We start from the raw sequence: 57,671 nt of genomic DNA, 5'->3' as shown, positions 1-57,671 counted from the left end.
GAAAACAAGACCGGAAAAGCGGTGAGGGTCTGGACAGGAAAAAGTTGAGAACGATGGCCGCCCGGAACCTCGGGCCCCTATTCAATCAACGGGTTTTCAACTTATACGGACTTTTCCCGCGCCTTGTTCCTTTTTTTTGGAATTTAAAATCGGCCGCCTTATCTTTGCAGTCCTAAAAAAACACCTGAGGAGGTATAATCATTATGCTGATCATCGATTCAAAAGATTGCGAAAACATCGACAAGGCGCTCAAGAAGTACAAGAAAAAGTTTGAAAAAAGCAAAACTTTGCTTCAGTTAAGGGAACGCCAGGCGTTCACCAAGCCTTCAGTCGTTCGTCGTACACAAGTACTGAAAGCAATCTACAAGCAGAACATCGCCAGCGGCAAAATCGAAGGATAATCGTCCTTTTTCCGCTCAACATATGTAAGTAGCCCTGAGTTTACTAACTTTAGGCTACTTTTTTTATGCCCATACCTCAGTATCCCCAGTTGCCCGCGTTTCTCGATTATCTCAAATTCGAGAAGCGTTATTCGCAGCATACCCTTGTCTCGTACCAGAACGATCTCGAGCAGTTCTTTGCCTACCTGGCGAGCCAGTTTGATGCGCCGCCGGTAGACAAGATCACGGCCATGTATGTACGCAGCTGGCTGGCAGAGCTGAAAGAGGAAGGGATCAGCTCAAAATCCATCAACCGGAAAATATCTTCCCTGCGTTCCTTTTTCAAATACCAGATGAAAACAGGCGGGTTGAAACAAACCCCCATGACCACGGTAACGGCCCCCCGTGTGAGCAAACGCCTGCCGGTGTTCGTGGCCGAAAAAGACATGGCAACGCTGTTTGCGCATGTGGAATTCCCGGACGACTGGAAAGGGAGAACCGAGCGGCTGGTACTGCAGCTGTTTTACAACACGGGGATGCGCCTGAGCGAGTTGATCAACCTGAAGGAGTCGCAGCTCGACCCCTCGCATTCGCAGGTGAAAGTGTTGGGGAAGGGGAACAAGGAACGCATCATTCCCATATCAAAAGAGCTGGTGAGCGACCTGCAGCAGTACATCGGGGAGAAGCCCGGAAGCGGTGCCGGGGTGCCCAATATTTTTGTTACCGAAAAGGGCAAACCGTTGCAGCCGAGAACGGTGTATGCATTTGTAAAAAAGCAACTCGGCGCCGTAACCACCGTTGAGAAAAAAAGCCCCCATATCCTGCGCCATAGTTTTGCCACGCACCTGATGAACAACGGCGCGGATCTCAATGCAGTAAAGGAATTGCTGGGGCACAGCAGTCTCGCCGCCACCCAGGTTTACACCCACAATACCATCGAAAAACTGAAGGAAGTTTTCAAGAAAGCGCACCCGAAAGCATAGGGCGGCAAGAGGTATTAAAATCTTTAAAAAATTCCGGGTTTTATTCGTTTTTTGATGCGGTTTTAAGTACCTTGTTGATCCCGATAAACCACTGCAAAGTGTACGGGTAAATAGATAAAAGTTCTTTTACATATTATTTTTTCACCGATTAAACGTGAGTTGCTATGAACGTTAACATTCAAACTGTGCATTTTGACGCAGACGACAAATTGGTAGAGTATGTTTCAAGAAAGATCGAGAAGCTGAACACATTTCACGACAGCATTCTGAAGGTTGATCTTTTCCTGAAGCTGGACAATGTGGTTCACACGATCAAAGACAAGGTGGCGGAGATCAGGATCCATGTTCCCAGGTATGATTTTTTTGCAAAAGCTTCCTCGAAATCATTTGAAGAATCATTTGACAACGCGATGGATTCTATTGTTTCACAGATAAAGCGTAAAAAAGAAAAATTAGCAGCGTAAAAACAAAAACAAGGCTTCCTGCAGGTTAACTTTTGGAAAGTTTCAGGCTTTCGAAAGGTTCAGACAAACAGGGAGCCTTTTTTATTAGACCCATTTTATGAAGAAAAACCTCTCTTGCATTCTTGTTCTTTGCCTGGCCGCCTGCTCGCAGGGACAGCGCGAAACCTTTGCCCATATTACGCAGCGGCAGCTCGACAGTAGTGGGAAAGTGATGATCACCTACCAGTTCAGGGCAGGGGACGGGGTTGTGAAAGACAGCATGGAAGTACAAAAATCCATTGTTGTTCCGCACGATTCGGTGAAGGTGGTTTATGAGGCGGCAGACCCCTCAAAGAGCCACCTGGTGCTACCCTGAAAAAGCCATTTGAAAGAACGGGCCGGAAACATGTTGAAAACTGGCTGAAAAATTTCTTTTCAAAATTTTGCCGAATTAAGTTTTCCATTACCTTTGCCATCCCAAAAAAAACGAACAGTTCTTTGTATTTTGAAATTTTGGAAAATGAAATTGGGAAATTGGAAATAAAAACCCCAATATTGCACCTCCAAAATAAACGCCGAAGTAGCTCAGTTGGTAGAGCAGCTGATTTGTAATCAGCAGGTCGCGGGTTCGAGTCCCATCTTCGGCTCTGGTAAGTTAGGAGTTAGAAGTTTGGAGCCAGGAGTAAAAAACTACTGCCTGCTCCAAACTCCTGACTTTTGACTGTTTCGGGCAGATGGCCGAGTGGTTAAAGGCGACAGACTGTAAATCTGTTCTCTCACGAGTACGTAGGTTCGAACCCTACTCTGCCCACTCGACCGCCATAGCTTCAGCGAAGGCGGTCTGACTATAAACGACCAAGATCTTATATCGAAACCGTTGCAAAACGGTTGAAATAGGGGTTGAAAGGTTGTTTTGAAGTTCTTTAAGTTCGATCCACCCGACCGCCATAGCTTCAGCGAAGGCGGTCTGACAATGAACGACCAAACACTTCTATCGAAATCGGATAAATCGGTTGAAATAGGGGTGGAGAGGTTGTTTTGAAGTTCTTTAAGTTCGATCCACTCGACCGCCATAGCTTCAGCGAAGGCGGTCTGACAATGAACGACCAAAGATCTTGTATCGAAACTGTTGGAAAACGGTTGAAATAGGATTGAAAGTTGTTTTGAAGTTCTTTAAGTTCGATCCACCTACGCCGAGGCTTCGGTGGATAAAAGCGGAAGTAGCTCAATTGGTAGAGCGATAGCCTTCCAAGCTATAGGTCGCGAGTTCGACCCTCGTCTTCCGCTCTGTTCAGTTAGAAGTCTGGAGTCAGAGGTCTGGGTAATCCTTACTCCAGGTTTCCGACTCCAACCTCCTGACTCACAAAAGCCGTCGTAGCTCAGGGGTAGAGCACTTCCTTGGTAGGGAAGAGGTCATGGGTTCGATTCCCATTGACGGCTCTAACAGAAGAAACCGTGCGCAAGATCCCGAAAGGGAAAAAATAGTTTTAAACCGGCTGCAAGGCCCTAATTTTTTAAACACAACTAAAAACCGATAAAAATGTCTAAAGAGACCTTTAAGAGGGAAAAACCTCACGTAAACGTTGGTACCATTGGTCACGTTGACCACGGTAAAACAACCCTGACAGCCGCCATTACCACGATTTTATCGAAAAAAGGTCTGGCGAGTGCAAAGAAGTATGATGAGATCGATGGTGCGCCTGAAGAAAAAGAGCGTGGTATCACAATCAATACTGCACACGTAGAATACCAAACTGCAAACCGTCACTATGCGCACGTTGACTGTCCAGGTCACGCCGACTATGTGAAAAATATGATTACCGGTGCTGCCCAGATGGACGGCGCTATCCTGGTTGTTGCTGCGACTGATGGTCCGATGCCACAAACCAAAGAGCACATCCTTCTTGCCCGCCAGGTAGGTGTACCTAAGATCGTTGTATTCATGAACAAGGTTGACCTTGTTGACGATCCTGAACTGCTGGAACTCGTTGAAATGGAGATCCGCGAATTGTTGAGCTCTTATGGATTTGATGGTGACAACACACCGATCATCCAGGGTTCTGCTACAGGTGCATTGGCTGAAGATCCAAAATGGGTTGGTAAGATCGATGAACTGATGGATGCTGTTGATACCTACATCCCACTGCCTCCGCGCCCGGTTGATATGGCGTTCCTGATGTCTGTGGAAGATGTATTCTCTATCACAGGTCGTGGTACAGTTGCTACAGGCCGTATCGAGCGTGGTATCATCAAAGTTGGTGAGCCGGTTGAGATCGTTGGTCTGATGGAAGCTCCACTGTCTTCTACATGTACAGGTGTTGAGATGTTCAAAAAATTGCTTGACGAAGGTCAGGCTGGTGATAACGCAGGTCTCCTGTTGCGTGGTATCGAGAAAAAAGATATCCGTCGCGGTATGGTAATCTGTAAACCAGGTTCAATCACTCCACACACCGAGTTCAAAGGTGAGGTGTATGTATTGAGCAAAGAAGAAGGTGGACGTCACACGCCATTCTTCAACAAATACCGTCCACAGTTCTATTTCCGTACTACAGATGTAACTGGTGAAGTTACTTTGCCTGCAGGAACAGAAATGGTAATGCCTGGCGACAACATCGGTCTTTCTGTAAAACTGATCCAGCCAATTGCGATGGAGAAAGGTCTGAAATTCGCGATCCGCGAAGGTGGACGTACAGTAGGTGCCGGCCAGGTTACTGAAATTGTAAAATAAGCTGCTAGCTGTAAGCTTTTAGCTTTTAGTAAATGTAAATTCCATACATTTGCGACATAACTTCTAAAAGCTGTTCCGTAAAAGGGATAGCTTTTAGTTTTCTACGGGCATCGTACAACGGTTAGTATTAAGGTCTCCAAAACCTTCGATCTGGGTTCGAATCCTAGTGCCCGTGCTCCGTCCACCGAAGCGTCAGCGAAGGTGGGCACCGTTCACCAAGCTTCAGCGAAGGTGGGCTCCGTCCACCGAAGCTTCAGCGAAGGTGGGCTCCGTTCACCGAAGCTTCAGCAAAGGCGGACCCCGTCCACCGAAGCTCCAGCAAAGGTGGACCACGTTCACCAAGCTTCAGCGAAGGTGAACATCCTTCACCAGGCCTCAGCGAAGATGGGCTAGTCACCTTCGCTGAAGCTTCGGTGACTAAAACAAAAAAAATGAACAAGATCGCAACTTATTTCAAAGAGAGCTACCACGAGCTGATGACGAAAGTAACCTGGCCTTCATGGTCGCAGTTACAACAGAGCACAGTGATCGTACTGGTGGCAACTGTTATCATTACAGCAATGGTGGCATTGATGGATTTCGGAAGCAGCCAGTTGTTAAAGCTGATTTATTCATTATTCAAGTAAACACAGCATGGACGAGCAAGTTGTAGAATCAGCAGGTGTTGAAAGTGCTGCGCCACAGGCGGAAACCAAATGGTATGTGCTTCGCGTGGTGAGCGGTAAGGAGCGTAAAGTAAAAGAATACCTCGATAAAGACATCATCCGCAGCGGTTGGCAGGAGATCATCAAACAGATCTTCCTTCCAATGGAAAAAGTGTACAAAGTGCAGAACGGTAAAAAAGTGATGCGCGAGAAAAACTATTTCCCGGGTTATGTAATGATGGAAGTGCTGGATGGCAAACTGAACGACGATATTGTTCAGCACATCAGCAACATCAGCAACGTAATGCACTTCCTCACCGATGGCAAAGGCTCAAAAGGCAACATCATCTCCCTCCGCAAAAGCGAAGTAAACAAAATGCTGGGTAAGGTAGACGAGATGAACGACCAGGGCGTAACCATGAGCGAACCATTCATCGTGGGAGAAACCATCAAGATCATCGAAGGGCCTTTCAACGATTTCAATGGCGTGATCGAAGACGTGAACGACGAGAAAAAGAAACTCAAGGTAACCGTGAAGATCTTCGGACGTTCAACCCCGGTGGAGCTGAGTTATATGCAGGTGGAGAAAATCAGCTAAGTCGCTTTTTTTTAGAATATTGCAAATTTTTACACGAAAGGTCAGCTGTTTTGCAGATGACCTTTTATTTTTACCACAACAATAAACAATGGCCAGGGCCCGGAAGCCGCAGCCGTTCAAAAAAAAACTTTATGAAAAAGATCCTCCTTCTCGCAGCAGTTACTTTCGCCGGTTTCGCGGCAAATGCACAGCCACCAAAAGTAGCGGCAGACAAAGGCGCAACGTTCGGCGCCCCGGGTGTTACGGCAGACAATGCTGTTCCGGTTGAACAGATGATCGCCGATATGAAAGGCAAAACAGGTAAAGTGGATGTTAAGATCAAAGGAACCGTTACAGAGGTTTGCCAGGAAATGGGCTGCTGGATCAAGGTAAAAACCGCCGATGGCGCCACAACGGTTCGTATGAAAGACCATAAATTTTTCGTTCCGGTTATCCTCAGCGGCAAACAGATCGTGATCGATGGAACGGCAGAAGAAAGAGTGTCTACCGTAGAACAACTTCGTCACCTCGCTGAAGATGGCGGTAAATCGAAAGAAGAAATTGCAAAGATCACAGAGCCTAAAAAGGAAATCGTGATTCAGGCAAAGAGCATCCTGGTTCTGTAAGGTCAATCTAAAATATAGTTTGTTTAATTAATTGTATTAACAATGCCATCGCTACCGGTGGCATTTGTTTTATGAAAGGGTAGGAAATATTTACGTTTAATTTTTATATTAAAAAAATACATGTAGCTTAACGATGTGCAAAAAAAGGCATCACTCCCCGAATGCCGCCCGGATTTTGTGGCGTTTACACTGCAAACTGTGACTATGGAAATTGTGACCGGGACAAATGCAAGCTAATTGCAACACTCTGTTGGGATTTATGGATTCCAGCATTGGGCGGAGGAACAAGCTGGGGGGACGGATCCGGTTACGGGAGCAATCCAGGTCAAGTTGGTGGCGGATCAAGCGGTGGTGGAAACAATAATACTGGGCCTGACCCAAATCCACCAGTTCCTTGCGAAGAGTCGCCATGGCAGGCTTCAAAACCTTCGGCACCGGTCAATGGGCAAGTAAGAAAAGATGGTGTTCTATGCCCGGATTCACCTGTATCTGGTTGGGCCCCTACCACTCTGCCTTATCAACCTCCCCAAGGAGTAGCGGATGAACAAGAAGCCAACGCTTCGGATAATGATCCTGAAAATGCATGGTGGGATGACAACACTTTCGACCCCAATACGGTTTACCAGCCGCAAGCCAAACCGAATTGGACGGCTGTATTTAACGCATATCCAAAAGATGCAAATGGCAATGATATGCCCGTTGCTGGAGTATGCGCGTTGATAGGGGGACAGGTTGAGACCATGTTTAACCAGGGAAATATTTCTAACGCCTGCGCCTTAAGGGTCTCTCGCGCCCTAAATTATGCCGGCATTATTATTCCCGCGATCCCCGGGCAGACACGTACGGGTTCGGACAGCAAAAATTATTTTTTGTTGGCGTCGCATCTAAAAAACTGGCTTGTTAAAACATTTGGGCCTCCTGATATTCACAAAACTTCTGCCGATGGAGCGCCCAACGGAACTAACTTTCAGAATCAACTGATCGGAACGCAGAACAGGGGCATTTATATTATGAAACCAACTTCAGCTACAAATTTCGGTGCATCCGGACATGCCACTTTATGGGGAGGAATGGACTGCATAGGCCAACACAATTATTTTGCTGCAGCGAGCGATGTTTTTATCTGGAAACTCCCTCAATAAATATTGCATGAAAACAATCAAACTGTTTTTTTTCCTAGCATCCCTGCTGCTGTCAATAGCATGTAAAACCATCCGTAACGCCGAAAGTAGAACATTGTTAAAAGAATATGCTCTCTGCAAATGCGTGGAGTACGCATCCGCAGATGGGCTTTTCTCGAATGACATAAGCAGGACGGTTTACCGAGATGTTTCTCGGTATGATCTTGACGTTTACGATGAGATCGACGTGTTTTCAAAGACATACGCCAGGAAAATTCAACCTTCGGTCATCGCCGATCATGAGGGTAAAAAAGCCGCTTTTTTTGAGTGTTTTAAATTTTTTAAAAGCAGGTCTCTCGATTCATTGGCGAAAAAGATGGATAACAAGCGCGTGAAAGAGTGATCTATTAATGTCCATGAAAAAAAATTCAGTTGTGCGTATTGTTGTTTCAGTCAATGGCTCGGATGCAAAAATGGGGACTAAACCTTTTGGAGAAAAGACGACGGATGGCGAAGACAAAGTACGAGCCGACAATATGGTGAAATGGGCGTTGGATGGTTTTGGAGAAATAGCTTTTGTTGCAATTGTCAATCAAAACAGTGCGACGAAGGATCTACTTATCCTCAATGTGCATGATAGTATATGTAATCCTCCGTCCGCAAAGTCCTCTTTAGCTAAAGGTTATCCTCAAAATCAGTTTTTGTCTTTCAGGAATTTATTAGCCTCCAATACCTGTTCAAAGAACGTGTATCCTTTCCATAGGGCACGGGACGCAGATGGCTACCGGAAAAACGGTGCTCCGTATCAATACAAAGATGGAACCGTGCAGAATTATACAGACGATAACGGGAACAAATATGCTGTTTTTACATATGCCTCTAATGGTACACAGGTTAAATTTCCGGGAGCTACCATCACTGATATGGGCGTGCAGACGGGGGCAGGTGTAACGACCCATAATGGGGGAATACATCTGAGTACATCAAATAATGGCATCGAAGATATGGAGCATGAATACGGTCATTATCTTCAGACTCTTGCTGTCGGATTTTTTGATTATTATACGAAGCTTGTTCCGGCCAGTTTGAAATCCGCAACTTTACACCGGAATCAACATCGGTTTTTTTGGACAGAAGTTGCTGCCAATCGAACATCTGTGCTTTTCTTTGGACCAACATCTGCGATTGCACTTAGTACTTATTATCCCAAATAAATCTGTTCATGAAGAAGTGGACATTGATTCTTTGTATTTTTTGTCTTTGTAAATGTGCAATGGATTATTCGGTCGTGTCGAATATCAAGAATAGTTCGGGTGTTGCGGTAAGAGTAGAGATTCAATTCGGCAGGTATTTTTTCGATAGTGTTTTTCGCGCTGATAGAGAAAAAATACGGTTGTCGATACAGCATATCAATGAACAGGCAGGCGTGCCTTATATGTTTGATTCTTCTGGTCTTATTACAAAATATTTGCTCGAAGCGGATAAAATCCTGCAGGTAGATAATACCAAAGGAGGCGCCGGTGTTGTTCCTAATCATGAAACAATTGAACGGATAACGATAACCACAAAAGGGAATGTTCATGTGTATGAACAAAAAGACCTTGATACTTTATTTAAGAAAAAAGACAATGCCACTTGGGAACTTTTAATCAGGTAGCAGCCCTACTGAATCCGGCGAGGTAAAAGGCATTGTACCTTCAAAAAATAACCAATCAATAATTTTTGCCGTTTTCGGTACGTTGTTGAGCGCCGCCGATCTTTTTCACAACGCGTATCAATTTTCCATTTGCGCAGATCCCTTCCAGCACCACATTAAAAGATTGTGTGAAATCATTGTTATAGAAGTCTACCAGTATGCGTTGTTGTGTCGCATTGCTAAAGAGATTCGGGTTCCAGTACAGGGTTGTGCGGTTATCTGCTTTCGGGAGGTCGTCCGGCTGCTTGTCGTACACCGGGCTGTAAAACTCCCTGAACCTGGTATAACCCGGCAGCAAAACACTCGCGAGTCCTTTGGGATCGGGCAATTGGGTATCGGTTCCCCTTCTTGTATACACCGCGATCGCTCCTCCTCGCCCGCCACCCGAAGCAAACACGAACGGGGGAGCGAAGGCCTTGATCATTGCGAGGCTGGCAACGGGTATATCAACGAGTGTTGAAAGATCGATTTTGTTTTCATTCAGGTAAAACTCCGGAAGGTATCCACGCCAGTCGATGCTGTAATTGAGCCCGCTGATATACCGTATTGTGAGCCCGGGAATTTTACCCTGTAAATACTCCAGCACGTTGATCGCAACCGTTGGTTTGGCCGGATCGGTGAGATCATACGTATAATCCTTTCGCGACGGGCTTCCGTTGAAAAAGCCACTTGCATATTTTTCGTTCAGTATTTCTTCGCGTGTTTTTTTACGGGTGGTTACCGTTACGTCTTTTAATGTGGTTTCTGCGAGAAGCTTGTTCAGCAGTTCCTGTTCCTGCAGCAAACGGTCGAGCATTTGTTTGGCAAGCGGCCTGTTCTTTACCGTAAAGCCGGAACCTTTCCATGGTGAAATGTTTTTCGCAGGAAGTTGCAAGAGCCCGTTGTCCAGTTTCAATTCAATTTTTTCTGAAAGTGCCTTGTTGTTGTTTACGCTGTAGAAAACAGTTGCGGTATCAAAAAAAACGAGCGGTTGTTCAAACCTGCCATTGTTTGTAACGGGAACGGAAAAGAATTGCCGGCTGCTGTCCTTGTGTACCACGATCAGGTTTAATTCCACCGGTGCGCTGTTTCTCCTGGTGCCATACACCGTTCCGTTCATTTTCATGAACCCCGTTTCTGCGGGATGTTCGGTTTTGGGAGCAACACCGGCTTTGATCTTTTCCCAATCAAACCGCCGCCAGCCATTGGTGAGCATCACAAGATCGAGATGCGCGGCCACGCTGTCGGCGCCGCTTGAAAAATAATAAGCGGGGTTGTAGATTCTTCCCTTGATCTCACCCGACAGCAACAGGTCCGAAAAAATAGAGTGTTCCGCGGGAAGGTCAAGCCCGGCGTCTGTTACCGAGAGCGACATATTTGTGAACGATGTATCTGGAACAAAGATCTCGAGGCTGTTTTCCCCTTTTTTTGCCGTATTCACCACCGGCGCAGAAAGTTCTGCCGCAAGCGAATAGGTTGGGTTGTTGAGGAATAGAACACGCTCCGCGGCGGGAAGCCAGTCTGAAGTAAACAAAGTGAATTGAAGCAATCCGGGTGGCAGGTCGTGTATGGGCACAGCGGCATTGAGTACTGTTTTATCCGACAGGTTGATCTCCACCTGGTATAGGCCCACACCATTCATGTGAACGAGCATCGTCATCTTTTTAAAATGCTCCGCAACCACTTCAGTACGCTCCACGCGGAACATGGCTTTGTCTTTGATCCTTGTGACTGCAAGTTGAGCCCCCTGTGTTTTCGCCGCAGGTAATGTTGTGCTCCCGGCTGTTCCGTATTCATCCACCCAGTTCAGGCGGTAGGTCTGTCCCGGCACGGGCTCGAGAAAAAAACTTCCCATGCCATCATGCTGAACCTGGAGCGAGTCGAGGGTATTGTTGTTGTTGTCGGTGAGCACGCCATACACAAAAACGGGCGCGCCCGACCTGTTGTTTGCCTTAAAAGCCACGCGGCTGCGCAAGCCCTGCACGAGGAACCCGCCTTCGGGAAAAACGGATACGGCGGTACCATCTGCCGGCGGCCGGGCTGTTTTGATGGAGGGGATATTGACGGCAATATCGCGCTGGTAAGCAAAAGCGGGATCATCGTTCAGCATCCATTTTGTAAAAGCTTTTACCTGTAAAGACGGGAAATTGTAATCAGCGGGAATGTCAAACGATCCCGCAGACGAAGAAAACAAAACAGGGGCGGCGGTGCGTAACAGGGGTTTTCCATCGCCATCGTACCACTCTAGGTAAACGTTCGTGCTGGCGGGGAGGGAATCGCGGCCCTGGAGAATGTAGGCTTTGTACCAGATGGTTTCACCGCGGTTGTAAATGCTTTTATCGAAATGGATATGGATCTTTTCAGGTGCGAAATGCCGGGCAATCCTGTTCATCATGGAATCCAGTTGCTGGGCGCCGGCGATGCTGAAGGCGGACAGGAGTGAAGCCATTAAAAGACAGGCATATTTCCTCATGATATGAATATATTAAAAAATGCGATACGTAGGGATTGAAATGGAAACCGGTGTGCCGGTTTGTTTGGGAGGTGGCGTTTTTTTTACTGGTGGCATTTTTTGGAAGAACGATAAGAAGTCATCGAAAAATGTATTAAAATCAGCAGATCACTGGCGTAAGGGTTGGCTACGGTTTCTTTACCACATGAATTCGTACATTACGGGTCTGGTTAACACAATGCAAACGAAGCGAACGAAGTATCGATACGATTTCGAAAACTCCCATAAACCATTATGAAAAAAGCCGCGACTCTTTTTTTAGCCGTATTGCTTCTGCAGGCCTGTAATTCAAAGCACGACAGCCAAGGAAGTCTCGAGGCTTCTATCATAAACGATGCCTTTTTAGATATGATTGATACGGTGGCTTATAAATACCACACGCTTCGGCCCGCGCCCAATTTTGATGTATTTACTGATAGAGATTCTCTGACTGTAGCCATAGCGCCGGTGTTGTCGAATATACGGGAGCGAACAGCAGACATCAATTCCATTATCAGCGAAATGCCCATTGAGGATCGGAAAAAGATTGGGGAACTGTTTAAAAAGTCGGAAACGGATTCGGCGCAGGTAGAGCTACCATGGAAACAGATCGGGAACACAGGCCGGTATAAATTATTTCCGCACAGCAAACAATCCGGCGCCATCGATACACTTTCGGCGATAGGCAAAGTGTTGTTTTCAAGGGTCTACTTTGATGAAACTTACGCTATTTTAGTAGCCACAATCCGGGCCCCAACAAGAGTAGGCGTGGTAAAACTTTTCGTGTTGAAGAATACAGGGGGCAAATGGCGCAAAAAAGACGAATATGAGTTGGAGATCTGGTAGATAGGTCAAATACTCCTGGACGGAAACAGAAGCCCAATAGATGTCGCCGGAGATTTTTTAGACCTGGATCATCGATTCGCTTATCCCTGGATGAAAAGAATAAACATCATATTCATTTTTCTGGTCTCCGCCTGTGTTATCGACAGCATTAACATCACGGAACTGGCCAACGATACCGGCGAAGACATAGCGATTACTCTTTTCTTAGACCGCCAATACGTTTATGGTGCCGGGGTGGGCCCCCGGGAAGATGTTTTGAAACACTACGCCGACCGTGCGGAGGGATACCTCGTTTCAGTTGACACCATTGCAACATCTGCTACCTTCACAATACCGAAAGGGCAAACCATCGATTTTTTTGATGGTACCGGCCCAACACCCGATTTCAGCGTTTTGCAAAAGCTGATTGTGAAAGCAAATGGTGTAAACAAAGAATATTCCGGTAAGGAGCTTAAAGAATCGGTTCGAAAGGAGGGCAAAAATTGGGTTTGGCGCGTGCGTTGAACACATTTGCGTTGTGGCGGTAGTGATTGTAATATGCTCAGCCGCTGCGGAAGACCGAGGTTAGTTAATGATTTTGACCGAGATCTGCTTGTAATGGCGGTTGCGAACCTCTCGCCGGGATCGGCTTATGCCAAATTTAACCTCGGTGGAGTTTGTTTTTAAGATAACAATCCCTTACCTTTGCTGCCCCAAAAGTTCTTTATAAATAAGAATGATTGAATTTGGGAGTCCGGTAAAATGGACGCTATTACCAATTAAATCTAAAAAAGATGGCAAAAGAAATCTCTGGCTTCGTGAAGCTGCAGGTGAAAGGCGGTCAAGCCAATCCTGCGCCTCCGGTAGGGCCCGCACTCGGTTCAAAGGGTGTAAACATTATGGAGTTCTGCAAACAATTCAATGCAAGAACCCAGGACAAAATGGGAAAAGTAGTTCCTGTTTTGATCACCGTTTATTCTGACAAGTCGTTCGACTTTGTTCTGAAAACGGCTCCGGCCGCTGTTCAGTTGATGGAAGCGGCAAAGATCCAGACCGGATCGAAAGAAAGCAATCGTCAAAAAGTGGGTAAAGTAACCTGGGAACAGGTAGAAGCGATCGCCAAAGATAAAATGGCCGATCTCAACGCCTTTACAATCAACAGCGCCATGAGCATGGTTGCCGGTACTGCACGCAGTATGGGAATCACCGTTGATGGAAAAGCACCCTGGGAAAACTAATTTATTCACCTCGTCCGTCGCCCGCGTGTCGCCGAAGCTTTAGCGAGGGACAAGCCAGCGAAGGCAGACCAAATCATTAGAAAATGTCACTTACTAAAAAAAGAAAAGTAGCAGTAACTAAGGTGGATAAAAACAAAGCTTATTCACTGAAAGACGCATCTGCACTCGTAAAAGAAATTAACTGCACCAAATTCGACAGCTCTGTGGATCTGCACATCCGTTTGGGTGTTGATCCTAAGAAAGCTGATCAGCAGGTGCGTGGTACCGTATCATTGCCACATGGCACAGGTAAAACCAAAAAAGTACTCGTTCTCTGTACACCTGATAAAGAAGCGGCTGCGAAAGAAGCAGGTGCTGATTATGTGGGACTGGATGAGTTCATCACAAAGATCGAAGGCGGTTGGGTAGATATGGATGTGATCATCGCTACACCTGCTGTAATGCCTAAGATCGGTAAACTGGGTAAAGTACTGGGGCCACGTAACCTCATGCCAAACCCTAAAACCGGAACCGTTACCAACGATGTGGCAGCGGCAGTAAATGAAGTAAAAGGCGGTAAGATCGCTTTCAAGGTTGATAAAGCGGGTATCGTACACGCTTCTATCGGGCGTATCTCATTTGCACCGGAAAAACTGGCCGAGAACAGCACCGAGCTGATCAATGCCATCATCAAACTGAAACCATCTACAGCAAAAGGAATCTACCTTAAAGCGGTAAGCATGGCCAGCACGATGAGCCCGGGTATCACATTAGACACGAAACAATTAGCGAACTAATCCTGGTGATTTATCCGCCGAAGCCTTTGGCAAAGGCGGATGGAAGTGACCCGGGTCTTAAAAAAAATTAGTTATGACAAAAGATCAAAAAAATGAAGTGATTGAAGCCCTCAAAGGGAAGTTCAGTCAGTACAATAACTTCTATGTTACCGATACAGAAGCCCTGACGGTAGCACAGGTATCAAAACTCCGCCGCACCTGCTTCAACAAACAGGTTGAAATGAAAGTGGCAAAGAACACATTGATCCGCAAGGCGCTCGAATCACTGGATGCTGAAAGGTATGCTGGTGTGTACGACTCCCTGAACAATGTAACCGCCCTCATGTTCTCTGAGAACCCTAAGGAGCCGGCTTTGATCATCAGCTCGTTCCGCAAGGAAAGCAATGGTGAAAGACCGATCCTGAAAGCAGCGTTCATCAACGGCGATGTTTATACCGGAGACAATACACTGAAAGCGCTCACACAGATCAAGACCAAAAATGAATTGATCGGTGAAGTGATCGGCTTGTTGCAATCGCCTGCAAAACGCGTATTGGCTGCCTTGTTGCACCACCACGAAAAGCAAGCGAACGGAACAGCAACAGAAGCTCCTGCAGCAGAAGCGGCACCAGCCGCAGAAGCGCCTGCAGCTCCTGAAGCAGCAGCACCGGAAGCACCGGCGGCTGACGCACCTGCAGCTGAATAAACCAGCTTCGGGCGAAGTAACCAGTATTAAATGAGAGCGATCTCAACTTAATAGGAAACAAATTTTTTTAAACTCCGTCGGATCACATGCGTGATATGAAGACGGAAAAAATTTAATCAAAATGGCAGACATTAAAGCATTAGCTGAAACATTAGTAGGCTTAACAGTAAAAGACGTTCAGGAACTGGCAGACGTATTGAAAGCCGATTACGGTATCGAACCAGCTGCAGCAGCAGTAGTGGTATCTGGCGGCGACGGTGGTGGCGCAGCAGCAGCTGAAGAGAAAACATCTTTCGATGTGATCCTCGTTAACGGCGGCGCAAGCAAACTGGGCGTTGTTAAGATCGTTAAAGAATTGACAGGCCTCGGTCTGAAAGAAGCAAAAGACCTCGTTGACGGCGCTCCTAAAGCAGTTAAAGAAGGCGTATCTAAAGCAGAAGCTGATGATATCGCTGCTAAACTGAAAGAAGGCGGTGCTGAGGTTGAAGTAAAATAATTTTTGCTTCGCTGAAAGAGATGGCCGGTGCGTTTTACGCACCGGCTTTTTTATGGGTAGGATCGGCATCGCAACCGGATCGTTTTGCATTCTGGTGCCGTGACCTGCAATTGATCCCATCCCCATAAAACAAAAAAGCAATGCTGCTCCCCGGTAAAGGATTTATAAATAACTTCAGGTTACAAATTCCCAAACACCAAACCGATCTCAACACATCGTATGAAAAAAACAAACCTACTGCTCGCTGGCGCAATTGTATTGCTGGCTTCGTGTAAGAACAATACGGAGACCGACCGGTCTTATTTCGACAGGACTGCGATGGATACCACCGTTCAACCCGGTGATGATTTTTTTACCTATGCCAACGGCACATGGATTAAGAACAGCAAGATCCCCGACGACCAGAGCGGCTGGGGCAGTTTTTATTCGCTGTACGACGAGAACCTGAAAAAAATGCGCACCATACTTGATGAAACTTCTGCAAAGAAAGACCAGCCCAAGGGCAGCGCCGCACAGAAAGTAGGCGATTTTTATGCGAGCGGTATGGACACACTCGCACTCGAAAAAGCAGGCTACGAACCACTCAAACCCATGCTTGCAAAAATAGACGCAGTTAAAAATTACCAGGAACTGCTTAACCTGCTCGCAGAAAATACAAAAGACGGCGATGGCGACCTGGTTGGCATTTACGTTGGCGCCGATGAGCGCAACAGTTCACGCAACATCATGACGCTTTACCAGACAGGAACCACGCTTCCTGAAAAAGATTATTATACCAAAACAGACCCGATCACTACAGACAAGCGAAACAAACTGGTTGCCCACGCAGCGAAATACTTTACCATGACCGGCACCGACCCGGCCACTGCAAAAAAAGCGGCAGCCGATGTGCTCGCCCTTGAAACGGAGATCGCAAAATCACACCTTACCCCGGTGGAACTGCGTGACCCCATCAAGAATTACAACAAGATGTCTGTGAAAGACCTTGAAAAAATTGCACCGAACATAGGATGGGCAAACCTCTTTGATAAAATCGGGATGAAGGCCGATAGTGTGAATGTATCACAACCCAAATACTATACTGCATTGAGCGTACTGCTTGCATCGCGCCCTATAGACGCATGGAAGGCAAAAGTAAAATTCGATTATATCTCAGGCAATGCATCGCTGCTGAGCAAGGCGTTCCGCGATGAACGCTTTGATTTCGGTAAACTCTTCTCCGGTGCAAGAACACAACCGGAGCGCTGGAAGAAAATGGTGAGCACAACAGACGGCGGTCTGAAAGACCTGCTCGGCCAGGTTTATGCGGAGAAATATTTTCCGCCGGAAGCAAAAAAACGGATGGATGAGTTGGTAGACAATCTCCAGAAAGCCTTCAAACTGCGCATCGATAAACTCGACTGGATGAGCGATACCACGAAACAGAAAGCGCAGGAGAAACTGGCGGCTTTCCTGAAAAAGATCGGCTATCCATCCAAATGGAAAAATTTTGACGATGTGGAGATCAGCCGCGATAATTTCTACGCCAACATGCGCAGCATTGCCAAACACGAGTTCAGGGAAAGCATGGCCAAAGTAGGGCAGAAGGTAGACAAAACAGAATGGCAGATGACCGTTCCTGAAGTGAACGCCTATTACAATCCTACCTTCAACGAGATCGTATTCCCCGCAGGCATCCTGCAGTTTCCTTTCTTTGATATGCACGCCGATGATGCGATCAACTACGGCGCCATCGGGCTGGTGATCGGCCATGAAATGACACATGGTTTCGACGACCAGGGCCGTCAATACGATGCGGATGGCAACCTGAAAGACTGGTGGGCGCCCAAAGACGCGGACCTCTTCAAAGCAAAAGCGGATAAGGTTGTGCAGCAATACAATGCCTACACCATGCTCGACAGTCTTCATGTAAACGGAGCGCTCACTTTGGGCGAGAACCTTGCCGACATTGGCGGCCTTGCCATTGCGTACGACGCGTTCAAATTAACCGGACAGGGCAAAGGGGATCAAAAAATTGACGGGTTCACACCGGATCAGCGTTTCTTCCTGGGTTTTGCCCAGGCCTGGCGGATCGTGAACCGTCCGGAAAACATCCGCACCAACATCACCACCGACCCGCATTCACCGGAAAAATACCGGGTGATCGGGCCGCTCTCCAATTTCGACCCGTTTTATGCGGCATTTGGGGTAACGGAAAAAAACAAAATGTACAGGAAGCCCGAGGATAGGGCGAAAATCTGGTAGGAAACAGGCCTGGGGCCAGGAGGGAAGCGCTTCCTGGCCCCGGGCAAACTCCTTACCCGGACGATTTGGCATAACCTTAACTTTTTTGCCCGGATCCGCGTGTTTTGGTCCAAAATTTGTTTTTTGGATTTCCCATCAATCCTTACCTTTGCCATCCTTATTTTGGGCAAATTAGCGGGTGGACATTTTTATCGTCGACGTTTGGATGATGAATGAGCCGATTGTACGTTAAGAGAACTCAAGTCTCCCCAAAACTTTTTTCGTATAAAACCGGTTTTCACAAATATGTCTACAACAACATTGAACAACAGGGTCAACTTCGGAAAAACTAAACACTTGGCCGATGCACCAGACCTACTCGACATTCAGTTAGAATCATTCAGAGAATTTTTCCAGTTAGAGACCACGCCTGATAAACGCAATGTGGAAGGGCTGTTCCGTGTGTTCAAGGAGAACTTTCCTATTACCGACACGCGCAACATTTTCATGCTGGAGTTCCTGGATTATTTCATCGATCCGCCACGTTACACCATTGAAGAGTGTATGGAGCGCGGGTTGACCTACGCGGTTCCCCTGAAAGCCAAACTCCGTTTGAGCTGTAACGATGAGGAGCACGTAGATTTCCAGACCATTGTTCAGGATGTGTTCCTTGGAAACATCCCCTACATGACACCGCGTGGTACCTTCGTGATCAATGGAGCCGAGCGTGTGGTTGTATCACAATTGCACCGTTCACCCGGCGTATTCTTCGGCCAGTCTATCCACCCCAACGGAACCAAGATCTACTCTGCAAGGGTGATCCCGTTCAAGGGCGCATGGATGGAGTTTGCGACCGATATCAATAACGTAATGTATGCTTACATCGACCGTAAGAAAAAATTCCCGGTAACAACCTTGTTGCGTTCCATCGGTTTTGAGACCGATAAGGACATCCTGGAACTTTTCGGTATGGCCGATGAAGTAAAGGCAGATAAAAAATCACTCGCCAACCAGGTTGGTAAAAAACTCGCTGCCCGCGTGCTGAGAACATGGGTAGAAGATTTCGTGGATGAAGATACCGGTGAGGTAGTGAGCATCGAACGTAACGAGATCGTAATGGAGCGCGACACGGTTCTTGATGAAGAAGCGATCGCAACCATCATTGAAATGGAAGTGAAAAGCGTATTCATCCAGAAAGAAGACGTGGGTGGAGATTACGCCATCATCTATAACACATTGAACAAAGATACTTCGAACAGCGAGCTCGAGGCCGTTCAGCACATCTACCGCCAGTTGCGCGGTGCCGATGCGCCCGACAACGAAACCGCACGCGGTATCATCGATAAATTGTTCTTCTCTGATAAGAGATATGACCTTGGTGAAGTGGGCCGTTACAAGATCAACCGCAAACTCAACCTCGATTATCCTTTACAGAAAAAAGTATTGACCAAACAGGACATCATCGAGATCATCAAATACCTCGTTCGCCTTACGAATGCGAAAGCCGAGATCGATGACATCGATCACCTGAGCAACCGCCGCGTTCGTACCGTAGGTGAGCAATTGTATGCACAGTTCGGCGTGGGCCTCGCGCGTATGGCGCGTACCATCCGTGAGCGTATGAACGTTCGCGACAACGAGGTGTTCACACCGGTTGACCTGATCAATGCAAGAACACTTTCTTCTGTGATCAACTCGTTCTTCGGAACATCGCAGTTGTCGCAGTTCCTCGACCAGACCAACCCGCTGAGTGAGATCACGCACAAGCGTCGTATCTCCGCGCTCGGGCCAGGCGGTCTCTCGCGTGAGAGAGCGGGCTTCGAGGTTCGTGACGTACACTATTCTCACTATGGCCGTCTTTGTACCATTGAAACACCGGAAGGACCGAACATCGGTCTGATCTCCACGCTTTGCGTACACGCTGCGATCAACGATATGGGCTTTATTGAAACGCCGTACCGTAAAGTAGTGGATGGAAAAGTGAACATGAAAGAACTCACTTTTTTAAGCGCCGAAGAAGAAGATACGGCGAAAATTGCGCAGAGCAATTCGCCTTTGAATGAGAAGGGACAATTTACCGAAGACAAGGTTGTATCGCGCCAGACAGGTGATTTCCCGATCCTTGATAAAGAAGAAGTGGAATATATGGACGTTGCGCCAAACCAGATCGTTGGTTTGAGTGCCTCACTGATCCCGTTCCTCGAGCACGATGATGCCAACCGTGCCCTGATGGGATCGAACATGCAACGCCAGGCCGTTCCTTTGCTGCGCCCCGAAGCACCGATCGTGGGTACGGGCCTCGAAGGAAAAGCCGCACGCGACGCACGTATCCAGATGCACGCAGAAGGAAACGGGGTGATCGAATTTGTTGATGCAAATGAAATTCATGTCCGTTACGACCGCAACGACCTGGATCGTCTGGTAAGCTTTAATGAGGACCTGCAGGTGTATAAACTGACGAAATTCATTAAAACAAACCAGGCTACCTGTATCAACCTGCGCCCTGCGGTTCGCAAGGGGCAGAAAGTGAAGAAAGGAGATTTCTTAACCGAAGGATACGCAACAAAAGATGGCGAGCTCGCACTCGGAAGAAACCTGCAGGTGGCATTCATGCCATGGAAAGGGTACAACTTCGAGGATGCGATCGTGATCAGCGAAAAAGTGGTTCGCGAAGACCTGTTTACTTCCGTTCACATTGAAGAATATGAACTCGAGGTACGCGATACCAAACTGGGTGAAGAAGAACTGACACCGGATATTCCAAACGTTTCGGAAGATGCTACCAAGGATCTCGATGAACATGGTATCATTCGCATCGGGGCAACCATCAAGGAAGGAGACATCCTCATCGGTAAGATCACGCCAAAAGGCGAATCGGATCCTACCCCTGAAGAGAAATTGCTCCGTGCCATCTTCGGCGACAAAGCCGGCGATGCTAAAGACGCTTCTTTGAAAGCGCCAAACGGAACAGAAGGTGTTGTGATCGATAAAAAATTATTCCAACGCGCCAAGAAAGACAAGAACGGGAAGATCCGCGAGAAAGCGTTGCTGGAAAAAGTAGAAAAAGTACACCAGCAGAATACAGAAGCGCTGAAAGAATTGCTGCTCGACAAATTGCAGACTTTGCTGAAAGACAAAGCATCTACAGGCGTAAGCAACAACTTCGGCGAAATGCTGATCGGTAAAGGGGCCAAATTCAATCAAAAGAATCTGTCTACCATCGATTACCAGAATGTGAACCCGCTGGGCTGGACAGGTGATGCAAAAACGGATGACCAGATCAACACGTTGCTGCACAACTACAGCATCAAGTACAACGAAGAACTGGGACGTTACAAGAGAGAGAAATTCAACATCTCTATCGGAGACGAATTACCAGCCGGAGTATTGAAACTCGCCAAGGTTTACCTCGCTGTAAAACGTAAACTGAAAGTGGGAGATAAAATGGCGGGCCGTCACGGTAACAAAGGTATCGTAGCCAAGATCGTTCGTGCAGAAGACATGCCATTCATGGAAGACGGAACACCGGTTGATATCGTGCTGAACCCGTTGGGGGTACCATCGCGTATGAACCTTGGACAGATCTATGAGACCATTCTCGGGTGGACAGGTAAGAAACTGGGGCTGAAATTCTCTACGCCGATCTTTGATGGTGCATCAACAGACCAGATCGAAGATTACTGTAAACAGGCAGATATTCCAAGGAACGGGCACACCTATCTCTACGATGGAGAAACAGGTGAGCGTTTCCACCAGAAAGCAACCGTGGGTGTGATCTACGTGATCAAACTGCACCACATGGTTGACGACAAGATGCACGCGCGTTCGATCGGGCCATACAGCCTCATCACGCAGCAGCCATTGGGTGGTAAGGCACAGTTCGGTGGCCAGCGTTTTGGAGAGATGGAGGTATGGGCACTGGAAGCATATGGTGCGGCCAACATCCTGCAGGAATTGCTTACCCTGAAATCAGATGACATCATCGGCCGTGCGAAAACCTACGAGGCGATCGTGAAAGGTGATAACATTCCACGCCCTGGCGTTCCTGAATCATTCAACGTATTGGTTCATGAATTGAGAGGGTTGGGACTGGATCTGAAATTCGAGTAAGGCATAAGGCCGCAAACCTGTAATACGCAGGGGAAGGCATTTGTCTGAAAGAAAAACAAACTAAACATTTAACAGGAGCATGCGGCACACAGCCGCAGCTCGCAGCTAATAGAAATATGGCAATAAAACGCGATAACAAACCGAGGCCAACGTTCTCACAGATCACCATCAGCCTGGCATCTCCTGATAGTATCCTGGAAAGAAGTTTTGGTGAAGTATTAAAGCCTGAGACCATCAATTACCGCACCTATAAACCGGAGCGTGATGGTTTGTTTTGTGAAAGGATCTTCGGACCGGTAAAAGATTATGAGTGTGCGTGCGGAAAGTACAAGCGCATCCGTTACAAAGGGATCGTGTGCGACCGTTGCGGTGTTGAAGTTACCGAGAAGAAAGTGCGCCGTGAGCGCATGGGCCACATCAAACTCGTGGTGCCTGTGGTGCATATCTGGTACTTCAAGAGCCTGCCGAACAAGATCGGTTACCTGTTGGGAATGAGCTCTAAAAAATTAGAGACCATCGTTTACTACGAAAGATACGTGGTGATCCAGGGCGGTATCAAAGAGAACCTTACCATGGGTGATCTGCTTACCGAAGAGGAATACCTCGATATTCTCGATAACTTACCAAAAGACAACCAATACCTGCCGGATGATGATCCGCAGAAATTTGTTGCGAAGATGGGTGCAGAAGCGGTTCACGCTTTGCTCGAGCGCATAGACCTCGACGGCCTCAGCTTCTCCCTGCGTAATGCGGCGGCAACAGAAACATCGCAGCAACGTAAGGCCGATGCACTGAAACGCCTGAGCGTTGTTGAATCGTTCCGCGATGCAAGCACAAGGATCACCAACCGCCCCGAGTGGATGGTGATGCAATACATCCCGGTGATCCCACCGGAACTGCGCCCGTTGGTGCCATTGGATGGCGGACGTTTTGCGAGTTCCGACCTGAATGACCTCTACCGCCGTGTGATCATCCGCAACAACCGACTGAAAAGGTTGCTGGAGATCAAAGCACCGGAAGTGATCCTGCGCAACGAAAAACGTATGCTGCAGGAAGCGATCGATTCACTCTTCGACAACAGCCGTAAATCAAACGCGGTGAAAGCAGAAGGTGGCCGCGCGCTGAAATCATTGTCTGATGTACTCAAAGGTAAACAGGGCCGTTTCCGCCAGAACCTCCTCGGTAAACGTGTCGACTATTCAGGTCGTTCGGTAATCGTTGTAGGACCTGAACTGAAAATACATGAGTGCGGTTTGCCGAAAGACATGGCCGCAGAATTGTTCAAACCATTTGTGATCAGGAAGCTGATCGAAAGAGGTATCGTGAAAACAGTGAAGTCTGCCAAGAAACTGGTAGACCGCAAAGAAGCTGTGATCTGGGATATCCTCGAAAACATATTGAAAGGCCACCCGATCCTGTTGAACAGGGCCCCGACACTTCACCGCCTGTCAATCCAGGCGTTCCAGCCAAAACTGGTAGAAGGTAAAGCGATCCAGCTTCACCCGTTGGTAACCTCATCGTTCAACGCCGATTTCGATGGTGACCAGATGGCCGTGCACGTGCCTTTGAGCAATGCAGCGATACTGGAAGCACAATTGCTGATGTTATCGTCGCACAACATCCTTAACCCGCAGAACGGTACGCCGATCACGCTTCCTTCACAGGACATGGTACTCGGCCTCTACTACATCACCAAGGGCAAGAAAACCATCGGTGATGAGATCGTAAAAGGCCAGGGTATGGCTTTCTACAGCATGGATGAAGTGATCATCGCTTACAACGAGCAACGTGTAGACCTTCACGCAAACATCAAAGTAAAAACCAATGTGCGTGAGAACGGGCAGCTGGTTAAAAAACTCATCGATACAACCGTTGGCCGCGTACTGTTCAACCAGCACGTGCCACAGGAAGTGGGATATGTGAACGCATTGCTTACGAAGAAATCACTCCGTGAGATCATTGGCGACATCATCAAGATCACCAACGTTCCTAAAACAGCGAAGTTCCTCGACGACATCAAAACACTCGGGTTCCGTATGGCGTTCCGTGGTGGATTGTCGTTCAGCGTAAACGACCTTATCGTTCCCGATATGCGCGGCGAATTGCTCGAGACGGCGAAAGACGAGGTTGCTGAAGTCTGGGACAGCTACAATATGGGTCTGATCACCAACAACGAACGTTACAACCAGGTTATTGATATCTGGGGACGTGTGGATATGAAGATCACCGAGAGCCTGATCCGTGAAATGACGCTCGATAAACAAGGATTCAATTCCGTGTTCATGATGCTCGATTCCGGGGCCCGTGGTTCTAAAACACAGGTTAAACAGCTCGTTGGTATCCGTGGTCTGATGGCTAAACCGCGTAAGAGCGGAAGCACAGGAAGCGAGGTAATTGAAAACCCGATCCTGTCAAACTTCAAAGGCGGACTGAACGTATTGGATTACTTCATCTCAACACACGGTGCGCGTAAAGGTCTTGCGGATACGGCCCTCAAAACAGCCGATGCCGGTTACCTCACACGCCGTCTGGTAGACGTATCACAGGACGTGGTGATCACCGAAGAAGATTGCGGCACACTTCGTGGAAATGCAACCACTGCTCTGAAAGACAATGAAGACATTATCGAACCATTGTCTGACAGGATCGAAGGACGTACATCGCTTCACAACGTGTACCACCCTGTAACGGATGAGCTGATCATAACCGCGGGAGAAGAGATCTCTTCAGAAGACGCGAAAAAAATTGAAGAAGCGGGTATCGAAACCGTTGAAATACGTTCCGTACTTACCTGCGAAAGCAAACGCGGCGTGTGCGTGAAATGTTATGGTAAGAACCTGGCAACAGGCTACCTGGCACAGAGAGGTGATGCCGTTGGTATCATCGCGGCACAGTCGATCGGTGAGCCCGGTACACAGCTGACACTCCGTACCTTCCACGTAGGTGGTGTTGCGGGATCGGCATCGGTAGAATCAACCTTGCAGGCAAGGTTCGACGGAACCATCCAGTTTGATGGCCTGCGTACGGTAGATACCGTGAACAACGAGGGCAACAAAGTGAAGATCGTTATCGGCCGTACCGGCGAGGTAAGGATCATGGATGTGAAGAACGACCGGCTGCTCATCACCAACAACGTTCCTTACGGTGCAACACTGAATGTGAAAGACGGTGCACAGGTGAAGAAAGGAGATGTGATCTGTACATGGGATCCGTTCAACAACGTAATCGTTGCGGAACTCAATGGTAAGATCAAGTTCGAAAACATCATCGATGGTATCACGTACCGCGACGAGTCTGATGAACAAACCGGCCACCGCGAGAAAGTGATCATCGAAACAAAAGACAAAACAAAGATCCCTACCCTTGTAGTAGATGGTAAGGAAAGCAAATCATACAACCTGCCTGTGGGCTCACACATCGTTATCGAAGAAGCGGATGAGGTGAAAGCAGGACAGGTACTGGTTAAGATCCCACGCGTTCTCGGAAAGCTCCGCGATATCACGGGAGGTCTGCCGCGTGTAACCGAATTGTTCGAAGCACGTAACCCGGGCAATCCGGCCATCGTTTGCGAGATCGATGGTGTAGTTGCCTTCGGAAACGTAAAACGTGGTAACCGCGAGATCATCGTTGAATCAAGGGACGGTATGGTGAAGAAATACCTCGTGCCATTGACAAGACAGATCCTCGTACAGGATGGCGATTTCGTGAAAGCGGGAACGCCGATGTCTGACGGACAGATCGCACCAGCCGATATCCTCGCGATCAAAGGGCCGTTTGCCGTACAGGAGTACGTGGTAAACGAGATCCAGGAGGTATACCGTTTGCAGGGTGTGCGTATCAACGATAAACACGTGGAGGTGATCGTTCGCCAGATGATGAAAAAAGTAGAGATCGTAGATGCAGGTGATACCAAATTCCTCGAGGAGGACCTGGAAGACAGGTTCGACTTTATCGAAGAGAACGACAGGATCTTCGATAAGAAAGTGGTAACCGAGGCGGGCGAAAGCACGAAAATGAAACCGGGTATGATCATCACACTGCGTGAGTTGAGGGAAGAGAACTCGATCCTCCGCAGAAGCGATAAAAAACTGGTGGAAGTAAGGGATGCAAAACCTGCAACGGCAACACCGGTACTGCTCGGTATCACCAAGGCCTCACTGGGCGTACAAAGCTGGATCTCGGCCGCATCGTTCCAGGAAACAACCAAGGTGTTGAGCCAGGCGGCGATACAAGGTAAAACGGATATGATGCTCGGACTGAAAGAGAACGTCATTACCGGTCACCTGATCCCGGCAGGTTCGGGCCAGAAAGAGTTCGACAACATGATCGTAGGAAGCAAGGAAGAATACGAAGTACTTGCCACCACTCGCGAAGCAATGAGCTTCGACGATGATGAATAAGAACGCATACCATACAGATTTTATATGATGGATATGATAAAGGCAGGAAGTGCAAGCTTCCTGCCTTTTTAACAAAGCTATCATAGGGATCTGTACTAATTTCGTAAGCTCACAGGGTACCATCATACAAAAAATCATATCAAACCAGAGATGAAGAATTCTACGCTTTCAACAATTTTAAACATCGTATTGCTCATTGCAGTGGTCGTATTATTCGTGCTGCATTTCTCTTCCCGTACACCAGGCGGATCAGCGGTAGCCACAACGGGAACAAAAGCGGTACCGGCGGGCAACTTCAAGATCGCTTATTTTGAAGTGGACTCGATACAGAACCATTTCGATTATTACAAACAGATCGTATCAGAACTCGATACCAAAAACCAGGCAAACCAGAAAGTGCTCGGCGAAATGAAGAACGCTTTCGTTGCCAAGTACCAGGAGCTTCAGAAAATCGGCGCCTCGTTAACACCCGCCGAACAACAGGCGCGCCAGCAGGAACTCTCCAACATCGAGAACGCACTGCGTGGCAAAGAGAAAATGATGAGCGACGAGATGCAGGACATCCAGTTCAGGAAAATGCAGGACGTGAAAAAGAAGATCGAAGACTACCTCAAGGAATACAACAAAGACAAAGGCTATGCCTACGTATTCTCGAGCTCTGTAGACCTCATGTACCTGAAAGATAGCTCGTACGATATTACACAGGATGTGGTTAAGGGGCTGAATGCCTTGTATCCTAAAAAGAAATAAGCAGGTGAAGAGGTGCGCCCCGGGCGATTGCTTCTGACCTGTGTAAGAGGTCCCGGTATACCGGGACCTTTTTTGTTTTTACCCGTTCTTCCCTCAAATAAAAAAGCCGCCACCGCCGGGGGCTCAGCTCAAAGCAAAATTCCCTATCTTCCCTCCACCAAAACACCCCAACCATGAGTGAACAGAAAGAACACTTCAAACCAACGCTTGGTTTATTCGATGCCACGATGATCGTAGCAGGCGGAATGATCGGCTCCGGGATCTTTATTGTAAGTGCAGATATTACCCGCAACGTAGGCAGCGCAGGATGGCTCGTGCTGGTATGGCTCATCACCGGTTTTATGACCATTACCGCAGCCGTAAGTTACGGTGAGCTGAGTGCCATGTTCCCCAAGGCCGGTGGTCAATACGTTTACCTGAAAGAAGCCTACAACAAACTGATCGCGTTCCTCTTCGGCTGGAGTTTCTTTTCCGTAATACAAACCGCCACCATCGCGGCCGTAGGTGTTGCATTCAGCAAGTTCACTGCCTACCTCATCCCTTCTGTTGGGGAAAGCAATATCATTGCAGACCTCGGCTTCATTAAAATATCTGCGGCGCAACTGCTGGCCATCGCCATGATCGTTTTACTCACCTGGTCGAACACAAGAGGCGTAAAGGGAGGAAAGATCATCCAGACCACATTTACCATGACCAAACTCATTTCACTGTTTGGCCTGATCATATTTGGGTTCCTGCTTACCAAACAAAGTTTCTGGACAGAGAACTGGTCAACCGGCTTCAACGCCATGCAGGTTGCCAAAGATGCGGCGGGTGCATTTGATCCGGGCAACTGGTCGCCCATCTCCGGCGGTGTACTGATCGGCGCGGTTGCTGCAGCAATGGTAGGATCGATCTTCAGCAGCGATTCATGGAACAACGTAACCTTTATTGCCGGAGAGATCAAAAATCCAAAACGCAACATCGGCCTCAGTTTGTTTTTCGGAACATCGATCGTAACCATCATCTACATCACAGCCAACCTGATGTACCTGCATGTGTTGCCATTGCATTCGGCTGCCAATCCAACACAATCCATTGCATTCGCAGAGAACGACCGCGTGGCGGTAACGGCAGCCAATGTGATCTTTGGCAACGCAGGAACTTACGTGATCGCGATCATGATCATGATCTCTACTTTCGGCTGCAACAACGGGCTCATCCTTGCAGGCGCCCGTGTTTATTATACGATGGCAAAAGACGGGCTGTTCTTCAAGAAAGTTGGGGAGCTCAACAAGAACGCAGTGCCTGAATACGCTTTGTGGATCCAGTGCGCAGTGGCATCCCTGCTTTGCCTGAGCGGAAAATACGGCGATCTCCTGACCATGGTATCGTTTATCGTGGTGATCTTTTACATCCTCACCATCATCGGCATCTTCATCCTCCGCAAAAAAATGCCGGATGCAGAAAGGCCGTACAAGGCATTCGGTTACCCGGTATTACCCGCGGTTTACATCATACTTGCACTGCTGTTCTGCTGCGGACTCGTATGGGCATCGCCAACTTATTCGCTCTGGGGGTTGGGAATTACTTTATTGGGAATACCTTTGTACTACATAGCAGTGGGTAGTTCAAAAAAAGAGGATTGATGAATTTTGAAGACTTATTTTCCGGTTTTGCAAAACGTAAAGTAGCGATCGTAGGTGATGTGATGCTCGACACGTACTGGTGGGGCAATGTAGACCGCATTTCACCCGAAGCCCCCGTTCCCGTAGTGGCGCTGAGAAAAAAAGAGCTGCGCGTGGGCGGTGCGGCAAACGTGGCGCTGAACACGGTTTCAATGGGCGCGCAGACCACGATATTTTCGATCATCGGCAAAGACGACGACGGGAAAGAACTGATGCGCCTGCTCAGCGAAAACAACATCGACACCAGTGGCGTGCTCGCATCCGATCAACGCATCACCACCAACAAAACACGCGTGATGAGCCGCAACCAGCAAATGATGCGCCTCGATGCGGAAATGACCTCAGACATCGACACATCGCTTGAAGATGCGTTGCTGCAGAAAATAAACAACTATTTCACCAACGGCAAACCCGATGTGCTCATCTTTGAAGATTACAACAAGGGAGTGCTCACGCCACGCCTGATCGCGGCACTCATCAAACTCTGCAAGGAACACAACGTGGTTACCACCGTGGATCCGAAGAAGAAAAATTTTCTTTCGTTCAAAGGCGTTACCATTTTCAAACCCAACCTCAAAGAGATAAAGGAAGGGTTGAATTTATTGGTAGATGCAGTGGATGTTTCCTCGCTCAAAGACATGCATGCCGCATTGCAGGAAAAACTTGGCCACCAGATCTCATTCATTACATTATCAGAGAAAGGTGTTTTTTACCAGGACGGGGAAGACATGAAGATCATTCCCACACACATCCGCAACATAGCCGATGTAAGTGGGGCAGGGGATACTGTGATCGCCGTTGCATCGCTCGTTTATGCTTCATCACACAACATGCACCTCTCGGCGGAAATGGCAAACATTGCCGGCGGACTGGTTTGCGAAGAAGTGGGAACGGCGCCGATCAACAGGCAAAAACTCCTCGACGAATGTGAACTATTACTGGGAGAATAAAAAGCAAACACATGAAGCGGATCTTATTCATACTGGCCCTGCTCGTAGCAACAACTGGCTCATACGCACAAACCAATGCCAACGAGGCAAAAGCAGCCTATATGCTCGCAGAAGAAAATTATGGCAAGGGCGATTACAAAACAGCCCTCGAGTACCTGCAACAGGCAAAATCTGCATTGGGAACCTCGAATTGCAAAGTGGCCTACCTCGAGATCATGGTAACGAGGGAACTGAATGCAAAGAACCCAAGACAATCAGAAAAGATCCTTCCCCTTATTGCAGCGTTTGAAAAGCTCGACGATTATAAAGATTTCAACGAAGAAAAAACACTCGAGATCACCAAGATCAAACTGGCCATGAAGCTTGAGCAGAAAGCGCTCAAGGAAAAGGATGAAAAGGAAGCGGCAGTGCGCGAAGCGGAAAAACGCGCAGAAGCTGCGCTGGATAAGATCTTCAGCAAATACCCTCCGCTCGATCTCACCGTTGATGAACTGGATGCACGTTTTCCCGACCTGAAGGCAAAAAAATGGCGTACGAACAAAACCTATGCTTCAGTGATGATGTCGCCGAACATGGAGCAGAATTTCAACAGGGAAAGATACCCCTTCGGCAAAATTGAAAAGGACTTTGATTTTGAGAAGAACAAAGTGGTTTCTTTCCAGTTGAGATCCTCTTCGGGTACGCAAAAAATATTTACGTACGCTGGGATGCTTGTCTATGCCGATCAGAATGTAAAGCCCGCAGGCGACCTGTCGGCCATGGCGCAGGCCGATGCTGTTTTGGAACAATACACAAAAGAAATGGGCAAACCCGTAAACGTAAACGATTTTGACGACAAGGATGCGCACTACACGGTTTATCGCTGGAAAACAAAAAACAAACAACTGGATGTGTGCAAGCTGTATTACCCCAAAAGCAGCGTACCCATTGTCAAGCTCATCGAGGAAGTAAGGTTGCTCGACAGCAAATAGACATTGTTAAGAGAGGCGGTTGCCGCTAAAACGGCCAAAATTCAAGCATTGGTGCTAATTGATTGAATATCGTCTAACGATCTCCCGAAATAATTGGAACTTCTCACCCGCACTAACTTTTAATTTTGCCCCATGGCAAATTTCACGATCGTAATACATGGGGGAGCAGGTACCATCGTCAAGGAAGACATGACGCCCGGCCTCGAAAAAGCGTACCTCGATGGGTTGCACGATGCACTTAACGTTAGCTATGCCGTGCTCGAACAGGGCGGTACCGCGGTAAACGCAGTAAAAGCGGCTGTGGTTGCGCTCGAAGACAATATTCTTTTCAACGCAGGCAGGGGCTCCGTGTTCACCAAAAAAGGCGTACAGGAAATGGACGCGGCCATCATGGATGGATCCGACCTCTCTGCAGGTGCGGTGGCCGGCGTACGCAACGTGCGCAATCCCATAGAACTTGCTACGGAAGTAATGCGCAACAGCAACCATGTTTTTCTCAGCGGCAAAGGGGCCAACGATTTCGCCATCAAACAGGGGGTTAAGCTGGAGCCGGATGAATATTTCTTTTCCCAGTTCCGTTACGACCAGTGGAAGGCCATCCGCGATTCAGATAATTATTCACTCGACCATACACACCACCAGCTGGAAGAACTGATGCGCGATAAAAAGTTCGGAACCGTAGGCGCCGTGGCCTTTGATGCCTATGGAAACCTGGCCGCAGCCACCTCAACCGGGGGTATGACCAATAAAAAATACGGGCGGATAGGCGACAGCCCCATGATCGGCGGCGGCACCTATGCCAATAACCGCACCTGCGCCATCAGCTGCACGGGGCACGGCGAAATGTTCATCCGCGCCGTTGCCGCCTACGATGTGAGCTGCCTGGTGGAATACAAGGGCCTCAGCCTGCAGGAGGCAATGGATGTGGTGGTGAACGACAAGCTCCTCAAAATGGAGGGCGAGGGGGGAATGATCGGCGTAGACGCCAAAGGCAATCCGGCCCTGGTTTTCAACAGCGCAGGCATGTACCGCGGGGTGAAAAATAGTGGGGGGCTGAACGAGGTTTCTATCTATAAATAGTTATATTTGGTACACGTATATGAACATGAGAAAAATAAAAGGGGCTACTTTTGTAGCTCCTTTTTATTTGCCCGCATCGACCCTTTCAATATGAAAAAATACGCCGTAATTGTTGCAGGAGGATCTGGCCAGAGAATGGGCGTGGCAACGCCAAAACAATTCCTGCTGCTCAACGGCAAACCCCTGCTCTGGTATTCTGTAAGGGCTTTTCTTTCTTCTTTTGACGACATCAGCATCATTCTGGTTCTGCCTTCCAACAACAGGGCCGAAGGCGAAAGCATCGTTGCCGGCCTCGATGCTGCTGCGCGGGTTACCATAACAGAAGGCGGCGCCACGCGTTTTCATTCCGTTCAGAACGGGCTGGCACTGGTGAAAGAGCCCTCGGTGGTTTTTGTTCACGATGGCGTTCGCTGCCTGGTTACCAGCGCGCTCATCAACCGCTGTTACAACCAGGCGCTCGAAAAAGGCAGCGCCATACCGGCGGTGGCCGCTACAGACAGCATCCGTATTGTTGATGGCGACAACCATACCGTGGCCAACCGCAGCTATGTGCGTATCATACAAACACCACAAACCTTCCGCAGCGAAATCATTTTACCTGCGTATGATACGCCGTACAACGATTCGTTCACCGATGAGGCCACGGTGGCAGAGGCAGCCGGCCATAAGGTTTTCCTGGTGGATGGGGAACATGAGAACATCAAGATCACAAGACCCGTGGATCTTTTGGTGGCCGAACGGATACTGAAGGATCGTTTGTAAACAATCACCGTTCTTCCGCTGCAACAGTATGCATTGCTGTTGCGCCCTGCCCGTCATTTCTTCTTCAAAAGGTGCAGCGGCCAGGTATACCCATTGTAATGATAATGGAAATAAGGTTGGTTTACGGGCCCGAAATTTTCATAGAACTCACGAACGCCCGACAGTTCCGACCCTTCAAAATCGAACAGCAGGGGCTCGCCCGCAAACTCGTGCAGCACGCGGTTGAGCAGGAAATGGTTGGCTTCCCTGTTTCGGCCCTCATGCGTTGTGGTGTTCATGATGTTGTAGATACGTTTTTTGTCCCTCAAAAAAATCGCAAACGCGAGTATCTGGTTGTGCTGGTCCCGCGCGGTGCGCGCAAAACAACGGCCATCCGTCTCCAGCGTTTTGCAGAGCTGCCTGAAATGGAGATAGTCTTTCTCGCGAACATGTTTCATACGCGCCTTGTAATGATCGTGGTACAGCTGAACGCCGTCTTCAATCATTCCCGCCGCATAAGCAAACGCTTCTCCCCCGGCCTTGCGGATGTTCTCTTTCAGGTTGCTTTTGTAATGCGACCTGATGTGTTCATAGCCTGCAGAAAGATCGACCAGGAAATTCGTGCGCGGTATCACCGGCAGGATGCGCTGTATACCATGGTTTGAAAAGTTGAAATTGAAATCTGCAAACGCATAAAACCGGTAAATGAGTTTGAGGATTTTGGGAAGGTCATCCTCTGCAACCTCGCCCACCAGGCCCAGCTGCTGAATAAATGCCGGCGTATAGCCATACCGGATCCTCATTTTTCTTTTCCACGGAAGCGCCATTACCACGGCGTAATCGTCTACCACCAGCCCGTGCCAGTTCTGCGCCATCGCGTCGAGGTAAATGGTGGATGAGTAGATCAGGCCATTGTCGTGGGCGGCAACACAGGCATCCCACTTTTCTTTATCGATGCGTTTCGACGGCAATATTTTGATCCGCTTCTTCATGCAATGAAAAATACTGCAATTCCTGTTCCCGCGCCCGATTATTTACCCTTGCCCGATAAAATGATACGCATCGTATGCGCCATTATTTTAAGGTCGAGCAGCAGCGATGCGTTCTCTATGTACACCAGGTCATATTCCATCCGCTGGATCATCTCTTCCACATTAGATGCATAACCAAACTGCACCATGCCCCAGGAAGTGAGGCCCGGCTTGGCTTTCAGCAGGTAACGGTAATAAGGTGTTTGCAGCATGAGCTGGTCTATGTATTCGCGGCGCTCGGGACGCGGCCCCACAAAACTCATATCTCCCCTGATGATGTTCCACAACTGCGGCAACTCATCCAGCCGCCATTTGCGCATGGTCTTTCCCCATTTTGTAATACGCGGGTCGTTGTCGCTCGACAGGGCGGGCCCATCCTTTTCCGCATCCGCCACCATGCTCCTGAATTTGTAAATGGTAAAAGGCTTGCCTTTATAGCCGATCCTTTCCTGGCTGTAAAAAATACCACCAGGCGAGGAGAGCGCCGTGCGGATGGCAAGGAAGAGCAATGCGGGACTGGATACAACCAGTGCGATCACGGAAAACAAAACATCGATCAGCCTTTTTACATTTTGCTCACGCGGCGATAACGCGCTGCTTTGTATATCGATTAACACCGCACCCAGTACGTTCGTTGTTTTTACAGAACCGGATATGATGTCGATGGTATTGGGTACAAGTTTAATGTCCACATCTTTCTGCGCCAATACATTGATCAGTTCTTCTGCAATGCCATCCTGTTTTTTGTCGGGTGAAAGGATCACTTTTTCTATCTTGTATTGATCAACGATGGCTGCGAGTTTTTGGGTGCTGCCCAGGTGCGGTATCCATTTGCCCAACCCGTTCCGCGTTTCCTCTGTAAGCGTTACAAACCCCACCACTTTAAAACCGAGGTAGCTGAAGTTCCGGTTCAACTCTTTATAGAGCTTCACGGCATTCACATTGTTGCCTATGATGAGCGTATTGAAGAAAATTTCCCCTTTGATGAGCTGCCGTTTAACGCGGTACAGCAGTATGCTCCTTCCCAGGGCGATGAGCAGGAACTGTACGATAAAATAGAAAAAGAAATGACTGAAATTTTTAAGCGAATCGTCGAACCCGCAGAACGCAAGTACAAAACAACCCGTGAAAGTAAACACCAGCGTTCCCGTTAATTCATTCAGCCTTGATTTTTCGTAAAGCGAGCGGTGGTAACTGCCGGTAAAAGCATAGATCAATACCCACAACAGGGCGATGAGTGCCGACCCCGGGAAAAAAGGGTTTTCCAAAACGTTTGCACCAATGTACATACCGTACAACAGCCATGTTATTACAGAAAAAATGTAATCGCTGATCAGGTACCAGTTGATATTCTTTTTTCTGCCGCTCATCGTTTTTATACAAGGATGCTGGTGTTGCTGATCTTTTCTAGAATCTTGTGCGCCACTTCCAGTGCAAGAAATCCATCGAGCTCGCTAACAACAGTGGGTTTGTTGTTTACGATCGAATCCACAAACGATTCCAGTTCCAGCTTGATCGCGTTCAAAGGCTGTATGCTGGGGTTTGCAATGGCAATCGTCTTCTTACCGTCTTTTGTTTCGATATCGAATGAAAACACGTTCACATCTCCGGGTTGTTTCAGTTTGATGATCTCTGTTTTCTTTTCGAGGAAGTCAATGCCCAGGTAAGCATCTTTCTGGAACAACCGCATCTTGCGCATCTTTTTCATACTGATGCGGCTGCTTGTTAAGTTGGCCACGCAGCCATTGTTGAACTCGATGCGCACGTTGGCGATGTCTGGCGTTTCGGTCATTACCGCTACGCCGCTTGCTGAAATGTTTTTTACATCGCTCTTTACCAGGCTGAGAATAATATCAATGTCGTGGATCATCAGGTCGAGGATCACACTTACTTCCGTACCACGCGGGTTAAACTGTGCAAGCCTGTGCACTTCAATGAACATCGGGTTGAGCGGTATGTCTTTGATGGCAAGGTACGCAGGGTTGAAACGCTCTACATGTCCTACCTGCATTTTGATGTTCGCCTCCCGCACCATGCTTACAATATCGCGCCCTTCCTGCAGGGTATGCGTGATGGGTTTCTCCACAAACACATGTTTGCCTTTGCGGATGGCCTGCATACAGATCTGGAAATGGTGATCGGTGGGGGCTATCACGTCAATGATGTCGCAGGCGTCCATCAGCTTTTCTTCGTCCATAAAACGTTTGAGGCCATATTCTTCCGTAACGGCTTTCGCGTTCTCGTTGTTCGGGTCAAAAAAGCCAACCAGTTTCACGCCCTCTATCTCTTTCCAGTTGTTCAGGTGAAACTTGCCGAGATGGCCAACGCCAAAAACTCCAACTTTAAGCATAGCAATAGCTTTTTTAAATAATGGGTAAATATAATTATTAAGATCGCCCGAGCGGCCTGTTTGCACCCGATGTGGATATTATACACTGTTTTTTAACGGATTCGGCACATGGTAGGGCAAAATGCCTATATTAATCCTTCATTCCGCACCATTGGTAGGCGGTGGCAAAACAGAAAAACAAGATGCTGAAGAATATCCTGCGAAGAATGGCCCAGCGGGTACTTGGTTTCGACCGGTATCTTTTCGTTTTTTCGATATTCAACATCAACCGCATCCGCGTTTTGAAAGCAGAAAAAGCATTTCGCTTTTTTATGGGGATGGTACCCAACGAAGGGGCCATCCTCGACATCGGCGCCAACATCGGTATCAATACAGTATTGCTGGCGAAGCGGTTTCCCGGGGCAGTGGTGCATGCGTTCGAACCCGTGCAGGAAAATTATGCGGCGCTTGAAAAAACGGTGCGGTTTTACGGGGTCAGGAACGTGCGACTTTACAACACCGCACTCGGCGACACGCCCGGGCAGGCCACGATGATCATGCCGCAACACCATGGCTCGCGTATGCAGGGCTGGAGCAGGATGACCGATGGAAAGGAAGTGAACGGAACGGGCTTTGTTGTTCCTGTGGCGCGGCTGGATGACATCAGGGGTATTTCAAACATCACCGCTATCAAAATAGACGTCGAGAATTTTGAATACTTTGTTTTGAAAGGCGGCACCGAAACCCTCCGCAACAACAAACCCATCGTATTCTGCGAGTTGTGGAACGACGCCCGCAAAGAGCCATGCCTGCAATTGATGCGCGGGTTGGGCTATGAGGCAAAGATCCTCGTGAACGGCAGGTTGGTGCAATACAATGGAGAGGATGTGCTGGATTATTTTTTTGTGCACAAAGGTGATTGACAGGCAAACGCGCCCTTTCGGTTTTGGTTCTTACAACCGGCCGTTCCTCTTTGGTTCCGCAAAAACAGTATGTTTACACCAATGGAAACCTTGTTCTTCACCGGCATCTTCATCATCCTCTATACTTACATGGGTTATGGGGCGATACTGTTCGTGCTGATGATCATCAAAAAAATATTTTCCAGGAAAAAACAAACAGGGGTTTTTACCCCTTCGCTTACCGTTGTTGTAACGGCCTACAACGAAATAAACTGTATCGAAAAAAAGATCAGCAACACATTGCTGCTCGATTACCCCGAAGGGGAGAAACGCATTATTTTCATCACCGATGGCTCAACCGATGGTACAGCAGAAGCTGTGCGGCGCCACCCGCAGGTTCAGCTGCTGCACCAGCCGGAACGGCAGGGTAAAGTGGCAGCGATTCATCGTGCCATGCAGGAGGTGCAGACAGAGATCGTTGTGCTGACCGATGCGAATACGATGTTGAACCGTACCGCGCTGCTGCACCTGGGTAAACATTTTGCAGATGAAAAAACCGGCGCCGTATCGGGAGAAAAACGGGTGGATGTGTCGAACGTGAACGATGCCACTGCGGGCGAAGGATTCTACTGGAAATACGAATCGTTCCTCAAACGCCTCGAATCAGAAGTATATTCCATTGCGGGCGCCGCGGGCGAATTGTACAGCATGCGTACGCGATTGTACGAGCCCGTTGCAACAGATACCATTCTCGACGATTTCCAGCTTTCTATGAAGATCGCCGCAAGGGGATACCGGGTAAAATACGAGCCCGCTGCCTGCGCAACGGAGCCGGCATCGCCAACGCTCGCCGAGGAGCGCAAGAGAAAGATCCGCATTGCGGCAGGCGATATACAGGCGATGTTGCGTTTGCCGTTCTGGCCGCTGCTCTTTGCAAGGCCGATGCTCTGGTTCGAATACGCGAGCCACAGGATCCTGCGGTGGATCGTAACGCCGTTCCTGCTGGTCGTTGTCTTTGTAAGCAACGTATTCTTGTATGAGGAACACGAAATCCTTACCGCTTCCTTGTTGTATGTGCAACTGGGCTTTTACCTGCTCGCATCCGCGGGATGGCTGCTGCGCAAACAAAAGATACACCCACGGTTCTTCTTCCTCCCTTATTATTTCTGCCTGATGAATTACGGGTTGATCGAAGGGCTTTTCCGCTATGTGTTCAAGGGGCAGCCCGTTAATTGGGAGAAAGCGGAACGGAAATGATTTTGAACAGGTAGAAGAAGTGGACAGCAATGATCGCAAAAACGTCAATTTTTTTTAAGCGCCTTTTAATTTTATCAACCTAAAACTTTTACCTTGTGCCGGTTGATAAAAATGAGTACATTCAATTTTATAAAAACTCTTTTTTGAAACCGTTCTTTTGCAGTCATATCAATTTTCAACAATTGGTTTAACAAGGCTTAATTAAAACTGATGATCAGGAAAGTACTTTGCGTTGATGATGATACCATATCGCTAACCATTTCGCAACTCCTGCTGAAACGGACGGGCTTCGCTGCGGAAGTGGATACGGCAATCGACGGGAGTGAGGCGCTTGAATATTTTGAGAAACTTTTTGCGGAAGATCCTGACCCGGTGGGCAATGCACCCGAACTTATCTTGCTCGATATCAACATGCCGGTAATGAACGGATGGGAATTCCTGGAAGAATACAACCCGCGTTACGCCGAAAAATTATCCAATACCCACATCATCATTCTTTCTTCCACCATCGATCCCGAAGACTTCGCACTCGCAAAACAATACCCCGTGGTGCAGCAATTCATCAGCAAACCGCTTAGCATCGAAAACCTGGAAGAGCTGAAGGCAACGGCGTTCATGCGCAAGTATTTTTCGTAGTACTGCCTGGTTGCGCTGCGTACCGGTTGACGCCATGCTGAACGCCTGTGGCGCAAACTCGCTGACCGGCAATGCGCTCTCACCGATTTTCCTTCGTTTTTCAAAGCCTGCTTCTTATATTAGGGCATGAAAACAATCCCAAACTATTTCCGTCCCGGACTTGTCAGGAACATGGCCGGGCTCTTTATTTTATGGATGTCGTTGTCTGCACAGGTAGCCGTTGCCCAAAACAATGCCATTGTAGACCGGATCATCAGCGAAGGCAATTCAACATCACAGTTGGAAAAACTTGCGCACGAGTTGTTCGACAGGATCGGCCCGCGGTTGGTGGGAACGCCGAACATGAAAGCAGCGAACGACTGGGCCGTTGATAAATACGCAGGATGGGGCATCAGCGCCCGCAACGAACAATGGGGCGAATGGAAGGGATGGGAAAGAGGCATCACGCATATTGATATGGTAACACCGCGCGTAAGATCGCTCGAAGGAACACAACTTGCCTGGTCGCCATCTACAAAAGGAAAAACCGTAACCGCAGAGTGCATCATCCTGCCCGATGTGGCGGATTCACTCGCGTTCCAGGCATGGCTCCCCAACGCCAAAGGAAAGTTTGTGCTCATCTCCATGCTGCAGCCAACGGGCAGGCCGGATTACAACTGGCGTGAATTTGCCACCAAAGAATCGTTTGAAAAAATGACAAAGGACCGTGCGGCACAAACAGCGGCATGGGCGGCACGCATCAAGAAAACCGGTTACTCAACACGCATGCTCCCGATCATCCTCGAGCGCGCAGGCGCAAAAGGCATCATCGGCAACAACTGGTCGGCCGGTTTTGGTGTTGACAAAATATTCAACGCATACACAACTAAAATTCCAACCGTAGATATTGCGCTGGAAGATTACGGCCTGCTCTACCGCCTGGTTGAATCGGGCGATAAACCAACGATCAGCATCAAAGCAGATTCGAAAGACAATGGCATGGTGCCTACCTATAACACCCTTGCAGAGATCAAGGGATCGGAAAAACCGGATGAGTATGTAATGCTGTCTGCACACTTCGATTCGTGGGATGGCGGAACCGGTGCAACCGACAATGGCACAGGTACGCTTACGATGATGGAAGCGATGCGCATACTCAAAAGCGTTTATCCAAACCCGAAAAGAACGATACTCGTTGGACACTGGGGCAGTGAGGAGCAGGGACTGAATGGTTCACGCGCATTCACAGAAGATCACCCGGAGATCATCAGTAAACTGCATGCATTGTTTAACCAGGACAATGGAACCGGGCGCGTAGTAAGCATGAGCGGCGCAGGTTTTAAAAATGCAAAAGAATACATGGAGCGCTGGCTGGCAGTGGTGCCAAAGAACATGAAAGATTCCATCCGCACATCGTTCCCCGGCTCACCGGCGGGCGGAGGTTCAGACAATGCATCGTTTGTTGCAGTAGGTGCGCCCGGCTATTCACTCGGCGCGCTGAACTGGTCGTATGGAAATTATACCTGGCACACCAACCGCGATACCTACGATAAAGTGGTGTTTGATGACCTGCGCAACAACGCGATCCTTACCGCCATCCTGGTATACATGGCTTGTGAAGATCCTACTTTCTTCAACAGGGAGAAGGCAGACCTGAACGCACCGCGCCCTGCAGGCGAAGGTGGCGGCTTCCCCGGCGGAAGAGGCGGCGGACCGCGTGGCCCGCAAACATGGCCAACGCCTACAAAGGCGATCAGGAAAGGGCCGGTGCCTCCAACGAACTGACCACTTCAGTACAACTAAAACCGAGGTGCGAAACACGGGTTACGAATTGAAAACGTAACACGGGTTTCGCACCTCTTTTTTTTGGGTGAAAAATTTTTTGAAAAAAAATAACCTAAATATTTGTTCGTACGAAAAAATTCCTACCTTTAGTACATGAAAGAAGAAAATACATCTATCGAGCCCACCAAATCGGAACTGGAGATCCTGCAGGTGTTGTGGGAGCATGGTCCTTCTACGGTTCGGTTTGTGAACGATTGTCTCAATGAGCAAAAGAGAGCGGTGCAGTATACTTCCACTTTGAAGCTGATGCAGATCATGGTAGACAAGAAATTGCTCACGCGTGATGAGTCGCAGATGAAACATATTTACATACCTGCGGCGGAAGAAGCAGTAACCAAGAGCTTCTTGCTCGAGCGTTTTGTAGACACCATGTACAAAGGATCGGCGAGCAGCCTCCTGATGCAGTTGCTCGGCAATAAAAAAACATCAAAGAAAGAACTGGAAGCGATAAAGGAACTGGTGAAGAAGCTTGACAAAAAGGATAAGTAAAAAGTAACTGGAAAACGGGTAGCCCAACTATCGTTGCACAAGTGATGGGTTCATCGCGAGGAACAGATCCTTGTGTAGTGGAGCATTGTACCTGTATGTTTATAAATAAGGCTGAAATTATTCATCTATAAAAGTATTCCCATGGACCTCTCATTCATGCAAAATGAAATTGTACTGGCGCTTTGCTGGACCCTGATCCACTCGCTGTGGCAGGGGCTGTTACTGGCAGCCGTTACCGGCGCGGTAATGGTAGGCACGCGCAAATCGAGCGCCGGCAAGCGTTACAGGCTGCTCACTGGTTTGTTCTTTTTGTTCATGGCGGTAACTGCGGTCACATTTGTAAGAGAATATACCGTGATATCGCGTGCAAATACAACTGTACTTCCGTCCGTTCAACCTTCGGTAACGGAGCCTGATTTTTTCAATGTTCGTTTTACCGGGTCTACTGAAACGGTAAGTAAACCGGTACTCGAGCGTTTCAAAGATTATTTTAATACGCATGCATCATTGATCGTGCTGATATGGTTTGTGATCTTCATCGCACGTTTCATCAGGCTTGCCGCCAACCTTGTTTATATAAACAGGTTGAAGCATTACAAAACATTTTCACCTCCGGCCGAATGGGATACACGCATCGGCGAACTGGTTGCGGCGCTCGGTCTCAGGAAAAAGATCAGGCTGCTCGAATCGGGTATTGTTAAGGTACCTGTGGTGATGGGTGTGCTCAAACCCGTTGTGCTGCTGCCTTTGGGATTGTTGTCGCATTTGCCCGCCGAAGAAATTGAGGCCATCCTTTTACACGAGCTCGCACACATCCAGCGAAGGGATTACCTGGTAAACCTCGTGCAGAATTTTGCCGAAACGATCTTCTTCTTTAACCCTGCGCTGATGTGGGTGTCATCAATGATCCGCGAAGAAAGGGAAAATTGCTGCGATGACATTGCCATCTCCGTTACCAACAGCAAATCAAGGTTCATCAATGCATTGATCGCTTTCCAGGAATATAACTTTTCCAAACAACCCGCCGTTGGTTTTGCCGGGAGAAAGAACCAACTGCTCAACCGTGTGAAACGCATCGTTAATGAAAAGAACAAAACGCTCAATGCCGCTGAAAAAAGTGTGCTCACTTTTGCGATGGGCGTGTTCATTCTCTTTTCTTTCGCTGCCGCGAAAAAAATTGCGCCGCCCGCGGTAAAAACGGTGCTTGCTTCTTTGGAGATCAAACCCGATGAACGGGCCATGACTCTTAAACAGTCCAACCCCCGTCAATCAATCTACGATACGGTCAGGATCAACCGTAAAAGCAATACAATAACTGTGGAAGGAAATGTGGTTGTACGCAGCGATGCAGACAACAACAGGTACACACTTTACGCAAACATGGTAAAATACACCGACCTGGTTAACGAAACGGGCGCCGATCACACCGTCGCAGACACCGTTCCCGGAAAAACCAAAACATTGCCACTGCGTTTGTCGAACCGTTCTGTGTTTGGGGAAGAACACGGTGCTGTTGAGGAGCATCTTTACCCGCAGGATAGCATTTCAAAACAATTCACCAATATCTCCAGCAACAGCACCAACGGTGGTGAGGAGCTTACCGTAACAGCCTCGCACAAAGATGGCACTGAGTACCGGTTCAAAAAGGCCGCGGGTGTGTTGAAGGAATTTTCAATCAATGGCAAAGCGACCGACCCCGGTGCTTACATGCAGGTGATCAATGATATTGAGAATGCGATCTCGTACCGGAGGGCACGCACAAAAGAACGGCACGAACAGGATATGGCGAAACGCAATGCCATGCGTGATCTCAAAAACAAGAACATGGAAGAACGGCGTACGCTCGACCGTATCAAACGTGAGTCCGGTATAGAACAAAGAAAACACCTCAGTGAACTGAGGCTCCAGAAACTGGCAATGGAAGACGACAGCTCCCGTGCCGCCCGGTTGAAGCCTTTGAAACTCAAGTTGAGGAGCCTCGACAGCGCCAACTGGATCAATGAAAAAAAATTATCGGAAATAAAAAACGACCTGAAATCATTAAAAGAAGAAGTCATCATCGAAGAAAAGATCGATGAAGCCGGGATAGCAAAGGGCGGGCAAAGAAAGTTTGAGATGAAAACCAAATGGGACGCAAAAGCCACTTTCGAGGCCAAAGTAAACATGACTGCAGACAACGCCCGTTTTGTAAAAGAGGCCGGCAGGGCGCGCCTGAAACAAGTGTCCGATTCAATGAGAAGCGCGGTTTCGGGAAAGATCCTGGAACAACAGTCCTCCAAAAGGGAATGGATGCGCATACAAAGCGATAAGGACCGTGCCCGTCGCGAAGAGAATACAAAACTTATTTTGTCCATCATTTCCGATCTTGAAAAAGAAGGCGTGAAAATAGACCTGCAGAAAAGCTGGATCGCACTCGATAAAAAGCAGTTTGTAGTAGACGGCAAACAACTGCCGAAAGAGATCCATGAAAAATTTATTGCGAAATATGTAACATCTGCCGATGGACTGGGTTATTACTACGGACCCATCCAGGTAAGAGGCAGGGGGATCATTTTTGAATACCGTGATCTTGCCCGGTAAGGCAAACGTGCGCAGGTTTATTTGATGAGAGGTGGCTCTGTTTATTGGTTTGTTGGTAGGTTTGTTGATCTGTTGTACCGATACCTCAACGCTGTGGTTTTCGCGGCATAAGGTCCCGTACCATTGGATGAACTGAAATACCGGTAAGCCAGCCAACCAATAAACAGCTGCACCGCGAGCCGGTAAATCCAGGATTCCCTTCAACCTAAGTCCCAACAAAAAAAGTCAACCACCCGTTCCAACCTTAACAGGCAATGCTACTCTTATGCCCGGAAGGAAACGAGATTTATCAACATACCTAAAAATTCATTGATACAATGAAAAAAGTATTTACGCTGACCTTTGTTTTATTTTCTGTGCTCGCGGCCATGGCACAATCCGGATCCATCAGTGGCAGGCTGAAAGATTCGGCAACGGGCAAAGGATTGGCGTATGCCACTGTTACCGTGTTCAAAGCGAAAGACACGGCGATCATCACATACAGGCTCAGTAATCCCGAAGGGGAGTTCAAGGTTGGCGGATTGCCCTTTGATCTTCCTTTGCGCGCCATCATTACTTTTTCAGGGTACCAGGCTTTCAGGAAAGAATTTACTTTGACCGCTGCACAACCCAATCTGGTACTCGACTCTGTTAAGCTGGGCACCACATCGCACCAACTGGATGAAGTGATCGTTGTATCCGAGCGCCCGCCGGTATCGATCAAAAACGATACGATCGAATTCAATGCCACCGCATTCAAAACCTTACCGAATGCACTGGTAGAGGACCTTCTTAAAAAACTCCCGGGTGTACAGGTTGATGCTGATGGTAACATTACCGTAAACGGCAAACCCGTGAACAGGATTCTGGTGGATGGAAAAACTTTTTTTGGCAGCGACCCCAAAATGGCAACAAGAAACCTCCCGGCAAACATCATCGATAAGGTACAGGTGGTGGATGACAAAGAACAATTGCTTGCAAACGGCGACGATAACCTGAACAACGTTGGAAAAGTTGTCAATATTACACTTAAAAAAGGCGTGAAGAAAGGATGGTTCGGAAAACTGTATGCAGGCGGTGGAAGCGACAACCGTTTTGAAGGCGGGGGTATCGCCAATATTTTCAGGGATACGTTGCAGGTGAGTGTACTGGGCTATGCGAACAACCTGAACAAACCGGGATTCGGATTTTCGGATCTTATGCAGGCGGGAGGTCTGGACAGGAGCAACAGCAACCTCAACAGCAGGAGCACCAGCATCTGGACAAACGGTGCGGGCAGCGGCATCTCGATCAATGGCGTGAGTTTTGGCGGGATGCAGAACTATGGCGGTATTGCAACCAGCAGGGGAGCGGGCTTTAACCTTAACCATGCACCCAATGCAAAACAATCTTTGTTTGCCCAGTATTTTTATGGGAACGTGCTGATCGACAGGAGAAATGAGAACGATACCAAACAATACAATGCAGATACGGTGATCCACAACAACTCGATCCTTACGGGCGATGTGATCACACACGCGCACAACATCGGTATCGGTGGAAAATTCAAGCCTGATTCGGTTACCACCATCAACCTGAGTGCAAACTATACCATCGGCTTGCAGGATGAAGACAGGTTCAGCGATATCTACAGCGACAACAACAAGCTTGGCGCATTGAGCAACGGCAGGATCCTGCAGAAAAACCTGTCCAACACCTATTACTACCGCCATGCTTTTTCCATGACGCATTTGTCGAAAACAAAGAAAGGCAGGCGCCTGAACCTTTTTCACAATTACGAGGTGAACAACAGGTTCAACGACTATTCAACCAATTCAAATGTGCATTACCTGTATCCTTCCACTTACGACAGTGCATTCAGGCAGTTGAGGCAGGAGGCATTGCCACGCACGGATGTGACGTTCAATTTCAACTACAGTGAGCCGGTTAGCAAAGTGTTTACCTTGCGTGTGGGCGGTATCTATTCATACAATAAGATCATCACCGATATCACCACCTTCAACCCGAACACGGTGAACCAGAAACTGGATGTGTTGAACCCGTTCCTCACCAGCAATTTTTCAAGGGAGAACAACCGCTTGTACCTCACAACAGGATTCGAGTTCCGCTGGAAGGATCTGACCATCAACCCGCAGGCGCGTTACCTTGGGCAAAGCGTGAACAATGTGCTTGCTTCGTTGCCGGCGCCGATCAAGCAATCTACCAGCGATCTTTTACCGGGGCTCAACATCACGTACAAACAGTTCCAGTTCAACTACAACAAAGACATTGCGATACCGAACTATACATACCTGATCCCTGTGGCGGACAATACGAACCCTTATTTCATCAGCAAGGGAAACCCGAACCTGGTGCCTACGGAGCGTCATAATTTCTCTGTGAACTATTATTTCAACGATCCGAAGAAGAACATGAACATCGGGTTGAATGCGAATGGCGGGTTCTCGTACAATGATTTCGTCAATACCATTACCGTAGATGCGAAAGGCGTGCAGACAAGCTACCCGATCAATGCGAACGGGAGCGTGAACTATGGCATCAACTACAACATCAACAGGCAATACAAACACAACCCTAAGTTCATATACAACTGGAACCTGGGTGCATGGTATGGATACAACCGCGGGCAGCTTGTATTCAACGGCGAAACAAGTTACCAGCAATCGTACAACCTGCAGCAATGGGCCGGGCTTGGTTTCAACTTCAACGACAAGCTGGAATGGAACAACAACGGAAGCGTGGGTGTGAATTTCACAGACTATACAAGCAAACAATTCAAGAAACTGCAGGTGTGGAACTACAACCTGAGTTCAGAAGTGATCGTTCGCATGCCAAAGCATGTGATCTGGGAGAGCAGTGTTAACTACAGCAACAACGGTAACACGGTGCCGGGCGTACCCAAAACTTACCTCCGCTGGAATGCGGCCATCAATTTCACGATGTTGAAAGATGAGAAAGGGGTGTTGCGCATCAGTGTGTTTGATATCCTGAACCGCGGCAACCAGATCAATGCAAGCGCGAACCGCAATATGATCAGCACTTACCAGACCAATGTGCTTTCAAGATACCTCATGGCAACCTTCACTTACAACATCCGCACCATTGGCGGCGCGAAGAAGAAAGTAGGAGGTGAACGCCTGTTCCTGTTTTGATGGATAAATGCATGAGCCGACAATCGCTGGCCGCACGCAAAAGTGCGGTCTGCGGTTCATGTATGAGCCGGGAACAACGATCAGAAAAGTGACAATTGATGCTGGTGTTTTTTTACCAGTAGTTTTTTAGGGGTAAGCTGCTGCAATGTTACCCTTGGTACAACATTGTTTGGTACAAACGCCGCAGGCGCGCCGTTGTGGGTGATGTGATAAACTTCTGTTTCTTTATACCTGCCCGCAATAACGATTTTTGTATTACCTGCATGGTTGTTGAACAGGTTCTCCACCAACTGCGGATCATTGTTGTTTTTAGAAAGATGGGCAAGCAACAGGTGGCTCATATATGGCGGCCTGTGTTCGAGGAACAATTGCAGCGCTTCTGTATTGGACAGGTGTCCTTCGCCGCCACTGATGCGTTTTTTGAGATGGTAGGGATACGAACCATTTGCGAGCATCTCCACATCATAGTTTGCCTCCAGGAAAGCGGCATGGCATTGTTTGAAATGCGCCACCAACTGATCGCAGCAAACCCCGAGATCGGTAAACACACCCACATTTACTTCGCCACAGCTTACCATGAAACTATGCGGGTCGCTCGCATCGTGGAACTTCGGGAACGCAGTGACCTTTAACGATCCGATGGCGACTGACTGGTGCGCAACAAAAGACAATGTCTCTTCCTGTTTCATCAGGATCCTGCCATGCCTGAACGTCTGCGCCGTGATGTATACGGGCAATGCATACCGCTTTGCCAGCACGGCAACACCAGAAATATGATCGCCGTGTTCGTGCGAAATAAAGATTGCTTTTACTTTTTCGATGGAGAGTCCGAGCCTGCGCATCCGCTTTTCTGTTTCCCTGCACGAGATGCCCGCATCAATGAGAACGGCCTCGGTCTCGTTACCTACATAGTAACAATTGCCGTTGCTGCCTGAATTAAGCGATGCGATCTGGAGTGACATGGGGCGAATTTAATACATTTTGCTAAATAATTTAGGGTCTAAATTTTTATCTTCAGGCCATGAAAACTTCCATCCTCGCCGCGCTTTTCTTTTTCATTCTTTCCGGCATAGTTGCCCAGCCCAAAAAATACACGAGCGCCAATATCCATGCGCACAACGATTACGAGCACAATGTTCCTTTTACAGATGCCTATAACCTGCAACTCGGCTCCATTGAAGCGGATGTGTTCCTCATCAACGACAGCCTCTTTGTATCGCATTCCCTGAAAACCCTGAAACGGGATGTGTTGCTGGATGGCGCCTATCTTTCGAAACTCAATGCGGCCGTACTCAAAAACAAGGGGCTCGCTTACACAGGTAAAGACCGCGTGCTGCAATTACTGATCGACCTGAAAACAGATTCTTTGCATACGCTGAACGCAGTTGTAAACAATATCAAAAAATACCCGGCCCTGCTGAACAACCCGGGCATCCGCTTTGTGATCACGGGCAACCAGGTTCCGGCGGAAGCGTTCGATCAGTATCCAGCGTACATCCTGTTCGACGGCAACCTCGACAAGCCATCCCACCAGCAACACCTTGCGCGCATCGGGTTGTTTTCCGCCAATTTTGCAAAATTCAGTAAATGGAAAGGCGAAGGTGATCTGCCCGCTGCCGATCTTGAACTGATCAGGGCGGCGATCGGTAAGGCGCATTCGCTCAACAAACAGATCCGCTTCTGGGGTGTGCCCGATACGCCGCATACCTGGCGCATCATGATGGATCTAGGCGTTGATTACATAAACACGGATAAGATCGCGGAACTCGCAAAGTTCCTCCAATAACAGGTTCCCTTATTTGATGCCGATCGCTTTCAGCCTGTTCCTTGCCTCTTCGTAGGTGGGCGATATCCCGAGCGCTTTTTTGTAGTAAACGGCCGCGTCTGTTTTTCTTCCCAGCGCCTCGTATATTTTGCCGAGTGTGCAAAGAACAAGGTCCTTGTTCGGAAATTCCAATGCATTGTGTTCTCCAACGATCCTCGCCTCTTCCATGCGGTTCAGTGTAAGCAACTGGTTGGCGAGGAAATCCATGGAGATCCAGTCTACATAGTAATGCACAGAATCATTTTTCATCCCTGCATATTCTTTTACAGCCGCTGCGGCACCTTTCGCGGCGATCAGTTTTTCCATCGCTTTGTGCACGGGTTGTTTTACCGTTACAGGCTTGCCATACAACACTTTTACCAGGTCGCCCGTGATGCCGAAGAAATCTGTGGGCGAACTGTTGCAGAGGATAACCACCATGCTGTTGGTAGTGGGTATGCGAAGGAAAAAAGAAAGAAATCCTTCCGTCATCCCCAAATGAAAATTTGAGCGCACGCTATCTGTTGCGGTGTATTTGAACTGTTTGTTGAACCAGCCATACCCATACTGTGCAGGGCGCATGCCTGGTGCAAACATTTCATCCGTCAGTTTTTTATTGAGCAAACTGTAATTACCCAGGGCCATGTGCAGTTTGAAGAGATCTTCCACGGTACTGTACAGATCACCCGTGCCCATTGTATTTGATTGATCGCGGAAATCGGCGCTGGCGTAGCCATCCAATGTGTAATCGTACCCGCTTGCCCGTTTGTTAACCACCTGGGTATGAAAATACGACCCTGAATTGGCCATCCCGGCTTTATCGAAAATATCTTCTTTCATCAGCTGCGCATAAGATTTCCCCGTTACACGTTCCATGATGTAACCGAGTGTGAAATAACCCCAGCTGCTGTAGTAGTAACTGCTGCCCGGCTCGAACGCGAGGGAAGAATCCATGTACAGTTTCACATAGTCTTCCCTTGAAAAATGCTGGCGGCTGATGCGTGGAAAAAAGTCTTTGATGATATCGTAATTGGGCATGCCCGAAGTATGGCTCAGCAATTGTTTGATGGTGATGCGCCGGCCATTCTTTTTTGAAAACTCAGGAAGGTAATCGGAAATGGTCTTGTCCAGGCTGATGAGCCCTTTCTGCACCTGTACCAGCACCAGCAATGCTGTGAGGGGTTTTGATACAGACCCGATCATGAATTTCGTATCTGTGGTATTGGGAATGTTCCATTCCCTGTTGGCGAGCCCGAATGCGTTTTTGTAGATGACCTTTCCATTTTCTGCAACCAGTACCGCACCATCAAACATATTGTACTCGTGATAGCGCTGTATCACGGCATCAAGTTTTTCTTTTTTTTCCTGTGCGGTAACGGGATGTACCGCAAGCAACCATCCAAGCAACAACAGGCACCTCATTTGATTTGCGATTTACACTTAAATGTAAGAACTTCCGCATGTATTAAAGTGGTTATTATGAGTGAACAATCCTTCAGCGAGCGGCAACCGCTGCGGTTCAAAGGCATGTGGTTCCTGTACATGTTGTTTTTTGGTTTGTTTTTTCTCTTTGCAGCAGGCGTTGTTCAGCAGGTGATCCTCCACAAACAGTTCGGCGACAAGCCGGCGCCGGGTTGGCTGCTGGTTGCCTGCAGCGTTGTTATGACCGGTATGATCCTTTCTTTTTTTGTGGCGAGGCTGGAAACGAAGATCACCCATGAGTTCGTAGCCTACCGCTGGTTTCCCTTCCGGAAAAAGTTCACGCTGATCGATTGGAACGATGTGGCCAGAGCGGATGTATTTGATTTTGGGTTTATAGGTGCGGGCTACCGTTTCACACCCCATGGCACCGTGCACACGGCGGGATCAACCGTAGGGCTGCGCCTGAAAATGCAATCGGGGAAAACGTTGATCCTGGGAACGCGAAAGAGTGATGAGCTGGAACGGTTTATAGCCGGCAGGTGAGGCTTCGGAAACATCGGGCCCTCCTGACACCGGGGAATCACGTTTCAAAACAAAAAATTGTTTAATCGAATACCCGTTCAAAACCAGGCGTTTCCGGGATTTTCCAAAAAAATACCGTTTTTTCTGTAACCTTACTTCCACACCGGAGTTTCCGATCCTATATTTCATAACCCTAACGCTTACTGCTTGAACCCGCTTAGCGATAATGCACTGATGATGAAAGTAAAGAACGGCGACCTTGACAGGTTGGGGCTGCTGTTTGAGCGCTACAACCGCCAGCTTTTTGGCTTTCTTTTTCACATGACGGGCCAGCGCGAGCTGAGCGAGGACCTGGTGCAGAACGTATTTTACCGCATCCTGAAATACAAACACACGTTCCGGGGCGATGGAGAGTTCAAAACATGGATGTACCATATGGCGCGGAACGTGGTGAACGACAATGGCCGTTCGATCAAACGAACCATCAGGCACCAGGAGCTGACGGAAATGTCGGAGAACATAGGCGGAGGTTTTGCGGCCGATGAAACGGTGCAGAAGAAACAGGAGCTGGCCACGCTCCGCAATGCGATGGCCAACCTGAGCGAAGAGAGCAGGGAGATATTGGTGCTGAGCAAATTCCAGGAACTGAAATACAACGAGATCGCCCAGATCCTCGATATAACAGAGGGCGCAGTAAAAGTAAGGGTGCACCGGGCGGTGAGCCAGTTGAAAACAAGTTATTTACAAATCGCAAATTAAAAATGCAGCAGATGAAATGTGAAAAAGAAGAACAGATCACACTCTGGATCAACAACGAAATGACAGAAGCGGAGAGAAAGGCTTTTGAAAAACATCTCGGTGAATGTCCGGCCTGCGCACAGGAGCTGAAGGCAGAACAACAGCTCTGGAACATGATCGGCGAATTACCGGCGCCGCAGCCTTCTGCGGATATGCGGGTTCGTTTCGATGCAATGCTTGAAGATTTCAAGGCGTCTCACCAGCCGAAAGCGAACGCATTGAGCCGGATCGGTAGTAAATTAAAACTGCTGTGGAGCTTTCAACCCGGTATGCAACTGGCTTATACGGTTATTTTGGTAGTGATCGGCATTGGCCTTGGCTCTTTGCTCAAACGCGGCGGTTCAGACCAGGTAACGAGGGCAGAACTGGCAGAGGTTACCACCAAGCTAAAAGACATGAACGAAACGATGATGCTTGCATTGATCGAGAACCCATCGGCATCGGAACGCATCCGTGGCGTGAGTTATACAGAGAAGATCAAAACCGCAAACAAGGAAGTGATCGATGCATTGCTTTCAACCCTGAACAACGATCAAAACGTGAATGTGCGTCTGGTTACACTGGAGGCGCTTACTCAATATACATATGATGCATCGGTTCGCGAAGGCCTCGTGAAATCGATCGCGCAACAGGATTCGCCATTGATGCAGGCTGCGCTTGCAGATGTGATGCTGAAGCTGCAGGAGAAACGATCCGTACAATCGTTCAGAAAACTGCTCGAACAGAAAGATCTTGACAAATCAATCCGGGGGAAAATAGAAGAAACCATTACCAAACTCATCTAAAAAACAACGGTATGAAAAAATCATTTATTCCGCTGGTAGCGGTACTGCTATTCTCATGTACGTACGCGCCGGCACAGGAAGACAAGGAACAGGAACGCGAACGGCGCCGCGCCCAAAGCGCCGCTGAACGCGAGGAGCGGCGCATCGCCCGCTTTAATGAAAAATATCCCGAGCAGTTCAGGGATCACATCAGTAAAGAATTTACGGTGGCCAAAACAACAAGTGGCGTACTGGCGATCTACAACCTCGATGGTTTTATCAAAGTGGAAGGATACGCAGGCGATAAGATCACGATTGAAATCGACAGGACCATCTCCGCAAAGGACAAAGAAAGACTTGAGATGGGCAAATCGGAAGTCCAGCTGAAGTTTGAACAGATTGGCGACAGCGTGATCGCTTACCTGCTGGAACCGGTGGATACACGTCCGCACGACTGGCGCGACCGCGGCAACTGGAACAACAACCGCAACATCGAGTACAACTGCACGCTTCACTACACGGTAAAAGTGCCGAACAACCTCAACCTCCGTATTTCAACAGTGAACAATGGGGATGTAGACGTGAAGAATGTAACCGGTGTGCTGAATGTGGGCAACGTGAACGGCGCCATCAGCATTTACAATGCAAAGGGCACAACCAACGCGCATACGATCAATGGAGACCTCACCGTAACGTATGCAAGCAACCCGCCGGAATCCTCTTCTTTCAACACATTGAATGGAAAACTGACGGCGGTATTTCAACCCAATCTCTCTGCGGACCTGCAGTTCAAATCGATGAACGGCGCGTTCTACACCGATTTTGACAATACGCAGTTGCTGCCCGCGGTGATCACGAAGAACCAGGAAAAAAGGGGAGACGGTACCGTGTATAAACTCAACAAAGACACGAAACTACGCGTGGGCGCCGGCGGAAAACAATTTAAGTTTGAAACATTGAACGGAAACATCTATATTAAAAAACAATCGTAAAACACCAATATGAAAACAATCAGAATAGCGGCCGCGTTCCTGCTCGCAACGGTTTTATCGGCAGGCGCAATGGCGCAGCAGCAGTCAACTGCAGATCAGAAAGAACAACTCGTGGTTCCATTGAGTGAGCCGGGTAAACCTTACAAACTGAATGTACACATGATCTATGGCTCCATCAGGGTAGTGGGTTATGAAGGAAAAGACCTGGTAATCGACATCACACAGGAAGAACGCGAAAGCAAAAAGAGCAAAATGAAAATTCGCGACAAAGACAGGACGATAGACATGGAAGTGAACACAAATGTAAATGTGAACATCAATGGCAGCTCAAGGGATAACAACAATGCAGGCATGAAACGCATCACCGCGGGAAGAAAACTGGATGTGAGCGCAGAAGAAAAGAACAACAGCGTAACCGTTCATACCTCTGCAATGACCCCGGTGAGCCTGGTGATCAAAGTGCCGATGACCGAATCGAAAATGAAGATCACGACGATTAACGATGGCGACCTGATTGTTCAGAATGTGAACGGCGAATTCGAGGTGAACAATGTGAACGGGCCGATCACCATGTCTGGCATCTCAGGATCGGTGGTTGCTTCTGCGATCAACGACAACATGAAGATCAGTTTCAAAAGCATCGATCCGAAAGCGGCGATGGCCTTTTCCTCACTCAACGGAAACATTGATGTAACGTTTCCCGCAACACTTAAGGCCAATGTGAAACTCAAGACAGATAATGGCGAGATGTTCACCGACTTCGATATCGACGCAGACAAAACCGCGGTGCCGCCTAAGAAAACAAGCAGCAACGGTACGTACCGGATCAACATCGAGAACTGGGTATACGGGAAGATCAATGCCGGCGGACCGGAACTGATGATGAAGAACATGAATGGCAACATTTACATACGCAAGGCGAAAGGATAAGTGTTGAGAATGACATTTTTAGGGGACGGAATTTTTTCCGTCCCTTTTTGTTGCCACAGATTTCACGGATTTGCACGGATGGTTGCTGTTCTGTGTAATCTGTGGCAATTGATGGCACGCCATGGTGATCCTTTAGTTTTCTTTTACGATCAGCAATATTCCTTTTGCTTTTTCAATTTTGATCGCATCGTCCTGTTTATACCTCGCACCCTCCTGGAAGTTGTTTATGGCGGGTGCAATCAGGGTTGCCTTGCGTGGGTCGATGCCGAGTTTATCCCAGTCGATGTTCAGTTTAACGGTAGTTTGTTCACTGGCCCAGCTCGCAATGGCGATCAGGGCAGCGCCCTTCTTTTGGTAAACGGTTGCGAGCACTTTTTCGTTGGTGGTTTTAACAGGGCAATGACTGCTCCAGTAACCGATCATCGATGAGCCCTTGATGCCAAAGCTGTCCCACACTTTCCAGATGGGGCGCGGGTCGGCATTGTCGCTCCAGGGCATGCGGTTGGTCATGCCATAGATCATACCGCGCCATGCATTGCCGCCATCCTGCAACATTTCACCCATCAGCCCGAATGGAATACCGCTGACTTCGGTCAGGAAAAAATCCGGGCCGTTTTTTTCATAGTCGAAATATTCGCCGAACCACAGGCGGTTGAGGTAAGGGAAATGTTCCATGTAAAGGTTGGCGCTGTTGTTGAAGCCATCGCTTTTGTTGTATTGATTGGCAGAGTGAAGATCGATGATACCAGGTTTGCCGTTTTGTGTAAGCACGCGTTTGATGCGTTTCATGGTGATGCGGTCGAATGCAACATCATCGAGGTAAATACCGTCGATGCCAACGTTTTTTGTAAGCCAGTTCATCCCTTCCACGTAGTAGTTGTGCCAGCGGCTCATGCCGCTGTTAACGATGGCCGCGTCTTTTATGCCGGGAACGAACCATGCCGCAATGTAATCGTTGCCCACATGTTCCTGCAACCAGCTGAAGCCACCGCCCTTCCCGGTTGAATTGATCTCGTGGCCGAGACTGCGCAGCGCGAACGTTTCATAGGCGTGATTGGAGAGCTCGCGCACGGTATTATAGATCTTTACTTTCAATCCTTTGCTGTGGGCCTCGTCTATGTATGCTTTCATCTTTTTGTGTTCGATGAACGGATAGTTGATCCAGGGGTTGATGGGCGTTGCATGGTGGATGTTTACCACTGTTGCCCCGGTGGCCTTGATCGTGTCGAGGTTTTGGTACTTGTGGTAAAAGCGTGTGCCCCACTGGAAATCAGTATCGATGGGATGAAACGGTGTGATGAGTAAAGTGAAATTGAAATACAGCACGTCTCCTTTCTTCAGTTCTTTTTCTCCCGTGTAATTGTTGGCAAGCATCGAACTTCCCTTGATGCCCACATCAATACCGCCTTTGTTGCCATTGGCCCATGAAGAGGGAAGCAGCAGCGGTTTCTGCAGGTAAAAATTTGTGTTCAGCGGGCGCACATAATTTTCATCGCGCAGCGAATACTGTAACCCTGCATTCACCGAGCCGATCCACGCGCCGTCCTGGTTTTTGGTGGCAACATCCCATTTCCATTTAACAGGATCCTGCCGCTCACCGCCTTTTTGCCCGAGCCCCATCATATACTTTGCCATTTCTTTTTTGAACGGGATGTGAAAGGTGATGTCTTTCAATTTTACATCCTGTAAGGCAGTTACTTTAACGGTATATGCAGAGAACCCGTCGAACTCGAGCGAGGCATCTACATCCATCCGCAGCGTATCGTTCACATTACCTGCCTGCCATTGAATGGTACCTGCCTCCTGCCTGGTAAACTGTAAGCCTGTACTTTTGAGTGTGAGGTTCTTGCCATCCATTTTTGTAAAATGAAAATGGATGCCCTCGTAAAGGAGGTCATTGGGTTTGGTGGAATAGCCGGTCATTTCCTCTGTAAAAAATGTCTGCACCTGTTTTGGAAAACCATCGCTGTTCAGTTCCACTTTTCTGCCCAGTAACGAGATCGTTTTTTCTTGTAATACCAATGGCGTATACGGCGCGATCACCGTGTTCTCCTGCGCAAGGGTTGAGTTGAGCCATGTTAACCGGGTTTGTTTCCATGGCTCGTTGATGCCGCCATCTGCTGCTGTCTTATCAGAAACCGTGATCGAGATATTTATCGATTCGCTGTTGCCCACCGAAGAACTTACGATGGCCTTTCCCTTGTAAATCCCGGGCTGCACATCAACAGGGATGTTGATGCCGCACCACAAAGCCTGCACATGGCCCCTGGCAACCGGGATCTTTGACATCGCAAACCGCTCGCCCTTATAATCTGTTCCGCCTGTGTTCAGGCAATATTGTTGTTTGATCGGGATCTTCTTTCCATTTGTATTGATGAGGTCGGAGAAAACAACACCAACATCATCAAGATCCCGCAAAGCGTAGACGCCGAGTTGATAGGTATAGTTTTCACCCTTGTCTGCCTTTCCTGCAAAGGAATGTGGAATGGTTCCATGCACCCAGCGCAATGGCAAACGTTCCTGCATTTTTATGGGAAACATCCTGTCTTCGGGAAAAACGATAAAGTTGTCCCGTTTTGATCTTGCGATCAGTGCCGCTGTTTCATCCGCGGTTGCGATCACCTCCATGGGGTAGAAGCTGTTGAAATCGTTGATGGACTGTATCTCTTTTACCTGGGTATTCGGTGTCATCAGGGAGTTGATGCTGCTGAGCCAGTCTGCTGCGGCCGTGTTCCCGGCCGGTAAATAAACACCTTTCGGGTAATTGGATCTGCCTTCGTTGCGGTAAGGCATGTAGTAAACAAAATATTTTCCTTTACCCGATACCGGTTCAAACCAGATCTCGCCTTTTTCGTTGTTGATGATGCCCGTTCGTGTGTTGTTGATCTTCGCGCCTGTTTTGGCATCCTGTATAATGATGCATTTTGTTTCGGGAGACGGGTCGTTCCTTCTCCAGGGGATCACCGCTTTTGCAACCTTACCTTCACCTGTAAACAAAACAACCGCACGGTGGTTGCCCAACGAATCTTCTTTCCAGCCATTGTTGCCGGAGGTATAGGGTACCTGGGACCAGGCGAAGCAGGAGAGGAGCATGAGCCCAACTGCGCAGAAAAGGTTCTTCATGTGCATCGTTTGAAACCTAAATTATCAATTAATAATTACTAATTACTAATTGATAATTTAAACGATCGCTCTTTTGTCAATTCTTCTTCACGGCGGCGAGCAATTGTTCAATGTTCCCGATCTGGTCCGAATCGGAGATGGAAACATGTAATTTTTTTTCAATGGCGTTGAGCAGGTACAGCATTTCCCAGTCAACAAGATCGAGGTCCTTCTTCAAATCTGTTTGTGGGGTAAGGGGCGTAGAGATGTTCAGCTTCTTTTTCAGCAGTCGTTGTATGCTGATCACAAATGGTTGTTGCATAGCGTGTTTGGTTTGGCTCTAATAAGAAGAAACCTCATAGACCAAAAACGCTGCCAAACGCTTATTAAGGCGCTGTTAAAATAAATCAGTGGTCGCTTTACTACCGGTACAAAAACAAAAAACCTCCCTGCATTACTACAGGAAGGTTTTTTATTAAGCTTAATTTAATTAGTTCTTCTTCGGAGCCGCACTCTGTACGGGCTGTGCATTGTTGTTTGAAACCTGTTGTTCAACCGGTTTTACTTCGCCTTTGATG

General features: G+C 48.2%; 49 protein-coding genes and 5 tRNA genes (1 of these 54 running past the window's edge). 45 read left to right on the top strand and 9 right to left on the bottom strand.

Annotated features, from left to right (window positions below):
- Positions 1 to 203 precede the first annotated feature (203 nt).
- The 17 genes from rpsU (at position 204) to GWC95_RS13180 (ending at position 9,159) form a co-directional block, all read left to right on the top strand.
- Positions 204 to 401: a 30S ribosomal protein S21 gene (rpsU, locus tag GWC95_RS13260; protein ID WP_161819204.1), complete on the top strand. Its 198-nt coding sequence runs from the start codon at positions 204 to 206 to the stop codon at positions 399 to 401.
- Between the two features lie 65 nt (positions 402 to 466).
- Positions 467 to 1,363 (top strand): tyrosine-type recombinase/integrase, encoded by an 897-nt coding sequence (locus GWC95_RS13255; protein ID WP_161819203.1) that lies wholly within the window; start codon positions 467 to 469, stop codon positions 1,361 to 1,363.
- A gap of 164 nt (positions 1,364 to 1,527) precedes the next feature.
- Positions 1,528 to 1,827, top strand: coding sequence for a ribosome hibernation-promoting factor, HPF/YfiA family (gene hpf, locus GWC95_RS13250; RefSeq protein ID WP_161819202.1), 300 nt, complete (start codon positions 1,528 to 1,530; stop codon positions 1,825 to 1,827).
- Positions 1,828 to 1,924: 97 nt separating this feature from the next.
- A complete protein-coding gene (locus tag GWC95_RS13245; RefSeq protein WP_161819201.1) occupies positions 1,925 to 2,182 on the top strand; it encodes a hypothetical protein in 258 nt (85 codons plus the stop codon).
- Between the two features lie 198 nt (positions 2,183 to 2,380).
- Positions 2,381 to 2,453, top strand: a tRNA-Thr gene (locus GWC95_RS13240).
- Between the two features lie 81 nt (positions 2,454 to 2,534).
- Positions 2,535 to 2,617 (top strand) — tRNA-Tyr (locus GWC95_RS13235).
- Between the two features lie 403 nt (positions 2,618 to 3,020).
- A tRNA-Gly gene (locus GWC95_RS13230) sits at positions 3,021 to 3,093 on the top strand.
- 81 nt (positions 3,094 to 3,174) lie between these two features.
- A tRNA-Thr gene (locus GWC95_RS13225) sits at positions 3,175 to 3,246 on the top strand.
- A gap of 100 nt (positions 3,247 to 3,346) precedes the next feature.
- On the top strand, positions 3,347 to 4,534 hold the full coding sequence (gene tuf, locus GWC95_RS13220) for an elongation factor Tu (RefSeq protein WP_161819200.1): 1,188 nt from the start codon (positions 3,347 to 3,349) through the stop codon (positions 4,532 to 4,534).
- A gap of 103 nt (positions 4,535 to 4,637) precedes the next feature.
- Positions 4,638 to 4,709, top strand: a tRNA-Trp gene (locus tag GWC95_RS13215).
- 256 nt (positions 4,710 to 4,965) lie between these two features.
- Positions 4,966 to 5,160: a preprotein translocase subunit SecE gene (gene secE / locus GWC95_RS13210; RefSeq protein WP_161819199.1), complete on the top strand. Its 195-nt coding sequence runs from the start codon at positions 4,966 to 4,968 to the stop codon at positions 5,158 to 5,160.
- Between the two features lie 7 nt (positions 5,161 to 5,167).
- A complete protein-coding gene (nusG, locus tag GWC95_RS13205) occupies positions 5,168 to 5,776 on the top strand; it encodes a transcription termination/antitermination protein NusG (protein ID WP_161819198.1) in 609 nt (202 codons plus the stop codon).
- Between the two features lie 131 nt (positions 5,777 to 5,907).
- A complete protein-coding gene (locus GWC95_RS13200; RefSeq protein WP_161819197.1) occupies positions 5,908 to 6,381 on the top strand; it encodes a DUF4920 domain-containing protein in 474 nt (157 codons plus the stop codon).
- 161 nt (positions 6,382 to 6,542) lie between these two features.
- A complete protein-coding gene (locus tag GWC95_RS13195; protein ID WP_161819196.1) occupies positions 6,543 to 7,523 on the top strand; it encodes a T6SS effector amidase Tae4 family protein in 981 nt (326 codons plus the stop codon).
- 7 nt (positions 7,524 to 7,530) lie between these two features.
- On the top strand, positions 7,531 to 7,905 hold the full coding sequence (locus GWC95_RS13190) for a hypothetical protein (RefSeq protein WP_161819195.1): 375 nt from the start codon (positions 7,531 to 7,533) through the stop codon (positions 7,903 to 7,905).
- Positions 7,906 to 7,918: 13 nt separating this feature from the next.
- A complete protein-coding gene (locus GWC95_RS13185; protein ID WP_161819194.1) occupies positions 7,919 to 8,716 on the top strand; it encodes a hypothetical protein in 798 nt (265 codons plus the stop codon).
- Between the two features lie 8 nt (positions 8,717 to 8,724).
- The gene (locus GWC95_RS13180; RefSeq protein ID WP_161819193.1) at positions 8,725 to 9,159 is read left to right on the top strand and encodes a hypothetical protein; all 435 of its coding nucleotides are present in this window, start codon (positions 8,725 to 8,727) and stop codon (positions 9,157 to 9,159) included.
- A 55-nt stretch (positions 9,160 to 9,214) separates the two neighbouring features.
- On the opposite strand, the gene GWC95_RS13175 is transcribed toward GWC95_RS13180, so the two are convergent.
- Complete coding sequence (locus GWC95_RS13175) at positions 9,215 to 11,650, bottom strand: hypothetical protein (RefSeq protein WP_237722154.1); 2,436 nt, start codon at positions 11,648 to 11,650, stop codon at positions 9,215 to 9,217.
- Between the two features lie 273 nt (positions 11,651 to 11,923).
- On the opposite strand from GWC95_RS13175, the gene GWC95_RS13170 reads away from it, so the two are divergent.
- The 15 genes from GWC95_RS13170 to GWC95_RS13100 all read left to right on the top strand — a co-directional run bounded on the left by GWC95_RS13170 (position 11,924) and on the right by GWC95_RS13100 (position 32,601).
- Complete coding sequence (locus GWC95_RS13170; protein ID WP_161819191.1) at positions 11,924 to 12,514, top strand: hypothetical protein; 591 nt, start codon at positions 11,924 to 11,926, stop codon at positions 12,512 to 12,514.
- Positions 12,515 to 12,604: 90 nt separating this feature from the next.
- Entirely contained in the window at positions 12,605 to 13,018 is a 414-nt protein-coding gene (locus GWC95_RS13165) for a hypothetical protein (protein ID WP_161819190.1), read from the top strand.
- Between the two features lie 269 nt (positions 13,019 to 13,287).
- A complete protein-coding gene (gene rplK / locus GWC95_RS13160; protein ID WP_161819189.1) occupies positions 13,288 to 13,731 on the top strand; it encodes a 50S ribosomal protein L11 in 444 nt (147 codons plus the stop codon).
- 83 nt (positions 13,732 to 13,814) lie between these two features.
- Positions 13,815 to 14,507 carry a 50S ribosomal protein L1 gene (gene rplA, locus GWC95_RS13155; protein ID WP_161819188.1) on the top strand — a complete coding sequence of 231 codons (693 nt, stop codon included), beginning with the start codon at positions 13,815 to 13,817 and terminating at the stop codon, positions 14,505 to 14,507.
- A 73-nt stretch (positions 14,508 to 14,580) separates the two neighbouring features.
- Positions 14,581 to 15,192, top strand: coding sequence for a 50S ribosomal protein L10 (gene rplJ / locus GWC95_RS13150; RefSeq protein WP_161819187.1), 612 nt, complete (start codon positions 14,581 to 14,583; stop codon positions 15,190 to 15,192).
- A 121-nt stretch (positions 15,193 to 15,313) separates the two neighbouring features.
- Entirely contained in the window at positions 15,314 to 15,688 is a 375-nt protein-coding gene (gene rplL / locus GWC95_RS13145; RefSeq protein WP_161819186.1) for a 50S ribosomal protein L7/L12, read from the top strand.
- Between the two features lie 219 nt (positions 15,689 to 15,907).
- On the top strand, positions 15,908 to 17,932 hold the full coding sequence (locus GWC95_RS13140; protein WP_161819185.1) for a M13 family metallopeptidase: 2,025 nt from the start codon (positions 15,908 to 15,910) through the stop codon (positions 17,930 to 17,932).
- A 285-nt stretch (positions 17,933 to 18,217) separates the two neighbouring features.
- The gene (gene rpoB / locus GWC95_RS13135; protein WP_161819184.1) at positions 18,218 to 22,021 is read left to right on the top strand and encodes a DNA-directed RNA polymerase subunit beta; all 3,804 of its coding nucleotides are present in this window, start codon (positions 18,218 to 18,220) and stop codon (positions 22,019 to 22,021) included.
- 116 nt (positions 22,022 to 22,137) lie between these two features.
- Positions 22,138 to 26,421 carry a DNA-directed RNA polymerase subunit beta' gene (gene rpoC, locus GWC95_RS13130; RefSeq protein ID WP_161819183.1) on the top strand — a complete coding sequence of 1,428 codons (4,284 nt, stop codon included), beginning with the start codon at positions 22,138 to 22,140 and terminating at the stop codon, positions 26,419 to 26,421.
- Positions 26,422 to 26,571: 150 nt separating this feature from the next.
- Positions 26,572 to 27,171: an OmpH family outer membrane protein gene (locus tag GWC95_RS13125; protein ID WP_161819182.1), complete on the top strand. Its 600-nt coding sequence runs from the start codon at positions 26,572 to 26,574 to the stop codon at positions 27,169 to 27,171.
- Between the two features lie 173 nt (positions 27,172 to 27,344).
- A complete protein-coding gene (locus GWC95_RS13120) occupies positions 27,345 to 28,799 on the top strand; it encodes an APC family permease (RefSeq protein WP_161819181.1) in 1,455 nt (484 codons plus the stop codon).
- Entirely contained in the window at positions 28,799 to 29,788 is a 990-nt protein-coding gene (locus tag GWC95_RS13115) for a bifunctional heptose 7-phosphate kinase/heptose 1-phosphate adenyltransferase (protein WP_237722152.1), read from the top strand. The genes GWC95_RS13120 and GWC95_RS13115 overlap by 1 nt, the downstream gene beginning before the upstream one ends.
- A gap of 11 nt (positions 29,789 to 29,799) precedes the next feature.
- Complete coding sequence (locus GWC95_RS13110) at positions 29,800 to 30,759, top strand: hypothetical protein (RefSeq protein ID WP_161819179.1); 960 nt, start codon at positions 29,800 to 29,802, stop codon at positions 30,757 to 30,759.
- Positions 30,760 to 30,891: 132 nt separating this feature from the next.
- On the top strand, positions 30,892 to 31,839 hold the full coding sequence (locus GWC95_RS13105) for an isoaspartyl peptidase/L-asparaginase family protein (protein ID WP_161819178.1): 948 nt from the start codon (positions 30,892 to 30,894) through the stop codon (positions 31,837 to 31,839).
- A gap of 90 nt (positions 31,840 to 31,929) precedes the next feature.
- Positions 31,930 to 32,601, top strand: coding sequence for a 2-C-methyl-D-erythritol 4-phosphate cytidylyltransferase (locus GWC95_RS13100; protein WP_161819177.1), 672 nt, complete (start codon positions 31,930 to 31,932; stop codon positions 32,599 to 32,601).
- Positions 32,602 to 32,654: 53 nt separating this feature from the next.
- On the opposite strand, the gene GWC95_RS13095 is transcribed toward GWC95_RS13100, so the two are convergent.
- From GWC95_RS13095 to GWC95_RS13085, 3 genes are read right to left on the bottom strand one after another with little or no spacing between them, the layout of a single operon-like run.
- Positions 32,655 to 33,572, bottom strand: coding sequence for a GNAT family N-acetyltransferase (locus GWC95_RS13095; RefSeq protein ID WP_161819176.1), 918 nt, complete (start codon positions 33,570 to 33,572; stop codon positions 32,655 to 32,657).
- A gap of 38 nt (positions 33,573 to 33,610) precedes the next feature.
- Positions 33,611 to 34,981 carry a sugar transferase gene (locus tag GWC95_RS13090; protein ID WP_161819175.1) on the bottom strand — a complete coding sequence of 457 codons (1,371 nt, stop codon included), beginning with the start codon at positions 34,979 to 34,981 and terminating at the stop codon, positions 33,611 to 33,613.
- A gap of 5 nt (positions 34,982 to 34,986) precedes the next feature.
- Positions 34,987 to 35,961 (bottom strand): Gfo/Idh/MocA family protein, encoded by a 975-nt coding sequence (locus GWC95_RS13085; RefSeq protein ID WP_161819174.1) that lies wholly within the window; start codon positions 35,959 to 35,961, stop codon positions 34,987 to 34,989.
- 182 nt (positions 35,962 to 36,143) lie between these two features.
- Here GWC95_RS13085 and GWC95_RS13080 point away from each other — a divergent pair, with 182 nt between their 5' ends.
- From GWC95_RS13080 to GWC95_RS13050, 7 genes are all read left to right on the top strand, one after another.
- Positions 36,144 to 36,863 (top strand): FkbM family methyltransferase, encoded by a 720-nt coding sequence (locus GWC95_RS13080; RefSeq protein WP_161819173.1) that lies wholly within the window; start codon positions 36,144 to 36,146, stop codon positions 36,861 to 36,863.
- Positions 36,864 to 36,944: 81 nt separating this feature from the next.
- On the top strand, positions 36,945 to 38,099 hold the full coding sequence (locus GWC95_RS13075; protein ID WP_161819172.1) for a glycosyltransferase family 2 protein: 1,155 nt from the start codon (positions 36,945 to 36,947) through the stop codon (positions 38,097 to 38,099).
- Positions 38,100 to 38,309: 210 nt separating this feature from the next.
- Positions 38,310 to 38,735 (top strand): response regulator, encoded by a 426-nt coding sequence (locus tag GWC95_RS13070; protein WP_161819171.1) that lies wholly within the window; start codon positions 38,310 to 38,312, stop codon positions 38,733 to 38,735.
- Between the two features lie 126 nt (positions 38,736 to 38,861).
- The gene (locus GWC95_RS13065; protein WP_202630290.1) at positions 38,862 to 40,499 is read left to right on the top strand and encodes a M20/M25/M40 family metallo-hydrolase; all 1,638 of its coding nucleotides are present in this window, start codon (positions 38,862 to 38,864) and stop codon (positions 40,497 to 40,499) included.
- A 153-nt stretch (positions 40,500 to 40,652) separates the two neighbouring features.
- Positions 40,653 to 41,048 carry a BlaI/MecI/CopY family transcriptional regulator gene (locus GWC95_RS13060; RefSeq protein WP_161819170.1) on the top strand — a complete coding sequence of 132 codons (396 nt, stop codon included), beginning with the start codon at positions 40,653 to 40,655 and terminating at the stop codon, positions 41,046 to 41,048.
- A gap of 141 nt (positions 41,049 to 41,189) precedes the next feature.
- Complete coding sequence (locus tag GWC95_RS13055; RefSeq protein ID WP_161819169.1) at positions 41,190 to 43,628, top strand: M56 family metallopeptidase; 2,439 nt, start codon at positions 41,190 to 41,192, stop codon at positions 43,626 to 43,628.
- Positions 43,629 to 43,945: 317 nt separating this feature from the next.
- A complete protein-coding gene (locus GWC95_RS13050; RefSeq protein WP_161819168.1) occupies positions 43,946 to 46,759 on the top strand; it encodes an outer membrane beta-barrel protein in 2,814 nt (937 codons plus the stop codon).
- 80 nt (positions 46,760 to 46,839) lie between these two features.
- Here the strand turns inward: GWC95_RS13050 and GWC95_RS13045 are convergent, their stop codons facing one another.
- Positions 46,840 to 47,721 carry an MBL fold metallo-hydrolase gene (locus GWC95_RS13045; protein ID WP_161819167.1) on the bottom strand — a complete coding sequence of 294 codons (882 nt, stop codon included), beginning with the start codon at positions 47,719 to 47,721 and terminating at the stop codon, positions 46,840 to 46,842.
- Positions 47,722 to 47,780: 59 nt separating this feature from the next.
- Between GWC95_RS13045 and GWC95_RS13040 the strand changes: the two genes are divergently transcribed.
- Positions 47,781 to 48,545 (top strand): PI-PLC domain-containing protein, encoded by a 765-nt coding sequence (locus GWC95_RS13040; protein WP_161819166.1) that lies wholly within the window; start codon positions 47,781 to 47,783, stop codon positions 48,543 to 48,545.
- 9 nt (positions 48,546 to 48,554) lie between these two features.
- Here GWC95_RS13040 and GWC95_RS13035 read toward each other — a convergent pair whose 3' ends face one another.
- A complete protein-coding gene (locus GWC95_RS13035; RefSeq protein ID WP_161819165.1) occupies positions 48,555 to 49,985 on the bottom strand; it encodes a serine hydrolase in 1,431 nt (476 codons plus the stop codon).
- A 57-nt stretch (positions 49,986 to 50,042) separates the two neighbouring features.
- On the opposite strand from GWC95_RS13035, the gene GWC95_RS13030 reads away from it, so the two are divergent.
- The 5 genes from GWC95_RS13030 (at position 50,043) to GWC95_RS13010 (ending at position 53,991) form a co-directional block, all read left to right on the top strand.
- On the top strand, positions 50,043 to 50,528 hold the full coding sequence (locus tag GWC95_RS13030) for a hypothetical protein (protein ID WP_161819164.1): 486 nt from the start codon (positions 50,043 to 50,045) through the stop codon (positions 50,526 to 50,528).
- 186 nt (positions 50,529 to 50,714) lie between these two features.
- Positions 50,715 to 51,266, top strand: a complete 552-nt coding sequence (locus tag GWC95_RS13025) for an RNA polymerase sigma factor (protein WP_202630289.1) — start codon at positions 50,715 to 50,717, stop codon at positions 51,264 to 51,266.
- Between the two features lie 11 nt (positions 51,267 to 51,277).
- Entirely contained in the window at positions 51,278 to 52,090 is an 813-nt protein-coding gene (locus GWC95_RS13020) for a zf-HC2 domain-containing protein (protein ID WP_161819163.1), read from the top strand.
- A gap of 11 nt (positions 52,091 to 52,101) precedes the next feature.
- Positions 52,102 to 53,061, top strand: coding sequence for a DUF4097 family beta strand repeat-containing protein (locus GWC95_RS13015; protein WP_161819162.1), 960 nt, complete (start codon positions 52,102 to 52,104; stop codon positions 53,059 to 53,061).
- A 9-nt stretch (positions 53,062 to 53,070) separates the two neighbouring features.
- Complete coding sequence (locus GWC95_RS13010) at positions 53,071 to 53,991, top strand: DUF4097 family beta strand repeat-containing protein (protein WP_161819161.1); 921 nt, start codon at positions 53,071 to 53,073, stop codon at positions 53,989 to 53,991.
- A gap of 132 nt (positions 53,992 to 54,123) precedes the next feature.
- On the opposite strand, the gene GWC95_RS13005 is transcribed toward GWC95_RS13010, so the two are convergent.
- The 3 genes from GWC95_RS13005 to GWC95_RS12995 all read right to left on the bottom strand — a co-directional run.
- Positions 54,124 to 57,114, bottom strand: coding sequence for a glycoside hydrolase domain-containing protein (locus GWC95_RS13005; RefSeq protein WP_161819160.1), 2,991 nt, complete (start codon positions 57,112 to 57,114; stop codon positions 54,124 to 54,126).
- Positions 57,115 to 57,190: 76 nt separating this feature from the next.
- Positions 57,191 to 57,415 (bottom strand): hypothetical protein, encoded by a 225-nt coding sequence (locus GWC95_RS13000; RefSeq protein WP_161819159.1) that lies wholly within the window; start codon positions 57,413 to 57,415, stop codon positions 57,191 to 57,193.
- A gap of 168 nt (positions 57,416 to 57,583) precedes the next feature.
- Positions 57,584 to 57,671 carry the 3' end of a DUF1573 domain-containing protein gene (locus tag GWC95_RS12995; protein ID WP_161819158.1) on the bottom strand. 398 nt of this gene lie beyond the right edge of the window, so only the last 88 of its 486 coding nucleotides appear in the window; its start codon lies beyond the right edge, outside the window — the gene reads right to left on this strand; the stop codon is at positions 57,584 to 57,586.

The organism is Sediminibacterium roseum, assembly GCF_009939005.1.
Classification (GTDB): domain Bacteria; phylum Bacteroidota; class Bacteroidia; order Chitinophagales; family Chitinophagaceae; genus Sediminibacterium; species Sediminibacterium roseum.
This window is presented reverse-complemented; position numbering and strand designations above follow the sequence as displayed.

Bases quoted from the DNA above. Each gene is read 5' to 3' on its own strand.
- hpf (WP_161819202.1), top strand. From the start codon at position 1,528: ATGAACGTTAACATTCAAACTGTGCATTTTGACGCAGACGACAAATTG.
- rpoB (WP_161819184.1), top strand. From the start codon at position 18,218: ATGTCTACAACAACATTGAACAACAGGGTCAACTTCGGAAAAACTAAA.
- GWC95_RS13100 (WP_161819177.1), top strand. From the start codon at position 31,930: ATGAAAAAATACGCCGTAATTGTTGCAGGAGGATCTGGCCAGAGAATG.
- GWC95_RS13115 (WP_237722152.1), top strand. From the start codon at position 28,799: ATGAATTTTGAAGACTTATTTTCCGGTTTTGCAAAACGTAAAGTAGCG.
- GWC95_RS13245 (WP_161819201.1), top strand. From the start codon at position 1,925: ATGAAGAAAAACCTCTCTTGCATTCTTGTTCTTTGCCTGGCCGCCTGC.
- GWC95_RS13170 (WP_161819191.1), top strand. From the start codon at position 11,924: ATGAAAAAAGCCGCGACTCTTTTTTTAGCCGTATTGCTTCTGCAGGCC.
- GWC95_RS13180 (WP_161819193.1), top strand. From the start codon at position 8,725: ATGAAGAAGTGGACATTGATTCTTTGTATTTTTTGTCTTTGTAAATGT.
- GWC95_RS13015 (WP_161819162.1), top strand. From the start codon at position 52,102: ATGAAAAAATCATTTATTCCGCTGGTAGCGGTACTGCTATTCTCATGT.
- GWC95_RS13125 (WP_161819182.1), top strand. From the start codon at position 26,572: ATGAAGAATTCTACGCTTTCAACAATTTTAAACATCGTATTGCTCATT.
- tuf (WP_161819200.1), top strand. From the start codon at position 3,347: ATGTCTAAAGAGACCTTTAAGAGGGAAAAACCTCACGTAAACGTTGGT.
- GWC95_RS13035 (WP_161819165.1), bottom strand. From the start codon at position 49,985: ATGAGGTGCCTGTTGTTGCTTGGATGGTTGCTTGCGGTACATCCCGTT.
- GWC95_RS13080 (WP_161819173.1), top strand. From the start codon at position 36,144: ATGCTGAAGAATATCCTGCGAAGAATGGCCCAGCGGGTACTTGGTTTC.
- GWC95_RS13070 (WP_161819171.1), top strand. From the start codon at position 38,310: ATGATCAGGAAAGTACTTTGCGTTGATGATGATACCATATCGCTAACC.
- GWC95_RS13090 (WP_161819175.1), bottom strand. From the start codon at position 34,981: ATGAGCGGCAGAAAAAAGAATATCAACTGGTACCTGATCAGCGATTAC.
- GWC95_RS13055 (WP_161819169.1), top strand. From the start codon at position 41,190: ATGGACCTCTCATTCATGCAAAATGAAATTGTACTGGCGCTTTGCTGG.
- rplJ (WP_161819187.1), top strand. From the start codon at position 14,581: ATGACAAAAGATCAAAAAAATGAAGTGATTGAAGCCCTCAAAGGGAAG.
- secE (WP_161819199.1), top strand. From the start codon at position 4,966: ATGAACAAGATCGCAACTTATTTCAAAGAGAGCTACCACGAGCTGATG.
- rplL (WP_161819186.1), top strand. From the start codon at position 15,314: ATGGCAGACATTAAAGCATTAGCTGAAACATTAGTAGGCTTAACAGTA.
- GWC95_RS13200 (WP_161819197.1), top strand. From the start codon at position 5,908: ATGAAAAAGATCCTCCTTCTCGCAGCAGTTACTTTCGCCGGTTTCGCG.
- GWC95_RS13095 (WP_161819176.1), bottom strand. From the start codon at position 33,572: ATGAAGAAGCGGATCAAAATATTGCCGTCGAAACGCATCGATAAAGAA.
- GWC95_RS13075 (WP_161819172.1), top strand. From the start codon at position 36,945: ATGGAAACCTTGTTCTTCACCGGCATCTTCATCATCCTCTATACTTAC.
- GWC95_RS13020 (WP_161819163.1), top strand. From the start codon at position 51,278: ATGAAATGTGAAAAAGAAGAACAGATCACACTCTGGATCAACAACGAA.
- nusG (WP_161819198.1), top strand. From the start codon at position 5,168: ATGGACGAGCAAGTTGTAGAATCAGCAGGTGTTGAAAGTGCTGCGCCA.
- GWC95_RS13050 (WP_161819168.1), top strand. From the start codon at position 43,946: ATGAAAAAAGTATTTACGCTGACCTTTGTTTTATTTTCTGTGCTCGCG.
- GWC95_RS13085 (WP_161819174.1), bottom strand. From the start codon at position 35,961: ATGCTTAAAGTTGGAGTTTTTGGCGTTGGCCATCTCGGCAAGTTTCAC.
- GWC95_RS13010 (WP_161819161.1), top strand. From the start codon at position 53,071: ATGAAAACAATCAGAATAGCGGCCGCGTTCCTGCTCGCAACGGTTTTA.
- rplK (WP_161819189.1), top strand. From the start codon at position 13,288: ATGGCAAAAGAAATCTCTGGCTTCGTGAAGCTGCAGGTGAAAGGCGGT.
- GWC95_RS13110 (WP_161819179.1), top strand. From the start codon at position 29,800: ATGAAGCGGATCTTATTCATACTGGCCCTGCTCGTAGCAACAACTGGC.
- GWC95_RS13120 (WP_161819181.1), top strand. From the start codon at position 27,345: ATGAGTGAACAGAAAGAACACTTCAAACCAACGCTTGGTTTATTCGAT.
- GWC95_RS13195 (WP_161819196.1), top strand. From the start codon at position 6,543: ATGCCGCCCGGATTTTGTGGCGTTTACACTGCAAACTGTGACTATGGA.
- rplA (WP_161819188.1), top strand. From the start codon at position 13,815: ATGTCACTTACTAAAAAAAGAAAAGTAGCAGTAACTAAGGTGGATAAA.
- GWC95_RS13045 (WP_161819167.1), bottom strand. From the start codon at position 47,721: ATGTCACTCCAGATCGCATCGCTTAATTCAGGCAGCAACGGCAATTGT.
- GWC95_RS13030 (WP_161819164.1), top strand. From the start codon at position 50,043: ATGAGTGAACAATCCTTCAGCGAGCGGCAACCGCTGCGGTTCAAAGGC.
- GWC95_RS13040 (WP_161819166.1), top strand. From the start codon at position 47,781: ATGAAAACTTCCATCCTCGCCGCGCTTTTCTTTTTCATTCTTTCCGGC.
- GWC95_RS13165 (WP_161819190.1), top strand. From the start codon at position 12,605: ATGAAAAGAATAAACATCATATTCATTTTTCTGGTCTCCGCCTGTGTT.
- GWC95_RS13005 (WP_161819160.1), bottom strand. From the start codon at position 57,114: ATGAAGAACCTTTTCTGCGCAGTTGGGCTCATGCTCCTCTCCTGCTTC.
- GWC95_RS13000 (WP_161819159.1), bottom strand. From the start codon at position 57,415: ATGCAACAACCATTTGTGATCAGCATACAACGACTGCTGAAAAAGAAG.
- rpoC (WP_161819183.1), top strand. From the start codon at position 22,138: ATGGCAATAAAACGCGATAACAAACCGAGGCCAACGTTCTCACAGATC.
- GWC95_RS13065 (WP_202630290.1), top strand. From the start codon at position 38,862: ATGAAAACAATCCCAAACTATTTCCGTCCCGGACTTGTCAGGAACATG.
- GWC95_RS13255 (WP_161819203.1), top strand. From the start codon at position 467: ATGCCCATACCTCAGTATCCCCAGTTGCCCGCGTTTCTCGATTATCTC.
- GWC95_RS13105 (WP_161819178.1), top strand. From the start codon at position 30,892: ATGGCAAATTTCACGATCGTAATACATGGGGGAGCAGGTACCATCGTC.
- GWC95_RS13175 (WP_237722154.1), bottom strand. From the start codon at position 11,650: ATGAGGAAATATGCCTGTCTTTTAATGGCTTCACTCCTGTCCGCCTTC.
- GWC95_RS13060 (WP_161819170.1), top strand. From the start codon at position 40,653: ATGAAAGAAGAAAATACATCTATCGAGCCCACCAAATCGGAACTGGAG.
- GWC95_RS13185 (WP_161819194.1), top strand. From the start codon at position 7,919: ATGAAAAAAAATTCAGTTGTGCGTATTGTTGTTTCAGTCAATGGCTCG.
- GWC95_RS13140 (WP_161819185.1), top strand. From the start codon at position 15,908: ATGAAAAAAACAAACCTACTGCTCGCTGGCGCAATTGTATTGCTGGCT.
- rpsU (WP_161819204.1), top strand. From the start codon at position 204: ATGCTGATCATCGATTCAAAAGATTGCGAAAACATCGACAAGGCGCTC.
- GWC95_RS13190 (WP_161819195.1), top strand. From the start codon at position 7,531: ATGAAAACAATCAAACTGTTTTTTTTCCTAGCATCCCTGCTGCTGTCA.